Annotated in this window: 47 protein-coding genes (1 of these 47 running past the window's edge); 19 read left to right on the top strand and 28 right to left on the bottom strand. The window is 41.7% G+C overall.

Going from position 1 to position 57,671, the window contains the following annotated elements; all coding sequences use genetic code 11:
- Both L1077_RS10100 and L1077_RS10095 read right to left on the bottom strand, forming a co-directional pair.
- Positions 1-78: the 5' end (the start) of a GGDEF domain-containing response regulator gene (locus L1077_RS10100; protein ID WP_063362661.1), read on the bottom strand. Its footprint begins 846 nt before the window's first position; the window shows 78 of its 924 coding nt (coding positions 1-78); its start codon is at positions 76-78; the stop codon falls past the left edge of the window.
- A gap of 149 nt (positions 79-227) precedes the next feature.
- The gene (locus tag L1077_RS10095) at positions 228-791 is read right to left on the bottom strand and encodes a YSC84-related protein (RefSeq protein WP_237136727.1); all 564 of its coding nucleotides are present in this window, start codon (positions 789-791) and stop codon (positions 228-230) included.
- A 425-nt stretch (positions 792-1,216) separates the two neighbouring features.
- Between L1077_RS10095 and L1077_RS10090 the strand changes: the two genes are divergently transcribed.
- The gene (locus tag L1077_RS10090) at positions 1,217-2,113 is read left to right on the top strand and encodes a DMT family transporter (protein WP_237136726.1); all 897 of its coding nucleotides are present in this window, start codon (positions 1,217-1,219) and stop codon (positions 2,111-2,113) included.
- On the opposite strand, the gene L1077_RS10085 is transcribed toward L1077_RS10090, so the two are convergent.
- Positions 2,108-2,542, bottom strand: a complete 435-nt coding sequence (locus L1077_RS10085) for a GNAT family N-acetyltransferase (RefSeq protein WP_237136725.1) — start codon at positions 2,540-2,542, stop codon at positions 2,108-2,110. The genes L1077_RS10090 and L1077_RS10085 overlap by 6 nt on opposite strands.
- A 405-nt stretch (positions 2,543-2,947) precedes the next feature.
- Here L1077_RS10085 and L1077_RS10080 point away from each other — a divergent pair, with 405 nt between their 5' ends.
- Complete coding sequence (locus L1077_RS10080) at positions 2,948-4,489, top strand: basic secretory protein-like protein (protein ID WP_237136724.1); 1,542 nt, start codon at positions 2,948-2,950, stop codon at positions 4,487-4,489.
- 253 nt (positions 4,490-4,742) lie between these two features.
- Positions 4,743-5,912, top strand: a complete 1,170-nt coding sequence (locus tag L1077_RS10075; RefSeq protein ID WP_237136723.1) for a response regulator — start codon at positions 4,743-4,745, stop codon at positions 5,910-5,912.
- Here L1077_RS10075 and L1077_RS10070 read toward each other — a convergent pair.
- Entirely contained in the window at positions 5,904-9,311 is a 3,408-nt protein-coding gene (locus L1077_RS10070) for a PAS domain S-box protein (RefSeq protein WP_237136722.1), read from the bottom strand. The two genes, L1077_RS10075 and L1077_RS10070, sit on opposite strands and share 9 nt — an antisense overlap.
- A 245-nt stretch (positions 9,312-9,556) precedes the next feature.
- Entirely contained in the window at positions 9,557-9,952 is a 396-nt protein-coding gene (locus L1077_RS10065) for a MerC domain-containing protein (RefSeq protein WP_237136721.1), read from the bottom strand.
- Between the two features lie 288 nt (positions 9,953-10,240).
- Here L1077_RS10065 and L1077_RS10060 point away from each other — a divergent pair, with 288 nt between their 5' ends.
- The 6 genes from L1077_RS10060 to vioE all read left to right on the top strand — a co-directional run bounded on the left by L1077_RS10060 (position 10,241) and on the right by vioE (position 19,780).
- The gene (locus L1077_RS10060; RefSeq protein WP_237136720.1) at positions 10,241-11,623 is read left to right on the top strand and encodes an MATE family efflux transporter; all 1,383 of its coding nucleotides are present in this window, start codon (positions 10,241-10,243) and stop codon (positions 11,621-11,623) included.
- Positions 11,624-12,359: 736 nt separating this feature from the next.
- Positions 12,360-13,658, top strand: coding sequence for an FAD-dependent oxidoreductase (locus L1077_RS10055; RefSeq protein WP_237136719.1), 1,299 nt, complete (start codon positions 12,360-12,362; stop codon positions 13,656-13,658).
- A 54-nt stretch (positions 13,659-13,712) separates the two neighbouring features.
- Entirely contained in the window at positions 13,713-16,748 is a 3,036-nt protein-coding gene (vioB, locus tag L1077_RS10050) for an iminophenyl-pyruvate dimer synthase VioB (protein ID WP_237136718.1), read from the top strand.
- A gap of 2 nt (positions 16,749-16,750) precedes the next feature.
- A complete protein-coding gene (locus L1077_RS10045; protein ID WP_237136717.1) occupies positions 16,751-18,040 on the top strand; it encodes an FAD-dependent oxidoreductase in 1,290 nt (429 codons plus the stop codon).
- Positions 18,040-19,176, top strand: coding sequence for a tryptophan hydroxylase (locus tag L1077_RS10040; protein WP_237136716.1), 1,137 nt, complete (start codon positions 18,040-18,042; stop codon positions 19,174-19,176). Before L1077_RS10045 ends, L1077_RS10040 begins: the two co-directional genes overlap by 1 nt.
- A gap of 1 nt (position 19,177) precedes the next feature.
- Positions 19,178-19,780 carry a violacein biosynthesis enzyme VioE gene (vioE, locus tag L1077_RS10035; protein WP_237136715.1) on the top strand — a complete coding sequence of 201 codons (603 nt, stop codon included), beginning with the start codon at positions 19,178-19,180 and terminating at the stop codon, positions 19,778-19,780.
- A 69-nt stretch (positions 19,781-19,849) separates the two neighbouring features.
- Here vioE and trpS read toward each other — a convergent pair whose 3' ends face one another.
- Entirely contained in the window at positions 19,850-20,848 is a 999-nt protein-coding gene (gene trpS, locus L1077_RS10030) for a tryptophan--tRNA ligase (protein ID WP_237136714.1), read from the bottom strand.
- A gap of 548 nt (positions 20,849-21,396) precedes the next feature.
- Here trpS and L1077_RS10025 point away from each other — a divergent pair.
- Positions 21,397-26,826, top strand: coding sequence for a glutamate synthase-related protein (locus L1077_RS10025; protein ID WP_237136713.1), 5,430 nt, complete (start codon positions 21,397-21,399; stop codon positions 26,824-26,826).
- 13 nt (positions 26,827-26,839) lie between these two features.
- Positions 26,840-28,630 (top strand): sulfite reductase subunit alpha, encoded by a 1,791-nt coding sequence (locus L1077_RS10020; protein WP_237136712.1) that lies wholly within the window; start codon positions 26,840-26,842, stop codon positions 28,628-28,630.
- 51 nt (positions 28,631-28,681) lie between these two features.
- Here the strand turns inward: L1077_RS10020 and L1077_RS10015 are convergent, their stop codons facing one another.
- Positions 28,682-29,611 carry a glycerophosphodiester phosphodiesterase family protein gene (locus L1077_RS10015; protein ID WP_237136711.1) on the bottom strand — a complete coding sequence of 310 codons (930 nt, stop codon included), beginning with the start codon at positions 29,609-29,611 and terminating at the stop codon, positions 28,682-28,684.
- A 271-nt stretch (positions 29,612-29,882) separates the two neighbouring features.
- On the opposite strand from L1077_RS10015, the gene L1077_RS10010 reads away from it, so the two are divergent.
- A complete protein-coding gene (locus L1077_RS10010; protein ID WP_237136710.1) occupies positions 29,883-30,212 on the top strand; it encodes a hypothetical protein in 330 nt (109 codons plus the stop codon).
- A gap of 201 nt (positions 30,213-30,413) precedes the next feature.
- Here L1077_RS10010 and L1077_RS10005 read toward each other — a convergent pair whose 3' ends face one another.
- The 3 genes from L1077_RS10005 to L1077_RS09995 all read right to left on the bottom strand — a co-directional run bounded on the left by L1077_RS10005 (position 30,414) and on the right by L1077_RS09995 (position 32,325).
- A complete protein-coding gene (locus L1077_RS10005) occupies positions 30,414-30,779 on the bottom strand; it encodes a hypothetical protein (RefSeq protein WP_237136709.1) in 366 nt (121 codons plus the stop codon).
- Positions 30,780-30,861: 82 nt separating this feature from the next.
- Positions 30,862-31,224, bottom strand: a complete 363-nt coding sequence (locus L1077_RS10000) for a nuclear transport factor 2 family protein (RefSeq protein WP_237136708.1) — start codon at positions 31,222-31,224, stop codon at positions 30,862-30,864.
- Positions 31,225-31,284: 60 nt separating this feature from the next.
- Positions 31,285-32,325: an MBL fold metallo-hydrolase gene (locus L1077_RS09995; RefSeq protein WP_237136874.1), complete on the bottom strand. Its 1,041-nt coding sequence runs from the start codon at positions 32,323-32,325 to the stop codon at positions 31,285-31,287.
- Positions 32,326-32,517: 192 nt separating this feature from the next.
- On the opposite strand from L1077_RS09995, the gene L1077_RS09990 reads away from it, so the two are divergent.
- On the top strand, positions 32,518-33,123 hold the full coding sequence (locus L1077_RS09990) for a TetR/AcrR family transcriptional regulator (RefSeq protein WP_237136707.1): 606 nt from the start codon (positions 32,518-32,520) through the stop codon (positions 33,121-33,123).
- Positions 33,124-33,810 (top strand): tRNA (adenine(22)-N(1))-methyltransferase, encoded by a 687-nt coding sequence (locus L1077_RS09985; RefSeq protein WP_237136706.1) that lies wholly within the window; start codon positions 33,124-33,126, stop codon positions 33,808-33,810. It abuts the gene before it with no gap.
- Between the two features lie 79 nt (positions 33,811-33,889).
- On the opposite strand, the gene L1077_RS09980 is transcribed toward L1077_RS09985, so the two are convergent.
- From L1077_RS09980 to L1077_RS09950, 7 genes are all read right to left on the bottom strand, one after another.
- Positions 33,890-34,393, bottom strand: a complete 504-nt coding sequence (locus tag L1077_RS09980) for a GNAT family N-acetyltransferase (RefSeq protein ID WP_237136705.1) — start codon at positions 34,391-34,393, stop codon at positions 33,890-33,892.
- A 19-nt stretch (positions 34,394-34,412) separates the two neighbouring features.
- Positions 34,413-35,045 (bottom strand): LysE family translocator, encoded by a 633-nt coding sequence (locus tag L1077_RS09975; protein WP_237136873.1) that lies wholly within the window; start codon positions 35,043-35,045, stop codon positions 34,413-34,415.
- Positions 35,046-35,153: 108 nt separating this feature from the next.
- On the bottom strand, positions 35,154-36,503 hold the full coding sequence (creD, locus tag L1077_RS09970) for a cell envelope integrity protein CreD (RefSeq protein ID WP_237136704.1): 1,350 nt from the start codon (positions 36,501-36,503) through the stop codon (positions 35,154-35,156).
- A gap of 71 nt (positions 36,504-36,574) precedes the next feature.
- The gene (gene creC, locus L1077_RS09965; RefSeq protein WP_237136703.1) at positions 36,575-38,020 is read right to left on the bottom strand and encodes a two-component system sensor histidine kinase CreC; all 1,446 of its coding nucleotides are present in this window, start codon (positions 38,018-38,020) and stop codon (positions 36,575-36,577) included.
- A complete protein-coding gene (locus tag L1077_RS09960) occupies positions 38,017-38,691 on the bottom strand; it encodes a response regulator (protein WP_237136702.1) in 675 nt (224 codons plus the stop codon). Before L1077_RS09960 ends, creC begins: the two co-directional genes overlap by 4 nt.
- A 122-nt stretch (positions 38,692-38,813) precedes the next feature.
- Positions 38,814-39,287, bottom strand: a complete 474-nt coding sequence (locus L1077_RS09955) for a macro domain-containing protein (protein ID WP_237136701.1) — start codon at positions 39,285-39,287, stop codon at positions 38,814-38,816.
- A complete protein-coding gene (locus tag L1077_RS09950) occupies positions 39,284-39,907 on the bottom strand; it encodes a LysE family translocator (RefSeq protein WP_237136700.1) in 624 nt (207 codons plus the stop codon). Before L1077_RS09950 ends, L1077_RS09955 begins: the two co-directional genes overlap by 4 nt.
- 253 nt (positions 39,908-40,160) lie before the next feature.
- On the opposite strand from L1077_RS09950, the gene L1077_RS09945 reads away from it, so the two are divergent.
- Complete coding sequence (locus L1077_RS09945; protein WP_237136699.1) at positions 40,161-41,951, top strand: two-component system response regulator; 1,791 nt, start codon at positions 40,161-40,163, stop codon at positions 41,949-41,951.
- 41 nt (positions 41,952-41,992) lie between these two features.
- Here the strand turns inward: L1077_RS09945 and L1077_RS09940 are convergent, their stop codons facing one another.
- The 7 genes from L1077_RS09940 to L1077_RS09910 form a co-directional block, all read right to left on the bottom strand.
- Complete coding sequence (locus L1077_RS09940; protein WP_046357933.1) at positions 41,993-42,328, bottom strand: zinc ribbon domain-containing protein YjdM; 336 nt, start codon at positions 42,326-42,328, stop codon at positions 41,993-41,995.
- A gap of 158 nt (positions 42,329-42,486) precedes the next feature.
- The gene (locus tag L1077_RS09935; protein ID WP_237136698.1) at positions 42,487-43,563 is read right to left on the bottom strand and encodes a lipocalin-like domain-containing protein; all 1,077 of its coding nucleotides are present in this window, start codon (positions 43,561-43,563) and stop codon (positions 42,487-42,489) included.
- 8 nt (positions 43,564-43,571) lie between these two features.
- Positions 43,572-45,986 carry an ABC transporter permease gene (locus L1077_RS09930; protein ID WP_237136697.1) on the bottom strand — a complete coding sequence of 805 codons (2,415 nt, stop codon included), beginning with the start codon at positions 45,984-45,986 and terminating at the stop codon, positions 43,572-43,574.
- Complete coding sequence (locus tag L1077_RS09925) at positions 45,979-46,635, bottom strand: ABC transporter ATP-binding protein (RefSeq protein ID WP_237136696.1); 657 nt, start codon at positions 46,633-46,635, stop codon at positions 45,979-45,981. The genes L1077_RS09930 and L1077_RS09925 overlap by 8 nt, the downstream gene beginning before the upstream one ends.
- 123 nt (positions 46,636-46,758) lie before the next feature.
- Positions 46,759-47,217, bottom strand: a complete 459-nt coding sequence (locus L1077_RS09920) for a response regulator (protein WP_237136695.1) — start codon at positions 47,215-47,217, stop codon at positions 46,759-46,761.
- A complete protein-coding gene (locus tag L1077_RS27575; RefSeq protein ID WP_237136694.1) occupies positions 47,218-48,726 on the bottom strand; it encodes a PAS domain-containing sensor histidine kinase in 1,509 nt (502 codons plus the stop codon). It abuts the gene before it with no gap.
- A gap of 98 nt (positions 48,727-48,824) precedes the next feature.
- On the bottom strand, positions 48,825-49,598 hold the full coding sequence (locus L1077_RS09910) for a substrate-binding periplasmic protein (protein ID WP_237136693.1): 774 nt from the start codon (positions 49,596-49,598) through the stop codon (positions 48,825-48,827).
- Positions 49,599-49,761: 163 nt separating this feature from the next.
- Here L1077_RS09910 and L1077_RS09905 point away from each other — a divergent pair, with 163 nt between their 5' ends.
- Complete coding sequence (locus L1077_RS09905; protein WP_237136692.1) at positions 49,762-50,502, top strand: spermidine synthase; 741 nt, start codon at positions 49,762-49,764, stop codon at positions 50,500-50,502.
- A 14-nt stretch (positions 50,503-50,516) separates the two neighbouring features.
- On the opposite strand, the gene L1077_RS09900 is transcribed toward L1077_RS09905, so the two are convergent.
- From L1077_RS09900 to L1077_RS09885, 4 genes are all read right to left on the bottom strand, one after another.
- On the bottom strand, positions 50,517-51,023 hold the full coding sequence (locus L1077_RS09900) for a hypothetical protein (RefSeq protein ID WP_063363246.1): 507 nt from the start codon (positions 51,021-51,023) through the stop codon (positions 50,517-50,519).
- 403 nt (positions 51,024-51,426) lie between these two features.
- On the bottom strand, positions 51,427-51,963 hold the full coding sequence (locus L1077_RS09895) for a hypothetical protein (protein ID WP_237136691.1): 537 nt from the start codon (positions 51,961-51,963) through the stop codon (positions 51,427-51,429).
- A gap of 408 nt (positions 51,964-52,371) precedes the next feature.
- The gene (locus L1077_RS09890; protein WP_237136690.1) at positions 52,372-53,106 is read right to left on the bottom strand and encodes an SDR family NAD(P)-dependent oxidoreductase; all 735 of its coding nucleotides are present in this window, start codon (positions 53,104-53,106) and stop codon (positions 52,372-52,374) included.
- A 259-nt stretch (positions 53,107-53,365) separates the two neighbouring features.
- Positions 53,366-54,094, bottom strand: coding sequence for an Ig-like domain-containing protein (locus L1077_RS09885; protein WP_237136689.1), 729 nt, complete (start codon positions 54,092-54,094; stop codon positions 53,366-53,368).
- Between the two features lie 462 nt (positions 54,095-54,556).
- Between L1077_RS09885 and L1077_RS09880 the strand changes: the two genes are divergently transcribed.
- The 3 genes from L1077_RS09880 (at position 54,557) to L1077_RS09870 (ending at position 57,651) form a co-directional block, all read left to right on the top strand.
- Positions 54,557-55,036, top strand: a complete 480-nt coding sequence (locus L1077_RS09880) for a DMT family transporter (protein ID WP_237136688.1) — start codon at positions 54,557-54,559, stop codon at positions 55,034-55,036.
- Between the two features lie 70 nt (positions 55,037-55,106).
- Positions 55,107-56,192, top strand: a complete 1,086-nt coding sequence (locus L1077_RS09875) for an EAL domain-containing protein (RefSeq protein WP_237136687.1) — start codon at positions 55,107-55,109, stop codon at positions 56,190-56,192.
- A gap of 145 nt (positions 56,193-56,337) precedes the next feature.
- The gene (locus tag L1077_RS09870) at positions 56,338-57,651 is read left to right on the top strand and encodes a hypothetical protein (protein ID WP_237136686.1); all 1,314 of its coding nucleotides are present in this window, start codon (positions 56,338-56,340) and stop codon (positions 57,649-57,651) included.
- Positions 57,652-57,671 lie beyond the last annotated feature (20 nt).

The following is a 57,671-nucleotide window of genomic DNA, read 5'->3' as shown; positions in this document are numbered from 1 at the left end:
AAGCACTTTTTGCGTTAATGCCGAGTCCTCTACGATCAAGACTAAGCTATCACTGAGGTCGTCAATTTCCTTAAACACGTTACCCTCTATAAATATTTACACATGCTTACGTTGTTTATAGCGAATACTTGTTTAGCCCACAAGAACAAAAAGCGAAATCTTATAAAAAATACGTTTATGCCAAATGGGCTATAGATGACTTTTGCAGTCTCGCTTTGTACAAGATGTTAATTCAAAGAGCTATCTGGCCAAAACCGAGTGCCTTTAACAGTCGCCTGTAAAGCCAAGCCACTTTGCGTCAGCGTATAAACCGACATGCCGCCGTAATAGACCTCACCTTGAATGGCTGCTCCTTTATCTGACGCTTTTGCAGCTGCATCAGCATTACCACCAAAAGTCCAGCCATTACTGACAAAGTCATTGAGCGCTTCTGTAGTATGAAAAACCAAAATTAAACGGTAATCTTTAACACCAAGACCTAAGCCCACACCGCCTTCGGCCATATTCATATATGTGAATTGCCCTGTTTGGTTATTTTTAACAACCCCATAGCCTGTGCCAGCAGACACCAATAATAAGTTAATGTTGGCATTTGAGAACACCGCGTAACCAACAGCTGAACGTAATTGCGCTCGAGTATCTGGCTTTTCTTTATAGAGCTGCGACAAAGTGTCGTTTTTCATCTTTATTATTTGCGCACGCTTTTGGGCATTATCCCCCGACCCCATAGAGGCACAGCCCGACAGATAAGTAATTGACAGTATCAACCCCATAACAAATAACCGCTTCATATATTGTTCCTCACGACGACAGATATTTTCTAACAGCATTATCGATGCCACTTAAGCAAAGGATGCACGTTTGAAGTTTAGCGTATGATGAACAAAGACCCGTTATTATTTAAAAAAGTGCAAAACGTAGAAAGGCGCAGTCAATAAACTCACCATGCAAATAAAAAGGCCACCATATAAATGGTGGCCTTTAACACATCATGGGTAATCATGAAAGGGATAAATGTGAAAACAACTTCATTGTAGCGACTAGGTAGTAAATTAAAATCATATTATAACAGTTAATTAGTTCGTTATTATCGATGAATTAGCATCAGTATGACTAAGTGCAAAACGGGTCCTCAATAAATTTTAACTTTTTGTGCTAATCGCTCGATTTATCCCTGGTGACCTTTTACCATAGACAAAAACTCAAATCGGATACTATGCAATACCTTTCTTTTGTCACTCTACTTTGGGCCTTTTCATTTAGTTTGATTGGGGTCTATCTCGCCGGTCAAGTCGACTCTTGGTTTGCGGCTTTTAGTCGTGTGGCTATCGCCTTACTGATATTTTTGCCTTTTACAAGGCTGTCTAGCGTTACACCGCGTGTCGCGGTGCAATTGATGGTAATTGGCGCAATCCAAATTGGTTTGATGTATGGCTTTTATTATCACTCCTTTTTATATTTAAGTGTGCCAGAGGTCCTACTATTTACCGTTATGACGCCTGTTTACATCACCATCATCAATGACTTGATAGAGAAAAAACTACATCTTCACTATCTATTTGTTGCATTACTCGCAACTGCGGGCGCTATAGCCATACGCAAAGCACAAGTAAACGAAGACTTTTGGACTGGTTTACTGTTGGTACAAGGGGCAAATTTTTGCTTTGCACTAGGTCAGGTATTGTATCAAAGGCTACCCAAGGGTAACGCGCTTCCCCCTCAACACACTTGCTTTGGCTTTTTCTTTTTTGGTGCGCTTATTGTTACTGCTTTAAGTTACATGATATTAGGTAATAGTGAAAAGTTGCCAACTACTCAATTGCAATGGGGAATTCTCATTTACCTCGGGTTAATTGCATCAGGACTAGGTTATTTCTTATGGAATAAGGGCGCTACGCTTGTCTCTGTTGGCTCTCTTGCCATAATGAATAATGTGCTTATACCCATAGGCGTGTTGGTAAATCTACTCATTTGGAATCGCCAAGCCGATTTATTGTCACTCTCACTTGGCAGCGGTATTATTTGTCTCGCACTATTGATAAATTACTATTTTGAAAAGAAAATTATCACAAAGGAATCGAAAAAGCCTCAGCGCTCTAGCAATGAATTATAGCTGCTTTAAAAAATGAATTTTGCTATCCGTGCCATCTTCTAATGGGTGGCACGCGACAATTTGATAATTGTTTTTCAAAAGCATCATTAGCATATTCTTGAATCTATTCATTGATTTAACACTAATGGCTTCATAGCCTAGTGAAGTACACCATCGCTCCTGTTCATTCAACAAGGCTTGTGCGATCCCAGCTCCTCTGAACTCGGGAATAACAGCGCCTAGCCAACTATAAAAGTGTTTTTCATCCAAAGCATAACCAAGCTTATACGCGACCGGCTGGCCATCTACTTTGGCAACAAGCAGTAGTGTTTTTTTATTTTGTAAACGCGCCTCTATCAATGCTCGCGTTTTTGGCGTTACAAACTCAGGCACTTGATCTTCAATCTCAATGACCTCATCAATGCTCCCCTGTTCAATACTCCAATTCATTTTATACTCCCACTATTTTCATTTCTTTACACTCGTGAAATGACAATTAATTTCTTTCATTCAATTTTATAAATTACCTTTCTCCTTGTAAATGACTGTCTATTTTATCACCCTGAAAAATAGTGTTTTTTTATATATAGCGCATGAATAAAATAGTCAAAAAGTAAACTTTCACCCGTAAAAAACAATTCAAAAACTTCGTTTAAATTGAACAACTAACATACTAAATAGTTACAAAACCGTAAAAAACCTTTGACAAAGTTTAAAATACAACCAATTATTTAAATCGTTCCAATTATTTTTGACATGAAATGAGTTCATAAAAATAAAAAACATCACTTGAGTCAAAATTAATATGGGAACAAGCCACAATCATTTATTGGAACGATACAAGGTTGGATACACATGAAATCATTAATTACACACAATGCCTTAAATAAAACCAAACTCGCGTGTTTACTTGGCGCATTATTTTCGACCGCAGCCATTGCACAGACAGACCTCACTTCAGATAATCCAAATGTCATCCGCGCATCAGGCGAAAATGGTGACTTTGAAGGCCGAATTAAAGCATTTGATGATAACAAGTACAGCAAATGGCTGACTTTCACCTCTTCAGGATGGATAAGTTATCAATTTGCACAACCGCAAAAAATAACCTCATACACGCTAACTTCAGCCAATGATGCGCCAAATCGTGACCCACAAGATTGGCAATTACAAGGGTCTAATGATGGCGAAAACTGGACAACACTGGATACACGTTACAATCAATCTTTCAGTGCTCGCCATCAAACTAAGCAGTTTAGCGTTGCAAATCTACAGAGCTTTTCGTTTGTAAAAGTTGATATCTCATCAACCAAGGGCGCTAATATTTTGCAACTTGCTGAAATCGAGATGTTTTCAGATGACATCACCCCACCGAGCAATTTACCTATCTCGCAAAGTAATAGTTTAAACGCGGGCCAGTGGCAGCATTTTGGCCCATTTAATGTTGCAGGCAAAGTGATTGCGACAACAACGGGTAATGGAGACGCCGATTTATATATGCGACGTACAGCTCAGCCAACAACACAGTTATTTGACTGCAGCAGCACCACATCCAATGCCAATGAATCATGTACATTACAAGGTAATGATGTATATGTTTCGGTATATGGTTACTCAAATACCAGCTACACCATTAATATAAAGGAAGAAACAACCACTCCACCAACGGGTGAATGGAAAAAACCACAAGTTAACTTTGTGGATGTCGACCCTCAAACTCAAGGGGCTATTTTATTCAAACGCATCATCTCAGATCCTGCTGACCATATGGCAAATCGCTGCGTGGATGTAGCAAAAATACTTTACCGCGATCCTGTCGAGTCCAATCGTTTCAGAAACCTTCAATTCGAACTTAGAGCAAAAGATCATTGGGGTAATGAGTTTGTTGCATACAAGATGGGCCAAGATGGTTCTGGTGAAATGACCATAGTCGTGAGTACGAGCCACCTTGAGAAAATTTACCGTGACAACGGTAATTCAGACGCTGCGATCCGCAATGAGATTGATGGTATTTTATCTCATGAAGTCACCCACGGTTACAACAACTCACCGCTAACTCATGATAATTACGGCGATGGTAAAGCTTATTGGGCTTATACTGAAGGACTTGCGGATGCAGTCAGAATTGGAGAAGGTCTTCACAAAACGCGTACGCCTAATGTGAATGACCCTAAAAAATGGCTAGGTGGTTACACCACCACAGGATTCTTTTTACACTATGTCCGTGTCACACACGATCCAGACTTCCTATACAAATTTAATAAAGCGGCAAAAGATTTAGGAAATTATACCTGGTCTTTTGATGCCGCTTTCCAACAGATTTTAGGAAGAGGTGTAGAGGACCTTTGGCAAGAATACGCCACTTTCATCAATAATGGTGGCCAATTAGAATACTAAGCTTCAACTTGAGTGAGCATGAATGTGCTCACTCCCTTACACAGTCCAACCCACCGCCCACCTCTTTTTGTAAATTGTTTATATCCTCAAGCACCTTTTAACCAAAAACTCGCAGCCTTTTATATATCTAGCATAAATATTTAATCCAATAATCAATCCTGAATACTTAGCAGATTATACCGTTGTACACTATGCTGATGAGAGTTAATAAGTTTAACTATCTAGTACAATTCAGTGCAGGAGTAGGTGTACGATGACAGACAAAGCAAAGGTGCTCATAGTTGACGATGAGCAAGCAGTAAGAGACATGATAAGTGCGGCATTAAAACCTTTCTTTGTGTGTGAACAGGCAGCATCAGCCAGTGAAGCTTATGACATACTCGACAACTTTACCCCTCAAGTGGTCTTAATGGATATCAGCATGCCTGGTATAGATGGTTTAGCGGCATGCGAAAAAATTAAGACCGAACTATCACCAACTCACTGCGCGGTGTTTTTAGTCTCTGGATACAACAACTTGGATATGAGACTGCGTGCCTTTGATGTGGGTGCAGATGACTTCATTGCCAAACCTTTTCAAATGAAAGAGCTGGTCACCAAAGTCCAAAAAGTCAGTGAATTTATTCAATCTCAGACCCTGCTCAAAGCCAGTGAGCAAGAATCAATAACCCTTGCCATGTCATCAATGCAGCAGGCGTCTCACTACAGCCTAGTCATGCAGTTTTTTAAACTGCTTAATCAATGCAATGATCAACAGCAAGTCGTGAATCAGTTTTTTTCTACGATGAAGCAACTAGGCATGCTCAGCAGTATCATGATAAAGCAAGAGCAAATGCATTTTTACGGTCCAGCTGGTACACAAATTAGTCCAATTGAACAAAATATATTTGAGCTGCTATGCACAAAAGGCCGTTTACACCACTTTGGCAGACGCTTGATTGTCAATGAAAAACATGTGTCTTTTTTAATTAAAAACATGCCTGAATCACCTGAGGAAAGCGGTGCAATACAAGATATCTCCGTCGCCATTATAGAAGGCGTTGAGTCTAAACTGCTAGATTTGGGTCGACAGCAAGCGATGGAGCAAATTGTGTTAGACATCTCTAGCGGTATAAGCTCATTGCAAAACATTTCTGACGAATATAAAAGCTTAATTCTTGATGTAACGAACGATCTAAATCAGCAAATATCATCGAGCTTTCATATTCTCGACTTAACCGAAGAACAAGAACTTTTTATTGCCAACCTGATCGCCAAAGAAGCAAAAAAACTCAGTGCCCTTGAACCAAAAATGGACTTGCTTAAATCAAACCTGACGAGTGTCATTGAGCAAACTGACAAGTACTTTGCCATGGAAAAAATATCCGCGCCTGAAAGCGACACGCATATCGATTTAAACACCACAAAACCTGAGTTATTTTAAGCTCAATAATGCTACTCTATTGAGTAACTCTTGTGGGCGAAACGGTTTTCGCAGTAAGCTTTCATATAAATTTGGATTAAAATCAGTTACTTGTTCAATATCCACATAACCACTTATCATTTGAATTTTAATATCAGGATATTTTGCGGCAGCTCTTTTAGCCAGACTAAACCCATTTAACTCAGGCATGAGCACATCTGAAATAAGTAAGTCATAGTGTGTCACTTCCATGGCCTGAAGCGCTTCAGTGCCACTTTCAAAAATATCGACTTGGTGCCCAGCTTGGCGCAGCAGTTTGGCAACCACATCTGCAAGTGACAACTCATCATCAACAACCAAGATCTTACTAAGCTTATGACTTATCTGATTTGATGCAGTGTTTACTTCTTTGCTTTGCTTTATCTCGGAGTCGATTACAGGAAAATAAATTGAGAATTGCGTCCCTTGGTCGCTGGTTTTCACTTCAACTTGTCCTTTACTACGCTGGATAAATGCATAAACCTGACTCAAGCCTAAGCCAGTGCCCTTGTCCCCTTTTGTAGAAAAGAAAGGATCGAAAATACTATCTAAGTACTCTTTTGGAATGCCCACTCCCGTATCACAAACATCACACCTCACATGTAAGCTAGGGGAGGTACTAATAAAGTCATTTTGATACCAGTCTATTGACGTCGCCACCGTCACAACACCTGCTTCTTCAATCGCATGCACACTGTTTATAACTAAATTCAATATCATGTCATCAAAGTCATGCTTATCAACTCTGACATTGGGCAATTCTTCATGTAAAGAAAAATCTAATTTAACATCCGCTTTAAGTGATTTTTCTAATAACTCGCGGCTATCCAATAATGCATTATTCAAACAAAATATTTCTGTGAGCTCACTTTCTTTTCTTGAGAAGTTCAGCAGCTTTTGAGTCAAATTGGTAGCCCGCTCCCCCGCTTTAACAATCGCTTTAGCATGACTTTGAATATCCTCATCTAAAGACTCTTGCATTAAAATTATGTCGCTGTAACCAAGCATAATACCAATCAAGTTGTTAAAATCATGAGCAATTCCACCGGTCAGTTTACCGAGTGCGTCCATTTTCATTGACCGCCTCAGTTGCTCTTCTTTTTCTTTAATATTAGTAAGATCTACACAGTTGCCAATAAACCGCCTTACACCATTTGGCATGAGAGGAAGCTCGCTGATAGATAGGTGCATGGGAAAAACACTGCCGTCGGCACGCAGCCCAAAGACCTGTCGCCCAATACCAATCACTTGCTTATGCCCTGTTGTCATATAATTAGATATAAAATTATCGTGGTGCATCGCAAACTCATCGGGCATCAGCATTTTCACATTTTTTCCAATCACATGATCCGCTTGATATTGAAATGCAGCCTCAGCCGCTTTGTTAAATGTTAAAACCTGTCCTTTATCATTGATGGTGATCACAGGATCCACCATCGACTGTAGCACTTCATCTTTTTCAGCTTCTTTTAACTCCAATGATTCAATCACTTCATGCAGCATCGTGATATCAGACACCAAAGAGGCATAACGGGGCGCTTCGATTGGGCTATCAAACACCATAAAGCTTTGCCATTCAGTGACTCTTTGCTGCCCTTGTGCGTCTGTAATGGCTATAAGCTGCTTTGCTGATTGCTCATTTGAAATAGTACTTAGTAGGTAATTTTCCAGTTCAGTATTAAATTCAGATGTCACCACTTCAGATAAGTTGCTATCAATTAAGCGACTTTGCTCTACGCCAAATAACGTAGATGCGGCTTGATTACAAAATACAATGGTTAGCGATTTATCCCATTCAATAATTGCCAGTGGTGCATGCCTAACAAGCCCTGCCAATCTTTTTTGGGTTTGCTGTAGTGTATGATCCGTGCGTTTTTGATTTGTTATATCCGAGATAACGCCGGCCATGGCATATTTACTATCCGATCTTTTCACAATTGGGAAAAGCGTAATTGCACTGTAAAAAGTTTCTCCCTTGTGTTTATAGTGCACTTCTTCTCGAATATAGCTCTCACCACGCATGACAGATTCCATCCGCTGCATAATAAATTCAGCAATATTTTTAGGACAGGCCTGGAATAAGTGGGTAGCTTCTTTTATCGGTTTTTCTATTGATAAAAACTGTTTCAGTTGGCTGTTTAAGTACGCTATTTCGCCGTTTTCTTGCAGTAAAAACACACTTTCTGGGATATTTTCTATTATAGAGTAAAACTTACGCTCACTTAGCTGTAGCTGTAGGTTCAACTCGAACTCCTTTTGCTGATCGACAAAAGCAACCAAATAACAGGTCAGCACCTGCTTTTTCATATTTAGCTTAGTCACTGACAAGTTAATAGCATGCCATTTTCCCTCATATAACCAAAAGCTTTTACTACTATGTCCACGGTTTCTTTCAGCCTCAATCGACAAACTCAAGAGCTGAGATTCATCGCAAGAATGAGATAACTTAAAATACGCATTAAACTTTGCAAACTTATTGGGCTGTTCAGATAAATAGGCAAGTGCAATATGGTTAATATCTAAAATCTGCCCTTTTTCATCCACAATGACAACGGCATCAGTAATGCCTTCAAACAAAGCTTGAAAGTAGTCTTTTTGCTCTTTGGTGGCCGCATGGCTACTTGCAAGGTCTTGAAATAATTGATTGCTCCTTCTCGCTAATTCACTGATCTCATCCATACCATTTATCTCTATCAAAGTTGCCCCTTCTTTAGAGTTATAAGTATCAAAGTGACGAAATATTTTCTGTAATCGCTTTTGAATTGAGACATGAAAAATCACTGCAACCAAGAGTGCTGTGATTAACATAATAACGAACAATGGGGTAAATGCGTGCATCGTAGAATTGTGGATATACCTTGCGGCTTTTGAATAATCAGCCAATATCAACAAGTGTCTCTGAGTTTGACTGCTTTTCAGATGAGCAATCGGGCCTGCTAATACGAGCCTTTTTGATTTTTCATAGTACGCTTTAAAATCCACTTTGGACGTTAATATTTGTTGCAGATAATCATCAGAGAGCTCAAAGTCATGTACAACTTGTTCAATTGAGCTGCCTTGATAATGATTATGCGTACTGGTCTCTACAGCACCTTGTTTGTCAATGACCAAAGCAATGGCCACATCCGAGTGGGTTTTCATTAAGCTCAAGTATTCTTCAACTGCATCCTGTCTGTTTTCAGACGTCATAAATGCAATCGCTGACTTTGCTTGTACAAACAAACTGCTGACTTCATCAATACGTGTCGCTAAATGATTATCGGTCGTTTGCTTGAGCGTAAATAATTGCAGCGTAGCCGCTTGTGCGAGTAAACCAAATACCACCACGACAAAAATTTTAAGCGCGATAGGAATACGAACAAATTTGCTAAACAGATGCACTATCTATTACCAATAGAGAATTTTGACGTCGTTACAATAGTGACAGCCCACAAGGTAGAGGCTTGAATAAGCAGGAAAGTTTTAGCCAATGCACACTCCAACAAAGTTGCCAATGCATTGAGCATAGTACATAGTGTTTAAATCACCTATTTACTATATATTTGTCACTATATTTGAGAATGCAACCAAACTTGAAGAGTTAGTTGGGATACCAAGACAAGTAACCCAACGATAAGATAAATAACTTAACTACGGCACTCATCACTTCTACATGTCTTAATATTGATGAGGTGACTGTATGCAACGACCAAACTGCCTACAACAGTTAAAATAGTCTCTCCTGCATCACCGAGTAAATCATGTCCAAAAAATGCAGCAACACTCAAAACAACGAGTCCAAAAATACCACTGTAAAATATTTTCCACTTTTGATGGGATTTACACCCACTATATAAAGCGACAATACTGGTAATTAACACTCCAAATAGCAACATCTGATGAAAAGCTTCCTCTTGCAAAAAACTTGTCGCTACAAACGGCAATGCTAAAACAACAACAGGTAAAACGAGACAGTGAGCTACACACAAAAAAGCAAGCCCTATAGACACTCTATCTCCAGTTTGTTGAAAACTACCTAGCATTTAACCCTCTCAATAAAGATACAATATAACATCACTATAAAATATAGAAACAGGCTTTAATTAGCAACAGATATTCACGCCAAGATTGGCTTAAACTCGGCGTATTGGATAAATAGTCATAAAAAGTACACCGCATAATCATCAAGCTTTATCAGTCATCCGTTTTTATAGCCCTCAGCCAAACAATCAAAAAACAACAATATTAAAATTAATCATACAAACCATTAACTTTATTAAAATTTTTTCAGTACACTAGCGAAAGCAATCAACAGTTCACAAGGATAATCTATGAGTACGACCACAGCAGATATTGAGTTAGCACAACAACAAGAGTCACCGTTGCTAACTGCGCCCATTTTTAAACAGTTTTGCTTTTTGGCAATACCTACTATTTTAGGGATGTTAATAAGCGGGTTATACAGTTTTGTGGATGCACTCTTTATATCACAAGGTATCGGCACGCAAGCAATGGGTGCCGTTTCGGCAGTATTTCCAATCCAAATGCTATTAATCGCCATTAGCACCATGCTCGGCAGTGGTATGGCGTCACTGATCTCTAGATACCTAGGCGCAAAGCGTCAACAGGATGCAAACGAGGTATTCTCAGCCTCCTTTTTACTCGCTGTTGGGTCTGCATTACTGCTGTGTTCATTAACCTATTTTAATCTAGACGCCATTTTTAACTTATTGGCGGTGCCTGAAGCGTTAAAAGCACAAGCCACCAGCTACATCACACCCATTGTATTATTTTGGGTTGTTGGCTTTGTTTGCAATCAAATCACAGAAGGCTTCCGAGCTTCTGGCAATCCCAAAGCAATGATGCAAGTGCTTACAACAGCCTCTGTATTAAATATTGTGCTCGATGCTGTCTTTATATTTGTATTCGAATGGGGAGTAGCAGGCGCTGCGTGGGCGACTATCGCAGCTATCAGCATCGCTCTCATCATAGCGATTCAACTACAAATAAAAGGAGAGAGCAAAGTCCAGTTTAACAAACAGCAACTATTTAGTCCTTTGAAGGTTCACACCAAAATTTTAAGTCTTGGTTTACCTGTATTACTCTCTCATGGCGGTTTCTCAGTTATCCTCGCTGCGACGATATATTCGATCTCTACCATATTTACAAATAATTCCGAGCCGCTCATTACAGCCCATGGGATCTTAGTACGCAGCTATATGTTTCTGTTTCTGCCTATTATCGGCATGATGGTTGCCTTGCAGACACTCGCAGGCTTCAATTATGGTGCAGGCCAATATCAACGCGTATATAAAGCTTATATAGTAGCCTGTGCAGTGAGCTTTGGTTGGGGGCTTATCGTGACCTTTATACTCGCGTTTAACGCACAGTGGCTCATTACATTATTTACTCAGGATCAGCAAGTCACCGAACTTGGTAAGCAAATCGCACTCATCTCATTTTGTGCATTCGCCCTATCCGGATTTTGCATGATGTCTAGTGGGCTATTTCAAGGCATGGGCAGAGCACTTCCTGCAACTATGCTGGATGCTGCACGTACCTATATTGTACTTTTACCATTGATGGCTGTATTACCAGATGTATTTAATCCCGACGCTTTATGGTGGTCTTTCCCCATTGCAGATACAGCTGGCGGGCTATTTGCACTTGCTTTTTCACTGTACACTCTAAAAAGACTAATAAAAAATAACTAGATACATACCAAGTTATAAAAAATTCATCTTAGTTTTTACATTGCAAATAAACAAATACCGATTTACCTATTGTTTTACCACTTTAGGTAATCGGTACAAATGAAAAGCAAATTCACCGGTAAAATTCAAGCTTTCGACCACAAGTTTTAATCATACCCGTACCTGAAAAACAAACCATCGCAAGATAGCTAAACACCATCGACCTCCCTTAAAAAGAACATATATTCATATAGTTACCTAATAGTCCATTTTAGCTATTTACACTTTTTGTACCCGACGAAAACAACTCGTGTAATGCGTTGAAATTTCACCTCCACATTTCATACATATTTATCCCCAAATTGAAAACAAAAATTCATGTACCAATCATGAAACTGGCATAGTGCTTTATTCTAAAAAAATAAATTAAAGCCAATATCGCAATAAAGTAAATGCACAAATTGCAATAAACGAAACAATTTAAAAATTATTACAGACCGAAAATATCATTATTTTAATAACATTCTCGTGATCAATGTTAATTATTGCAAACGATAGTGATATCATTCTCCCCAGCAATTACAGCGAGTTTAATTAATCATAATCTATTGATTTTATGGAATACGAATTTAACACTTTCGTGTTTCAGTGAATAAACCGGCTTAACAATGATTTTTAATATTTAAATAATGTTAATTATTAATGAAGTTTCATTTAGAGCTACAAGTTTTTAGGAAAACTCAAGGAAACATGGAACATGACGGTTAGAGAAAATACAATCTCAATCATCGGGGCGGGCATTTCAGGCATCATTTGCGCGCTAACGTTAGCAAAATCAAATGAGTGTAAAAAGAAAACCATTCGGGTTTATGAACACAAAAATCGTGTCGGTGGACGCGCACATGCGATAAAAGTCAATGATCTTTATGTAGACCTCGGCGCTGGACGCTTTTCCTCGGGTCTTCATCATAATGTCAAAGAGCAAGTAAAATCCTTGAACTTGGCCTATGAAAAATTCCCTTTTACACAACTAAAGCGCCCGCAAGCATTGCATAAAAGTTTAAAGAGCATTCTGAAAAATTTGAAACCTTTATGTGACGAGCATGCGCATGACTCCTTTGAAGAGTTTTTAACCATCTATGTTGGCCGAAATCAAGCTCGAGAGATGATCAATGCACTCGGTTATGATTCGTTGTCATTACCCAATATTACGCCACATATTGCCTTCGACATTATTGAAAAGCACCCTGAAATCCAAGGTTTTTCTGAAAACGCAGGGTATGAGTGGTTTAACCTTAAAGAAGGGTTTTCGGCTTTACCAGAGAAGCTTTATGAACAAGCTCTTGCACATGGTGTCGAGTTTCACTTTGGTCATGAATTAACAAGTATCGAAGCTGATACAGAAACTCCTGTACTCAAATTAAAAAATGAAAAGCAGCAAGAAGTGATTATCAATGAAGGCGAGATGATTTTAACTTTTCCGCCAACAGCGATGAAAAAGCTCAATTGCGGTTTCCCACAAGATTGGAGCAACTATACCTATGGCTCTATCCCGCTGTTCAAAGGCTTCTTATTTTACGATACGCCTTGGTGGCAAGATATGGATTTAGCTGACCATGTGGTGATAGCCAATAACCCTATCCGAAAACTGTATTTTAAAGATAACAAGTATGTATTTTTTTATACCGACAGTGATTATGCCAACTTTTGGCGTGACGCCACATTAAAAGGTGAAGCACATTACTTACAAACAGTAAAAGAATTAATGGCCGAGGCATTAAAATGTCATATGAGCCAACTTCCAGATCCAAGCAACCATGTTCATAAACACTGGGTGCATGGCGTTGAATTTTCGCAAGAGTCTTGCCCCAACCACCCTAAAACACTCTCACATAAAAAGTCTCACATCATCTCTGCATCAGATGCTTACACATCTCATTGCGGTTGGATGGAAGGCGGTATTATGGCTGGCACCAGCGCGGCGAATACCCTTCTTGAGAGATTGAAGCAAAGACAAGTAAAAGCACAAAAAGAATGTGAGCTTGCTCACGTTTAACTGTCATTAGACACAGACATAATTAAGAGACCAGTAACTAGGAAGTTTAAATAAATGAGTATTCTCGACTTTCCCCGAGTTCATTTTAAAGGGGTTGCGCGTGTTAATGTGCCAACAGGTAATCGTAATATCAACAACACGTTAGATATATCGAATAACACGGCCATCATGGACGGTAAACCCTATGATGTGTCTAAGTCGCCACGCAACTTTCATGACTATATAAAGTCACTTGGCCCCAAGTTTAATGCTCAAGGTAAACTTGATGAAGAAGGTGAATTTAACCTCAGTGCAGGATATAACATGCGCGGGAACAATCACTTTAGCTGGGAGAATACCCTAGTTACGTCAGTGCAGTTACGTCCCGGTGAATACATCACAGATGACAAGCTTGTAGGTAATAAACTGTCTTTATGGGGGCATTACAACGAGTATTTAAGAACCTCATTTAATCGCGCACGCTGGGTTGATAACGATCCAACTAGACGAGATTCAGCCTTAATTTATGCAGGTCAACTTACAATCACTGACCCTAAATCTTCTGCCAATACGGACCATATTTTATCCGCGGATATAGACTGCACCCATGGTGTTCGCTGGCTTAATCGCGGATATATTGAAGAGCCAATCAACCACTTTCTGTATGAGGAAATGAGCGAAGCTCGGCTGTTTCAATTCACGGTTAATAAAGACAGTAAAGACTTTATACTCAACCAACTTGGTTTAGACTCTGAATTTTTAACTGAATTAAGAAATAAGCTGCAAGACCCAGCGGTAAAAGGCCTGCTTATTCAATACTGCGTAAGCAACTTGTCTCCACCTAAAGCGCCTAATATGCCTGTATTTTGTGACTTACACGGCACCATTGGTTTATGGTACGACGACGATATGGCCACTTGCCCTACTGGCAGAGTCTTAAGGCCAGATAACAGCGAACAATATGCACCAATCGCCTTATCAATAAGAGATAACTGGTTGAGCCTAAATACCGCTATTAGTTTGCCCCACCAGCGATATGAAGAAACCATGCCAGTTGAAAGTGGCATGCCACCAAAACTCAGTGAAAAAGTAGATCTTGGCGACCTATATTTAAAGTCAAATAATGGTCAAGTGGTAGCCGTCATACCCAAAGACAGTTATCTCAATAACTCGACTAACTCAGGCGTAATTGACATCCCACTCCCCGAGTTTGACAGCCAGTTTGAACAACAATCGTTGAAGTTATGTTCCGAACGTCACACTTGGTATGAAAGCGATTGGTACATCCAAGCTGAGCAACACATTATCGCCATGGAAAGCCCAAACTCAGTTACCAAAGAGCCCAGTACAATCGAGTTAGGTGTGCGCAGTTATTATCGCGGAAAGCCAGCGTCAATATCTCAGTTAGCAACACATTCACTAGCACCTGACACAGTCACCAGCTCTGCTTATCTTGATACTAACGAAGATGGCCATGGCAGTATTATTGTTGAGAGTTTATCCGCAGGCGGCGCTGAGCTATTTTTAGGTGAGTTTTACAGTCCAGTGCAAGTGAGGGTGCTCCCTGATGCTTGGGCACTTGCGGATATACCGACGGAACAAGTTGATTATGACTTCCTGTATCAGCATGTCATGGCGTACTACGAACTATTTTACCCGTTTATGACCGAAGCCGTATTTAGTATGGCGGATAAATGCAAATGTGAAACCTATGCACGTTTAATGTGGCAAATGTGCGACCCTAAAAACAGAGATAAAAGCTTTTATATGCCAAGCACACGGGAAATGCCTGAGGTGCACGCGCAACTATTTCTAAAGTACTTATGCAATGTCGAACAATCAGCTATGCCACAAATTTTACCTGCCGAGCAAGCAAAGGCAAAAATCAGTGGCAATATAAAAACCAAAGTACAGCTGATTAACGCGTTGAAAGATGCCGTCGATCTTGAGCTGTCGATTATGTTGCAATATATCTACAGTGCCTATTCGTTGCCTAACTATGCCATTGGTGAACACTTGGTATCGATGGGCCGCTGGAGCGAGCAGCAGCTTGAATTAGTTAACGGCGGCGAAGATAGACGTTTAAACAGCGGATGGCGTGGTGCTTTACTCGAAATAGCCCATGAAGAGATGATCCATTATTTGGTCGTCAATAACTTATTGATGGCACTTGGTGAGCCGTTTTATCCAGGTAAGCCCGTACTTGGGGAAGAAGCCAAAGAAAAGTTTGGTCTCGATACTGAGTTTTCTTTTGAACCCTTCTCTGAACACATCATCGCCAAGTTTGTCCGCTTTGAGTGGCCCGCGTTTTTTCCAGCTGTTGGGAAATCTATCGCAGATTTTTACGCGGATATCACCAAAGCCATTGAAGAGATCCCCGATTTGTTCAGCAAAGAGCGGGGCAACCTGGGTGGCGAACACCACTTGTTCTTAAACGAAATTATCAATCGTGAATATCCGGGTTATCAATTTGAGGTATACGACAAAGAAACGGCTCTTTTTGCCATTAATTTTGTCACCGAGCAAGGCGAAGGTGTTGCTGCTGATTCACCACAATTTGAAGTCAGTCACTTTAATCGTCTAAGAGCCATCTCAAAGGCTTTAACCAATAGCGACATTCCATTCGAGCCAGCTTATCCAGTGTTAAAGAATCCTGTTTTTGAGCCGAGAACAGGCTGTAATCTCGTTACCGACCCCGCGGCAGTAGAGCTTATGCAGTTTTATAAAGGCTGCCACGAACTGATGTTTCAGCTCATGATGCAGCACTTTGCAATAAAACCACTGGGCAGCATGCGCCGCTCTCGTTTAATGAATGGCGCGATAGATTTAATGACCGGTACTTTAAGACCACTATCCGTTTTATTAATGACTTTACCATCGGGTACGCCGGGCCGAAATGCAGGCCCCCCCGTACCAGAACCAATAAATACACACGTATTTTCAGACCTCGAGCAAGGGTGTATGGCTATATCAGAGCAGTGCAAACAGCTTGCTGATATGGGCAGAGCTATGGTCTGTGCAAAACCTCCAACAACACAAATTGAGTTATTAGAGTTTTTTCAAAATCAGATGCATGAAATCGCAACTGGCAAACTTTCAAGGGAAGCTTAATCATGAAGAAAATAATCGTCATTGGCGGCGGTCTAGCCGGTGGCCTGACAGCCATATACTTAGCAAAACGTGGATACGATGTACACATCATAGAAAAACGTGGAAACCCCCTACAAAGTCAGGCCGACTATATTGACCAAGTTAGCTCACGCGCCATTGGGGTGAGTATGACCGTAAGAGGCATTGAAGCCGTTGTCGCTGCGGGGATCCCCGTTGAGGAATTACAAGCATGTGGCGTTGAAGTATCTGGTATGTCATTTTTTATCAAAGGTGAGCCTAAGACACGTGAACTGCCACCGCTTGATAAGCTTAAACCGCTGTCATTAAGTCGCAGTGCATTTCAAGTTTTACTCAATAAATACGCAGAGCAAGCAGGCGTTCATTACCACTATGATCAACGCTGCCTTGAAGTAAACTTAGACAACAGCTCAGTCATGACCAAAGACAGTAATGACAACTTTGTCACTCATAAAGGCGACTTACTGATCGGTGCAGATGGCGCGCGCTCATGTGTACGAGAGGCTATGCAGTCAAACTGTCGACGCTTTGAGTTCCACCAGTCTTTCTTTAAGCATGGTTACAAAACTTTGGTAGTGCCTGATGCCTCAAAAGTGGGCTTACGCAAAGATCTACTTTACTTTTTTGGCATGGACTCAGGCGGTCAATTCGCAGGACGTGCAGCGACTATACCTGATGGCAGTATCAGTTTTGCTGTGTGCTTACCTTACACAGGGCAAGTGAGCTTACACAGTGATGACAGCACCGCAATGCGTGCATTTTTCGATCAGTACTACCCTATGGTGCCAGAAGATATTCGCCAAGATATGTTCGAGCAATTTATGGTGAAGCCAAGCAACGACTTAATTAATGTTCGTTCTTCTACCTTCCACTATAAAAACACTGCGCTACTGATTGGTGACTCAGCCCATGCCACTGCACCGTTTTTGGGCCAAGGTATGAATATGGCCCTTGAAGATGCATATGTATTAGATACTTTATTTGAGCAATATGGCGATGACTTTGGCAAGGTGCTGAGTGAATTCACAGAGCTTCGTAAAATAGAAGCCGACGCCATGCAAGACATGGCCAGAGCAAACTACGAGGTGCTTAGCTGCTCAGATCCAGTCTTCTTCATGCGAGCACGATTTGCCCGTTACATGAACCAAAAGTTTCCAGACCATTACCCGCCAGATATGGCAGAAAAATTATATTTCACTTCAATGCGTTACAGTGAACTTAGAGACAAGCAAGAAAAGCAAAACGTTTGGTATAAAATAGGGAGAATGAATTAATGAAGATTTTAGTCGTTGGTGCAGGCCCATCTGGCCTGATGTTCGCAAGTGAAACTAAAAAATTACAACCAGATTGGGATATTCGCATCATTGAAAAGAATCATCCAGATGCAAACGTTGTTGGCTGGGGCGTGGTATTACCAGGTCGTGCACCGCACCACCCTGCGAACCCGCTGTCGTACTTAGCAAATCATGAAACGCTTGACGCGCAATACTTAGAAGACTTTAAACTCACTCACCACAATCAAAGCGCGCTAAAAAGTACTGGTGTGACCCTGTGTGGTGCAGAGCGAAAGTCTATGGTCAGAGAGCTTAGACAACTTTGCGTCAGCCTAGGTATCACCATTGACTATGAACAGCCAGCTCTTGAAGATGCTGAGTTGCTATGCAATGACTATGATTTAGTGGTGGTCTCAAATGGTATCAACCACACCACCACATACTACCGTGATGCACTGAAGCCAAAGATTGAGTTCGGTAAAAACCGCTATATGTGGTATGGCACACCTAAAACTTTTGATGCCATGAACCTGATTTTTAAATCTCATTCTAAAGGCATTTTTGTCGCGCACTCTTACAAGTACTCAAGTACTATGAGCACATTCGTGGTTGAATGTAGCGAAGAAACCTATCAAAAGTCAGGCCTAGATGAAATGTCAGCGCAAGATGCGGAAAAGTTCATCGCATCAGTTTTTGAAGATGACTTAGACGGTAACCCTGTAATGGCGCAAGAAGGCTTAAAGTGGCGTAATTTTATGACTCTGAGCCACGAACAGGCGTTTGATGGCAATGTCGCGCTGCTTGGCGACGCATTGCAATCAGGCCACTTCTCAATCGGTCACGGTACCACCATGGCTGTGGTTGGGGCACAGATCTTAGTAAAGGCCGTGTATGATAACCCAGATAGTGTGCAAGCAGCATTGACTGACTTTAACCAGCATGTCATGCCTATCATGCGTTTATTTGACCAACACGCCACTATCAGCCGCTTGTGGTTTGAAACTGTCGAAGACAGAATGCATTTATCTCCTCCAGAAATTGCACAGAGCTTTGCAGAGCGCCGCAGCGAATTACCGCCATTGCCAGCAGCACTTGGCCAAGCACTAGAAAGAGCACTGGCTCGTGGAGAGAAGTAATATGGACCTGCAAAAGCAAAAGCAGCGACCCAAGCTACCTGCGCAGTGGAGCACCAGTTATATTTCTTATTGGCAGCCGATGCAGCCGGAAGAGCACATTACATCAGGTTATTGCTGGTTTGACTATACCCGCAACGTGTGCAGAATCGACGGCCTTTTCAATCCATGGTCTGAAGAAAAAACAGGTCATAGATTGTGGATGTCTGAAATCATGTACCCTGCAACCCATGAGTCTTTCAAATCAAAAGTTGCGTATAGCCGTGAGCACATTGATAAACAGAGCTCCTTTAAAGAGCAAGTCTTAAATGACGAAGTTGACCCGTGCCACGAGCTCATTTTGATGCAAGATGTATTGGAATTGTGTGATGCTCAGTTCCAAGGAACATGCGAGGTTCTGGGATTTGAGGCTGATATTTGGCATTTCCAACGCCCGAATGGCAAAGGCCCCGCCACATATTACTTCAAAGCAGATACCAATCAGCTTTTGAGAATGGTCACAGGTGACCCTCAAAAAATGGCTTCCGTTCGAGATTTCCCTAATTTCAACACCCGTGAAATTGACCCAGAAATCTTCCAACACGTGCCATTAAAACAACCTGAGTAATGACCCAAGTGCATTGGGAATGAGGCGTGCCGACCACATTTAACATGTGGTCGGTCACATCATCACCCTTCAAAGAATATTCAAACCAAACGCCTGTTTCACTCTCCCAAGTACTTGTTGTGACTTTTGATTTGCCTGCTCTGTGCCAGCCAATAATACAGCTCTCAGCTGCGCAGGATCCGAAATGTATTGTGCTCTTCTAGCCCTAATTGGGGTGATTAAATTCACTAAACAATCTGCCAATACACCTTTGAGTTTACTGTCTCCCAAGCCGCCTCGACGATAATGCTCTTTGAGTGATGCAACATAGCTCTTATCGTCATGAAAAGCGTCCAAGTAAGTAAATACAACATTCCCTTCAACCTGACCTGGGTCATCAACACGAATATGATTTGGATCTGTATACATAGCACGCACGGCTTTGACTATGTCATCATCAGTACTACCAAAGGTGATCACATTGCCAAGAGATTTCGACATTTTGGATTTACCATCAACTCCTGGTAATCGGGATACCTCACTCAATAACGGCTTAGCCTCGATTAAAACTTGCTTACCAGCAACATGGTTAAGCTTGCGCACAATTTCGTTGGTCAATTCAATCATAGGCAATTGATCCTCACCTACAGGCACCAATGTCGCGTCAAATGCAGTGATGTCAGCGGCTTGGCTTATAGGGTAATTTAAGAAGCCCGCCGGAATGGAAGCGCCAAAGTCTTTGCTAGCGATTTCTGCTTTAACTGTGGGGTTACGCTCTAATCGCGCAACACTGACGAGGTTAGCATAATACATGGCCAGTTCAGCCAATGCAGGTAATGCCGATTGCAAACAAATCGTCGTTTTAGTCGGGCAGATCCCCACAGCCAAATAATCAGCCATGACGTTGAAGATGTTGTCTGCAACTTTTTTAGGGTTGTGGCCATTGTCAGTCAATCCCTGCATGTCAGCGATTAATATGGTTTGATTGTGCTGCTCTTGCAAAGATACACGATGCTGTAAGGAACCCACAAAGTGGCCTAAATGCAGTGGTCCGGTTGGTCTGTCACCAGTAAGAATGGTATGTGTCATGGCTGTCTCCTTGTTTATTTACTACCGAAAGAGACAGAGTTTGTGTATCAACCTTCACCTTTCGGCAGCAGTTGAACACACGTATTCAAGCGCCGCTCTATTAAGAGCGCCACCAAGATAAATTGATAAGTAATTCAAAATTATAAGTATTCATAACGGGTTTAAGCTAACACAGGGACAGTAATTCAGCAAGACTATTTTTTAAACTCAAATGCTCCCCTTCGTTACCTTTGCTGCGATTCAAAAAGCTTCAAGCCAAACTGACTAACACAATAAAAATTCACAAGCGTGAAAAATATTCAACTCATTTTAAAATCATGGGTAGAAACACAAAAAATATCAATTATTTAGCCACTTACACATAAAACCCCTTATAAATGCCGTGCAAAAAAAACAAAAAAAACCACCAACAAGAGAATACAAATATTTATCATTTGCATATAAATTCACAAAGAAGTAGCTTGGAAAGCCTGCTTAAAAAATGTGTAGCTCGTTTTCAAAGTTAATGACCAAGATGAGCACACCCGTTTTACTGAATTGGGTACACTATGAAACGATATTTATTTGATAAAGACCTCGATAAGTCTAGTTGTGGTGTCGGCTTTATTACTCACAAGCAGAGCTTAAAAACACATCAACTTATCCAACACGCACATCAGGCACTATGTATGATCCCACATAGAGGTGGTATGAATGCCGAAGGAATTGGCGATGGCGCTGGTGTAAATATTGATTTATCTCTCACATTTTTTAGAAAAGTGACCAAACAACCACATCTAGAATTAGGTGCGTTTGGTGTCGCTAACTTTTTTCTGCCCAATGACAGTACCAATCGTGAAGATGCACTGTCATTGATCAGCCGTGTTCTAACTGAACATAATCTAGAGGTTATAACAACACGAGATGTTGCAACAGACAGCTCTGTACTCAACCCTGAAAGCCAAAAAGCACAGTTAGCTATAAAGCAATTTGTTTTTTCAAGACCCGTTCATATCAACAGCGAGTCCGTCTTTGAGTCGCTAATACATCAAGCACTGGAAGAGATTGAGCTGCATGCATTTACTTCAGAGCACCTTCGTGGTTTATATCCACTCTCAATGAGCTCACAAACGCAAGTATTAAAGGGTCGATTAAATAGCTGGGAAGTGATCCCCTATTTCAAAGACCTCAGTGATCCGGAACAGCAAGTTCACACTTTATTCTTCCATACTCGATTTTCAACCAATACAGCGCCTAACCCCATGTTTGCTCAGCCATTTAGACGTATGGCACACAATGGAGAGTTAAATACAGACAGGAAAAATAGACTCAGTGAAAACGCCATTGCTAAATATAAAAACAAGCGTTTGATATTCCCTGCTGGTCAATCTGATTCAGCAAGGCTTGACCAAACCCTTGCAAGACGCGTTATCGAAGATGATATGCCGATTGATGTGGCAGCGCTGGCTATGATGCCACCAGCTTGGGAAAACGATGAGAGCTTATCTAAGCCCGTGCGCGCAATGCTTGAGTACTTTTCATTATATGAAGAGAAAAACGACGGCCCCGCGGCCTTTATTTTTGGAGACGGCGTTAAAGTTGGGGCACGATTGGATAGACTCGGGTTGAGACCACTTCGCAGCGTTGAAACCCATGACTATCTTGCAGTAATGAGTGAAGCTGGGCAAATTGACTTTCCCGATGAAGAGGTTATTCGCAGAGGCCGTATTGAAGCTGGCGGTATGATTGTCTTTGACCATCAAAAAAAAGAGATAAAACTCACCGCACAAATCATGGAAGAACTCGCAGCTGAACACGATTACGCGGCGATGTTAAATAAAGCAAGGCTCACACTGGCAGAACTTCCCACCGTTAATCAAAGCGATGTCACTCATAATACTCAGCTCAATATAGCAGCACAACATGTTGCGTATAGCATGAACCAAGAAAGCTTTAAGTTTATGCTTGACCCAATGTTGCAAGATGGCTCGGAAAAAATATCAGCAATGGGTTATGGCCTCGCGCCTAACGTACTTACTCGTGAGGAGGGGGGAGTATCACGTTACTTCAGTCAGCGTTTTGCACAAGTGACTAACCCCCCGCTAGACAGCATTCGCGAAGTCGATGGCATGACTTTACGTGTAGCACTGGGAGCAAAGCCCAATATTAGCCCAACAAGTCACCGCCAAATTGTGCTCAATTCACCACTCTTAAAACCTCAAGATTTGGCGAAAATCAGTGCCCAAACGGCACTCAAGGTGAGCACTTTGCCCATGTTGTTTAATGTTGACCCAGAGCAGGCAGACCATCAACAGCAATTACTTGATGCACTCAAAACTCTGGCTTGTCGCGCCGAGCAATTAGCCCAGGACGGCTGCGATATTATCATCTTGAGTGACCAGGCGGTTACCCATCAGCAGGCAGCGATCCCGGCACTGTTAGCCGTTGCGACCATTAACCAAAAGCTAATCGCTGAGGGGCTACGTTTTAATACCAGTTTAGTCTGCCATACAGGTCAAGCCGCCAGCACCCATGACCTTGCTTGCCTACTTGGGTTTGGTGCATCCGCGGTGTGCCCTATTACTGTCTACAATCGCGCCGTTGAGCTATTCGAAAATGAACAAGCGGTACTCGATGCACTCGCTCGATATCAAAAAGCCGCAGAAAAAGCCTTGATGAAAACCATGGGTAAATTCGGTTTATGTACTGTTGAGAGCTACATTGGCGGTGAATTTTTTGAAGCCAACTTCATAGATACTCATGACCCATTGCTCAAAGCCATTTTCCCGAATATTCACTCACCAGTTGGCGGAGCGCGCTTTAAAGACCTCGTAGAAAGTGCCGTAAGCTGGCATAAAAAAGTATTCGAAGTGCAAGCTGAAGATCAAATACCTGTGCTCGGTTTATTCAAAGAGCGTGCACAAGGAGCCGGTCACAGTTTTGGTACAACTGCCGTACGTGAATACATCAATATGACGGAAGAGAAAATTCAATATATTGATGAATCACAGCTGGAGTCCACAGACACTGGCGTGATCTTGCCTGAGGACGATGGTTATAAAGACTTAGGCTTCGAAGCCAGGACGCCTGAGCAAATCGCTCAATTTAAGATAACGCAAGCTTACAGGGAGTTTAGCCACAACTTACTGGTTGAACGTCATCATCGGCCAGCTGCGCTACGAGACGTGCTCGCCTTGCCCTTAGACTTTACCCAACTCAACAGCACGCAAGCCTTCATTGATACGCTCAAGCTGATTGAGATTTCAGGCTCCTTCCAAGTACATGTGAGAGGATTAAATGTTGAACCTATCGCACAGCACAAATGGCTATTGAGCCACAGCGCCAATAATGTAGATACCAACAACTATCTGGCTGAGGCACTCAATCAACTATTCAAAGCAGAAGTGTATGAAATTCTGCCAGCCAATGACAAAATTCTCATTGAAACGCGGACTAACTCTACGCTTGATAAGTTGTGTAGCAAATTAGTGAACGGCGCAGATGAAATTTTTCTCTCTGATGTGCAACCCGCTCATGAAATCACGGCGACATTCGCCTCTGGCGCAATGAGTCATGGCGCCTTGGTCGAAAAGGCCCACGAGGCTGTTGCGCAAGGTACTAATATCGCAGGAGCGATGAGTAACTCAGGTGAAGGCGGTGAAAACTCACGCCGCTACAATACGGTCAAAGCCAGTAAAATTAAGCAGTTTGCCTCAGGACGCTTTGGTGTTTGGACTGGCTACCTTGCCGATCCTGCATTACAGGAAATCGAAATCAAAATTGGTCAAGGTGCAAAACCAGGCGAAGGCGGACAATTACCCGCGCCAAAAGTGAACGTAGTTATCGCCGCAGCAAGAGGGGGTACGCCAGGGGTCGAACTCGTCTCTCCTCCACCGCATCATGATACCTATTCAATCGAAGACTTAGGCCAGTTAATTCATGATGCAAAAGCCGCGCGCGTACGCGTGATTGTTAAGCTAGTGTCTTCTGAAGGCATTGGTACTATTGCTGTGGGTGTCGCCAAGGCTGGCGCAGATGTTATCAATGTTGCAGGGAATACAGGTGGCACGGGGGCTGCGCAAGTAACCAGTTTAAAACACACGGGGCGCGCTGCCGACATCGGCATTGCAGAAGTGCACCAAGCACTGGCCGAAAATGGCCTGCGCGACAAAATAACGCTTCGCTGCTCTAATGCACACCAAACTGGTAGTGACGTGGTGAAATCAGCGATGCTTGGAGGGGATTCCTTTGAATTTGGTACCACCGCCTTGATGATGCTCAAATGTGTGATGGCCAAAAACTGTAATTTAAAATGTCCTGCGGGATTGACCACAAACCCTGAGGTGTATCGAGGCGACCCAAGAGCGCTTGCACAGTATTTTATGAATGTGGCCCACGAAGTCCGTGAGATTTTAGCCAGCATTGGTTATCGCTCTCTAGCTGAAGTTCGAGGACGTTCAGACCTTTTGCATTTGATATCTCACCCAGCCATGGTCGGTAAGCTGGATATGACAGCAATGTTGAAGCCAGCCCAAGAAATAAAGATTACTACCCCAATTTATTTAGAAGCTAACTTTGATATCGACAGTGCTTGGTTGCAGCAATTAGAAAGTAATTTTCTTACCACTAAGCTCACCCAGTTTGAAAGCGATCCTGTCAAGCTTAACAACTGCAACAAAACCGTAGGTGGTCAATTGGCTATTGATATTGAGCGTATTTTGAATTATCGCTTATCGGATGCTGACATTGAAAACCACCCCGCCATAATGCGCCTTGAAAATGGTCGTAAAACGCTCAAACCCAATAGCATTAAACTGCATACAACTGGTTCTGCGGGCCAAAGCTACGGTGCTTTTAATAACTCAGGTATGTTTCTGCAACATATAGGGACTTGTAATGACGGTGTCGGAAAAGGCGCAAGTGGCGGACAAATCGTCGTTACCAGTGGTAATAACTCTATAGAAGAAAATGTCCTCATAGGAAACTTTGCTTTATTTGGTGCGACGGGCGGACAGCTTTACGTTAACGGACAAGCGGGTGATCGATTTGGCGTTAGGAACTCAGGTGCTGTTGCTGTGATTGAAGGCGTTGGCGATTTTTGCTGCGAGTATATGACCAATGGTGCCATTGTAAATATTGGCACGTATGGCAAAGGCTTTGGTAACGGCATGAGCGGTGGCACCGCTTATCAATACGACCCGTCAGGACGAATAAGTGAACTCTGCTCCCAAGATTCAGTCACAGCTTTGCACCTAGGAGAAGATGATGCACTTTGCAAAGGGCAAGAACAAGCACTATTGCAACATTTAACTGATCATGTCACAGCAACACGCTCCTTAAAAGTTCAAGCACTTCTAGATGACTGGCAAACAGCCAAACAGCACTTTTATGTGCTTATCCCGAATGCGTTGTTCCAGTATCACTGTGCAGATCGCATTGAGCAAACGCTTAATAGACGTGCCATGTTGGAAGAGTTATCACAAGGCTGGGCTGAAAAGTCGGTTAAAACGATAAAGCATGCATATCAGGACTATCACGACACCAATATCAGCTTATTTGATGGTGAACTCCCCGCCTATGGGGACTGTGATACCGATCTTGTGTATCGCTACATCAGCAGCGCAGGGATTTTGCATAGGGCAGACCAGCTTGTGCAAAAACAACATGCGCAAGGCTATACAGAGGTCAATGCACACTACTTGTTTGACACTTTAGATCACAAGCTTATCGATGCATTAGCTAAAGACGCCAAAGAAGCGCTTGCCAGTTATGACGACCAAGCTCTTAGTTGCTTACTGGCGCAAAAACGTGTGCAAGATTACAAAGATGCCCTCTCACTTAGAGAGGTATGTGACTCACCAGCGATTGGAACAAGTGTGTGGATCATTCACAGAGACAAAGCGGTGCAACAAGCCTTGCTTGAATATCGCAGTTTAAATGAATTACTCGCCACGCATTATTGCCATGTACTTTCAGAAGCCGTCAGGCACGCTGCGTAAGTAGGAGAAGATTATGGAACACATTAAAAGCAACAAAAAAGTCCCGTTTTTACCACAGGATATCCCATTTAACGACGATCAAAGACAGTGGCTAGGCGGATTTTTAGCAGGTCTGCATACTCGCTTATTGGTCAAAGAAGAGCATGTATCAACCACCAGCGCGCCGCAACAGCAAGTTAAACCCATCACTATTATTTATGGCTCTCAAACAGGGAACGCCGAGGGCGTTGCCGAAGAAGCAGCTGAAATTGCTAAAAACCACGGTCTTTCCCCTGTGGTGCTTGATATGGATGATGCTGAATTGACTCAGCTCAGCCAAGCTGAACGACTACTGGTTATTACCAGTACGTATGGCGAAGGCGAGATGCCTGATAACGCGCAGGCACTATGGGATGATATCACGAGTGACACAGCCCCTCGCTTCGATAAAACCTATTTCTCTGTACTGGCTCTTGGTGATACTAATTACGATGATTTTTGCCTTGCTGGTATTCAATGGGATGAGCGTCTTGAAGCGCTTGGCGCAACGCGCATCGCAGACAGAGTCGATTGCGATGTGGCCTTTGAGTCGCCCGCGCAAGAGTGGATTGCTGAAACCTTGCCGACCATTGCACAAAAAGGCAGTAACGGGCAAAGTGAAGTTATTCCTACTAGTGCGCCTGTAGCCACTAAAAAAGCCAAACCCAAATTCACGCGCGAAAACCCATTTGAAGCCGAACTGATCAACGCCTATACACTGAATAAACCAGGCTCTGGTAAGGAAACATGCCACTACGAGTTTTCGTTACTTGATTCAAAGGAAGTGTATGACGCAGGGGATGCCATTAATTTGATCCCTGTTAATCGTGCAGATTTGGTTGAAGAGTTAATCGCATTACTTGGGGCGCGCCCTGAGCAGCAAGAGCAGCACGATGGCCATACGCTGGAACTGCAAACTATTTTTAGTGAACATTTAGAGATCAGAATACCTAGCAAAGAGTTTGTCGCTGAAGTGGCTGCTCGTAGTGGTGATGCTCAATTTATCGCTAAACTAGAGGAAGACGCTCAAGCCTTAAATGATTTTATCTGGGGTCTCGATTGTGTTGACCTATTGAGAAAATATGCGCCCAATGCATTCACCGCAAGCGACTTTATCCGTTTATCTAAACCACTTGCACCAAGAGCTTATTCAATCTCATCGAGTATCAAAAAACATGACAATCAAGTGCATTTAACCATTGCCAGCGTCCGTTATGAGCAAGAAAACCGCGCCCACAATGGGGTCTGCTCAACCTTTTTAGCCGACGTCTGTAAGCCCGGAGATAAAGTGAAATGCTACTTTGCACCAAACAAACACTTTTCGGTACCCGAAGACCAATCAGCACCAATTATTATGGTCGGCCCGGGAACCGGTATTGCGCCATTTAGGGGCTTTTTAGAAGAACGCGCGGCCACTGAAGCCTCTGGTGACAACTGGTTGTTTTTTGGCGATAGACAAAAGTCATGTGACTTTTTATACCAAGAAGAGCTCGAGCAAATGCAGCAAAGCGGCTTGCTTACTCGTTTAGATTTAGCATTCTCTCGAGACCAAGCACAAAAAGTCTATGTACAAGACAAAATGCAAGAACAAGGCGCAGAGCTCTTTAGCTGGTTAGAACGTGGTGCTTATTTTTATGTGTGTGGTGACGCGTTCAGAATGGCCAAAGACGTTGATAAGGCCTTGCATGATGTCATTGCCAAGCACGGTAGTTTTGATGAAGCAGAGGCTCAGGCCTATGTCGCAAGCCTTAAAAAGCAAAAACGTTATGTGCGAGACGTCTATTAAAGATGAAAAAAGGCTGCACACGCAGCCTTTTCTTTATTCAAACACGCTGAGTTAGTTGCTTTTCGCGCCTTCAGTTAAGCCAAACATATCAGCAGTAAACAGACCGATGCCCTGCTCTCTTAAATCACTGCTTGATGAGTAAGGCTGCTTAGTTTGATAAAGGTACACTTCACTGCCGTTTTGCTGAGCTCGGGCTGCAAATTGCTCAGGCCATCCCCACAAAATCTTACCAAACTGCTCTGGAATAACGAGGGTTGTATTACTACAAGAACCCGGGTAATAGCGCGACCAGCCGATAAAGATATACTTTACAAGGCAGCGTTTGCCGACCTCTTTTGAGTACGTCATTTGCTCAGGAAATTGCTCAATAATTTCCTCTGATACACTTTGAATACCCATAAAGCTAATACGGCTGCGCTGTTCAACAGTCAGCTTATTTAAATGACTCGTCAAGACTTCCATTGACTCTGGACCTGCTGTTTTCACATTAAGTAAAAACGATTTTTCTGGGAATTTCGTCAGTACTTCAGTTAATGACGGAATGAGGCCAACCCCTTTGCCTCTAAGTGGGTATATTTCCTCTTCACCGACACTATAGCCGTATCCTGTATCTAAAGTTTTTAAATATTCCATGGTTTGCTTTGAGGTCACCCCTTCGCCATTGGTTCGGCAACCTAGGGTCCAATCATGAAAAATAGCCAGCTCTTTATCTGCTGTCGCATGTACGTTCAGGTGCACAGTATCTGCCCCTAATTCAAATGCTTTCTCAATTGCGGGGAGTGTATTTTCGATAAATGGATGTTCAATAGACGTCAACCTGTTTGCTGTACACGTTTCGTTAGTTACCCCCCTGTAGTCAGTAGGTTGTACTAATCCTTTGTAAGAAATAACCTTTCCGGGATTTTGTAGCTCAAGATCAGGTTGTCTTGCAGCTAAAATAATGAGTATTAAAACGGATAAACGTACAGCCCAGTGTTTCATGAATTCCTCAATAGTAAACCTTTAAGTCTCGCATTTTAGCAAAGTTAGTAGGCTTAAGGAATTGTCTAACCCCTAATCACAGCGCTATGGTCGCTGGTTACTACTTAAATATATCGTCATTTGCTTTATTTTTATTCATCTTAATGATATTACTGAAGCTGACTTAAAAGCATGTCCGCCGCGCTTGTTATTTAGACTGTTTCCTATAAAAATGACAATACAAAGAAACACGATTTACAGCACCTTAGTTATATTAATTTTGCTGTTACTAATGATTACTAACTTATTTAGTAATCAAACCAACAAAGACGTCTCTAATGTGTTAAAAATTTCCGATGCGCTCACTATTTATCACACCAAACCAGGCAACAACTTGGCTGATTTAAACGCTTTAAAAACACTGACTGAACTTCATCCAGAGCTACTCAGTAGCGTACCATTGGACAAACGGGGATCGCCATTTGAATACCGCTATTTAACACACTCTCCGCTGACGTTTATGATTTATAGCTCAGGGTCAATCAAGCAAAATAATACGTTCACTTTCTACTTATTTCGTGAAGAAGATAATCAGTTCATCATGTCCAAAGTTGAAAGTTAATACATAATAATGAGCATATTTACATGCTTTTGAATCGCTAAAAGTGATGCTTATGTTCAAAACAGGAGCATGTAGTGATGGCTTACCCACCCTTTTGCAAGATAAGCCTGAAAGCAACAATACGATAGAAGCTATTTGGCGAAACTCGATTTTGACTTGTCGGCAGCGGCTAAGAAGATTAATAGCCAATTGTGCTCAATATTACTTCACTTGAGGCAACAAGGGGATAATATTGCTGCCATAGTATGAAAACACGACTTTTAAGTGCTTATCTAAGCGCTGAAGTTCTGCACGGCAAATATGTTTAAACTTTAAATTTGCTGAGCCCCTGCTTGAATTTAACACCAGATTACGTCTAAACCACATACGTAATTGTGCAGTATGTAACGGATCGTGGCCACTTAAACACACTGAGATAAATTTGTGTCCAGCCTCAATGTAATCTGTGAGGTTATCAATATTGGCAGGGCTATGCTTGAGTATCATTGCCTTTACTGCAAATTCAGCACTGGCAGACTGATATGCTTGCTCATACGCATCTTTGGCAATCACCTGATGAAAGTCCATAACCCAACGTATCTTGGTTTTTGATATTGATAATAATAATCAATATCAAAAACTATGTAAACGCTACAGACTATCTAAATCATTAACCCATAAATGTCACTTTGCAAATAAGACCATCTTGCACTTCGTAAGCTGCGATCACTTTAATACTGTTGTCTACCTCTTTGCTTGGTAATGTCGAAGACTCAGCCAACTCATGATCAATCAAGAAGTACTCATGGACAATGCGCTTTAATGAAGTTGCGTGCAAATAGCTTAGGCTAGCGAATTTTTTGCCATAGCGTTCAATCAAAGCATCTTTACCTTTGAACACCAAGGTTTGTGATTGGTAAATTTCTACGTCATCGCTGTACGTCGCTGCAAAGGCGTCAATGTCTTGATTGTTATAGGCTTCAAGTTGACGGTCGACGATGGCAATGGTGGCTTGTTCTATTTCTGTATGCATAAAGCAGGTCCAAATTATTATTAACTTGGACCGGTATACTATACAAACAAATGTCGAGTGTTAACCGTTAGACATGAAAGATTTCCACCAAAAGGCATTATTATGCGACTCTCCAGCAGTAAGTACCTCACCGACAATGGGGGTGTTGATTGTCACTTGATGCTGTTGCGCGGCTTTAGATACACGCTCTAACGGCTCATACCAAGCGTGGAATGCCAAGTCGAATGTGCCATTATGAATCGGCAGCATGACCTCTGCATTCAAATCAATATGTGCTTGAACACTTTGTTCGGGCGTCATATGGATATCAGCCCAATCTTTGTCATAAGCACCGGTTTCAATGAAAGTATAATTAAATGGCCCGTAGCGTCGTCCTATGTCTTTAAAGCCATCGAAATACCCAGAATCACCACTAAAATAAAGACTTTGCTCGCCCGCTTTTATTACCCATGAGCCCCACAGCGTTTTGTTGCCATCTCCCAATCCCCTGCCAGAAAAATGCTGTGTTGGTACGAATGCGACCAAGCTCTCACTATCAACATACTCCTGCCACCAGTCAAATACTTTAACCTTGGCTTTATCTACTCCCCACTGAGCAAGATCCCCTTCCACACCAAGTGGAACAAAAATTTCCTGCGTTTTATCCATCAAAGCCAACACGCTGTCTTTGTCTAAATGATCGTAGTGATTGTGAGAAATTAAAATGCGCTCAATTGGCGGTAAGTCTTCAAGAGAAATAGGCGTTTCTTGAAAGCGCTCAGGCCCAGCAAAACTAAATGGCGATGCGCGTTTAGAGAACACCGGATCTAACAACCAATATTTACCATACACTTTAAACAAAATAGATGAGTGACCTAATTTGATCATATGTACTTGTGTGTCCGACAGCTGTGCCAACATAGATGGCGTCTGTTGCACCATGGGTAATGGCTTGCTCGGCACAGGTGAGACTTTTGATTCCGTTATAAAGCGCCAAAAAATGCCCAGCGTTTTACTTAAACTTGGCGGTTGGGTTTCGCTGGTGTTGTGAAACTTCCCCTCTTTAAATTGAGTTGAGTGATAACCCGCTTCATTCACTTGCGCGTCTAAATTTGACACCATAGAACATCCTCCAACCGTTAATCCAAATAATACTGCTGCTACAAAAGACACTTTATATTTAGCTTTCATACGCCACCACCAAAAGTAAACTACACGGTGCAGTTTTTCACAGGAATGAATAAAAGTAAACTACACAGTGCAAGTTTTTTTGATTTCAGCTACACTATCCCCATCAAAGTGAGGAGTTAGTTGATGAAGCTATCAGAGAAAAAACGCTTGCAAATCATTCATGCAGCAGAACATTTATTTGCTGAACACGGTGCACAACAAACCAGCATGGATTTGGTTGCCCAAACCGCAGAAGTATCTAAACGCACTGTATATAACCACTTTGATAGCAAAGAAGCACTACTTTACGCCGTGATTGAAAACATGCTCAGCCAAGTAACCCAAGACCAAGAGCTTGTTTATACGAATGACAAACCTATGCGCGATCAGCTTATTGACATCGCAAAATCAGAAGCAGACATGTTGACCTCTGCTCCCTTTTTGCGCATCGCGCGGGTGGCATTTTTAGAGCTGTTGCAAAATCCAGATATGGCTGCACACTTGAATAACACCAAAGTGGGCTGTATGCGCTATTTCGAAACCTTTATTGACCAGGCAATCACCGCAAAGCAACTGGAAGTCGATGATATTACTTTCGCAGCCAAGCAATTTGTCTTTCAGTTAAAGTCCTTTATTTTTTACCCTCGCTTGTATGGTTTTGAGCTTGATGCTCACATCACCCAAGACAAGGTTATAGAAGAAACCGTCGATATGTTTTTAGCCCGCTATCAAGTGAAAAGTGAGCGATAAATGAAGTTAGGTAAACGACTTGCAGAAATTAGTCAGCTTGTAGACAACCAGTACGCCCATATTTGGGACTGCTGTTGTGATCATGGCCTACTGGGCGCCAATCTACTTGATAAAAACCTTGATGCCACCGTGCATTTTGTTGATATTGTCCCCCATTTAATGGAAGCCTTAGACGCGAAACTGGCACAGTTTTACGCCGATAAGCAAACTCAATGGCAAACCCACTGTATGGATGTTGCAAAACTCCCACTTGAGGGAAAACCAGGGAAGCACCTTGTGATTATTGCCGGTGTTGGCGGTGACCTATGTGGTCGATTTATCAAACAAATACTCGCCAATAATCCAAGTTCTGACATCGAGTTTTTACTCTGCCCTGTGCATCATCTTTATACCTTGAGACAAGCGCTTAACCACCTCAATTTGAATCTGATTGATGAGACATTAATTAGTGAAAATAAGCGTTATTACGAAATACTGAAAGTCACTAATGACCTTTCAGCTACAACACAACCAATCTCATCTGTAGGTGAAGCAATTTGGCAATATAGTGATGAGCAATCTTCTGCCAATGCAAAAGCCTATTTAAGTAAAACCATCGCTCACTACCAACGTATTAATCGCAGTGACAATGACGTGTCAGATATTATTACGGCGTATGAAGGTGTGAAAGTCACGCCTAAAAACTAGTGCAGAGCTTGCAGCACTGGCGAAATAGCCGATGGTTTTATTGCAACCACCGGCGTTTCTCAAAAGTGGAATATTTCTATTATTTTTTAATCGTAAAAATATCGCGATGTAAGCCATCGGGAAAACATTGTCTGTCCGTTTTAACGCCTCCTAAACGCTCAACCAGTGCCCGAGCGGCTGTGTTATCATCATTCATGTAGGTTTGAACCTGTGTAAACTTCAATACATCATAAGCATACTCAATCACCGCTTTAGACGCTTCAAGGGCATAGCCTTTGCCACGCCCCGCAGGCAGTAGCCACCAAGTGAGCTCCGTTGGCCAATTGTATCCGCGCCAAAAACCACACGTGCCAATATAGTGCCCAGTTTCTCTCTCTTGTACAGCCCACACCCCAAAACCATATAAAACCCAACACCCCAGATCGGCTTTAAGTCTAGCGAGCACTTTTGCAGGCTCAATCGGCCCGCCGTACATTTTTGATGCACTACCATCGGTATAAAACTGCAAATAGGCATCTAAGCACGCTTCATTTGGCGCAACTAGCCTGAGCCGTTCAGTGTCCAAGGTTTCAATTGTTGTCATTGCATATCCCGTTGTGATGTTATTTTGACAGCGCTAACCTTGCTGCCAGCGCCAAAAACAGCGCACCTAAAATGCCATCAAAATGTTGGCTGAACTTAATTTTTCTAGCAAATACCTTTGCTACCTTACTGAATATAAATGAAAAAACAAAGTTAACCAGCAATACAATCGTACATAACAACACGCCTAAAATGATGATCTGCATACTCATTGGCTGTGCATCATTGGTAAATTGCACTAAGAACACACTAAAAAATAAGATGGCTTTTGGATTCATCAAATTGTTTAAAAACCCTTTTAAAACCAGATTACTAGACGATAGGCTCGGGGTTTGTGCTGCGTTTTTATGCTGTTGATTATTCGCCCACCATGTGCGTAGCATAGTCACACCGAGCCATGCCAAATACAGCGCACCCAGCATTTTTATAATCATGATCAAAGGAGGAAACTGCTGCATTAACTGACCCAGCCCCAAAGCGACAGCAAGCGTTTGTACAATGCCTGCGACAAAAATACCCATGGATATTCTAACTCCTGCTAATACACCTTGCCCAGACGAATAAGCAGAAATAAGGACCAGATCGGGCCCCGGTGACACCGCGAGTATTAAACAGGTCATCACAAAAAGTGGCAAAATCGAAAGTTCCAGCATCAATACAATCTCCATCGTTATTACTGCAAAAAACCGACAAGTTTGCCACACGTATTCCCTTTAGATAAATACGTCTTAATGATTGATTTTTATATTTTATGTGTAGAGTTAAGTCTTAGAACCCTGCGCATGATCGGTTTCACATGCAGTCTTACTGACCGATTGCTGAGCCGAACCATACCAGTTCACTTTGCGAGTTAAAATCATCACCAAAGACAAGACTATAAAGCACATTAAACTGCCCATAAGGAGTGCATAGTCCTCTGCCCCTAACATGCCATACAGAAGGCTGTATAACATCGTCAAGCCAAGACCAAAGTACACACCTAATTTGGCACTGTTTAATACTCCAGCTACATACCAGCCAAGCAAACCTGTTGCACTCAATGTAGAGATTACATACGCAAAGCCAAAACCTAGATGCTCACTCAGTGAGATCAGTAACAAGTAAAAAATGGCCAAGGTGAACCCCACAAAGCCGTATTGCACAGGGTGGATAGGCTCTGAGCGCACCAATTCGAGTAAAAAGAAGCTTGCCATTACAAGTAAAATAACCAAAAGTGCATAATTAATAGCACGATGACTTTTTAAATAATGATCAACCGGGTCAACAAGGGCAACGCCCATGGTACGATTCATAAGCTCTGTACATTCATTACGCATCACGCAACTAGTAAATATGCTTTGCATGTTGGTAGAAAAATAACTAGCTTGCCAACGCGCAGTAAAAGCTTCGTCACTGATGTCTGAACTCAGTGGTAAATACTCTCCTTCAAAACTAGGGTGAGGCCAGTTTGCTGACATGCTTACGTGTGTTTCACTACCAAGCGGCGATACAGCAAGACGCATCATGCCTTGCAAATGTAAATCAGCAGAGAAAGCCAATGTTTCTTGTGATAACGCAGAGACAGAGATTGGCGCATGAACTCCCTCTTTTATGCTGGTCAACAAGGTGCCTGGTAACATGTCTACTTCTTTGTTCGCTACTTTAAGCACTGAATCAAGGCCTATACCGCGAATATCTTGAATACCAAACACCAAATTTACTGACAGTACCTTGTCTGCCTCAAGCTCATTGAGATGCGCCACTGAAAACTCACCGGAGATGGTATTGATAGAGCGGTATAAAGTGGCTTTATAAATGCTACGATACTTCTCAAACGTATCTAGCTTTGCATGAACTTTCAGTGTGTCAGGCAGAACAAACGCTTTGTTCTTAATCGTTTTGGTTTCCTGATTACGTGTTACTTCCCGCTCGTATTCTATGTATAAAAATGGACCAATCAGACGTTGCTCGTCACTGCTGCTTTTGGCAATTTCTTGTTGAACTTGTTGCTGTATTGAACTTCGTTCATCAATTAAATCGGCAATGAACATGATGGGGATCATCAGAAAAATTATCACCCCAATCAGCGTGACAAATTTAATTCCGATTTTTTCTTTATTTTGATTATTCATAATTAACTCCTCAGGTTTACCAACACTGTATCAATCTCGTTTGGTGTCTCTGTGGAGTTAATATGGAGTCTTTATGGAGATTTAATCGCGAGAGTGACTTCAACGCCCTCTGGCTGATTACAAACATTTAGATAGCCAAAATGCAATTTGGCCACTTGCTCAACAAAATTCAGCCCAAGCCCTGTGCTTTTATTGCCATTGGCTCTTGGCAGTGAATAAAACCGCTCTGTTAAACGAGGTAATGCATACTCGGGTATTTGTTCGCCTTGGTTAAAAATCACAAAGCAGCAATGCTTGTCTCGCTGCTCAATGCGCACGCTGAGTTCACCGCCCTCGACAATAAAATCTAACGCATTATCAAACAGATTCAATAAGGCTTGGCGTAGTAAAAACTCATCGCCCACAAGGGCAACATTTTGACTGTCATCAAATTGATATTGCACTGATTTTTGTTCAAATTTGATGCTCAATATATCTGCAACATAATTGATTAAATCACGACTTTGAATATTACTGGTTTGCTCAAGCTCCGGTTGCTTTTCAAGCTTTGCCAACACCAATAATTTATCAATTAAAGATTGCATGCGCGCGGACTCGCGCTCAATGTTGCTCGCAAATCTTTGTCGCTTGTCCTCTTCAAGCGGCATTTGGAGTAATTCACTGGCTCCCTTAATCCCAGAGAGCGGGCTTTTGAGCTCGTGAGTCAATGTTTCAACATACGTGGCGACGTAATCTTTGCCATCTAACTGATTTCGCATGTCCGAGAGGGCATCACTGAGCTGGGCATATTCGTAAAATACTCTAAATGTCGGCTTGCTCGCCTTTTCGCCCTGTCCCATTTTATACGCGTAGACAGACAGTTTTTTCAGTGCTGAATTGATCCGCCAAGCCACTATAGCGCCAACCAGCAACACCATCACACTCATTATGCCCAACCAATTAAAAACCCGTTGTTTAGACAAGTCTATAAAAGGCTGAACAGAACGGTTCGCCTTAGCAACCGTCAGGCTGCCAATGGTTTTTCCCTGATGGATAACCGGGGCAGCCACATGCATCACCGTTGAAAGTGGGTCATTGGGGTCGGTGGCAGTTGAGCGCGCCCCGTATTCACCTCGCAAAGTCAGGTACACATCATTCCACCGAGAAAAGTCGCTACCAATATCTTGTTGCCATGAGTCCGCAACGACTATTCCATTACTGTCAGTAACATAAATACGATGGGTCATCGACTTTTTATCAACTCCCCAAATCGCCGCATCTACACTACGATTGCCAAACTGCTGGAGTAAATCGGCTATTTTACTGTTTTGCAGTGTGTCATTTGCCAAATCATCCGCAACCAATACCGCGAGCAAATTCGCCATATCTACCAAGGTTTCTTCTGTGGTCTGTCTAACTGTTGGCTTAATTTCTTTGATAAGTGTCGAGCTAACAAAGTAAGTCGTCATGATCACAATGACGAAATAAAGCACAAATAATCTGATCCCAAGTGGGATTTTAGGCCATCGCTGCATCATGACCCCGAGTATTCGAAGTAATACCCAAACCCACGTTTGGTTTTGAGATGTTCGCTCATATCAACTGTTTTAAGCTTATTGCGAATGGCTTTAATATGAGAATCTACATTACGCTCATAAGCCTCTTCTGCTGGCATCTGGGCAAAATCCATCAATTGTTGACGGCTCAATATACGCGGTGACGACTGCACCAATGCGTCCAACACCCTAAACTCCAGCGCAGTTAAACCAAGTCCAACACCATCTTTATAAAAGTCGAAGTTTTCAGATACTAAGCCGCTGGATAATGTCTTTGCCGCCGCAGGCAATGATGTTTGTCGAGGCTTGAGTCTGAGCTTTACTCGAGCGAGCATCTCTCTTGGACTAAATGGCTTAGTGACATAATCATCGGCCCCAATCTCTAACCCGACAACCCGATCAATTTCGTCAGCGCGAGCCGTTAAGAATATAATGGGCAGTGCCGAAAACTCACGGATCTGTTTACATAATTCAAAGCCATTACCATCTGGCAAGCCTACATCTAGAATTAATAGGTCAGATTGGTTAGTTTGTAGGTGAGCAAGGCCTGCCCCCGCAGTATTGAACCAGACGACATTAAAACCATCCATTTCAAGTACATGTGTTAATGTATCTGCAATAGCAGGCTCATCTTCTATGATGACAATATTCAAAAGGCCTCCGCTGTAACAGGCTATCAATATGCTTAGAGTTTAAAGCGCACAGTATAGGTGAGAGTAAAGCGATAAACTACAAAAAACATATTAAAAACTGGACGTTATGCCTGTGACCCAAATCAAGTTTCGGTAAATTTCACCAGCTTCACTGCAACGGAACTATCTAACTGCTCTAGTGTATTCATAATGCATTGATACGACCATCGTGTAGAGCGATTACCAGATCCGGCGCCAATCAAAGGCATCGCAATGTGCTTGTAACCTTGTTGCTCTGCAAGCGCGATTGCATTTTTCACAGACTGTGTCACTGAGTACTGCGTCGCAAACCAACATAAATTAATGCCTGCAACGTGAATAATGCCTTTATAATCCAAGCAACCCGCAGAGGTCAGCCTCGCTTCACCAAGGGGGATAGCGCCAAATTTTGCAACCTCTTTGAAAGGCACAGTCCCCGCTTTTCGCTTAATCGCCCCAGATACGCCTTGCGGAATCAATAACCACCAAGGAATGATATTGCGATTCCAGCTATTTACTATGGCATCCACTTTTTTCTCCAACAAATCGCCATGTACCACGATGACATCAATACTCATAATAGCTGCTGCTCCAATTGCGTAACTACTTCAACAATCACAGGCACCACCGATAATACTAGCAACCCTGCCATGGCATAATTAAACGTTTGCCTTGCTTTACCTTGGGTGAACACGCGCTTTAGCGCTGTGCCACATAATAGCCAACTGCCAACACAGGGAAATGCAGCCACCAAAAAAACCAATGCTATGGTGATATTTTGCAATAAATACCCTTCTCCCACCGTTGTAAAAGCGGCAATGGCACCTGTTGCAACGACCCACGCCTTAGCGTTGATCCATTGAAATAAAGCGCCATTGATAAATGTCATGGGTCTTTGCGCTTTGTGTTCCATTTCACCCGCCGCGGTGCGGGCAATTAGCCATGCCAAATACAACAAATAAAGCACACCAACGCACTTGATGATAAAGTGCAGACTCGGGAAGAGCGTAAAGATCTGACCGAATCCAAGCCCTACCACCATCAGCATGACGCTAAATCCCACACAAATACCGGCTAGCAGAGGCAAGGTCCTTTTAACACCAAAATTTACCCCACTGGTCATCACCATAATATTATTTGGTCCTGGTGTGATTGAGGTAGAAATCGCAAATAATGCCACTGCGATGATGTATTCCATCTTCTTTAATTCCCTTGGTTAATGCCAACTTTGCCTATTTACCTAATATTCATACACATTAGTTCAAGGTTTGTATATAAAAAAAACAACCTTTCGCGAATAGTGTCCCCAAAAACCATTTTTAAGGAATTTTTTATTCCAAACATTTTACACAGCCCTACTATTCTTCAGGCCTTAGACTAGAGTTAAGAGTGAGTATAGTAATTAATACTGATTTGTATTTGGTTAAGGACTGAACAGGGAAAAGATATTTATGACTTATACTAAGCTACTTGTCGTCGATGATGACGCCATTGATAGAAAAACCGTCATTAAGACGCTCTCTGGCGAGCAACAGCATTACGATATCGTAGAGGCAACTAGCCTAGTAGAAGCCTATCAATTAATCCAAGACATGCAGTTTGATGTCATTTTGCTCGATTTTAATATGCCTTTGGTCAATGGTGTTGAAGCCATCATTGAACTGCGCGGTGACAACCACCTCAAGCATACCGCCATTGTGATGATCAGTAACCTTTATGATCAACAGCTTGTACTGGATTGTATCAATGCCGGTGCGCAAGACTTTTTACTCAAACATGAGATCACCAGCTCACAACTTGCACGTTCTATCTTGCAAGCAAGAAAACGACATGAGCTTGAGCAGCAACTCCATGATAGCTATCAACATATTAAAGATTTAGCCGAAAAAGATACCCTCACAGGGCTGCACAACCGCTTTCACTTTGAAGAGGTGCTCAATCGCCTGCTAGTGTCCCGTACAAGAAGAAATGAAGAAATCGTCGCGGTGATGATGCTGGACTTAGATAAATTCAAACACATTAATGACCATTTTGGCCATGATGCTGGCGACCGACTGCTGATAGCCGTTGCGGGCAGAATTAAAGAGATTCTGCGAGAGAACGAATTATTGGCACGCTTAGGTGGTGACGAATTTGCTTTTGCCTGTGGTGAGCTCACCAGTATTTCACAAGCCAAAGTCATTGCTAAGCGAATTTTAAGTACGTTTGAAATCCCTTTCGAATTAGATGGACATGCCATTCACTGTACCGCAAGCATTGGCATTGCTTTAGCTCCCATTAACGCAGAACATGCACTGGATTTAATCAAACTTGCTGATATCGCCATGTATCGCGCCAAACGTCAAAATAGCGAGCATATTGAGATTTTTCAAGATAATGTACAAGAGACGTTTTTACTCAAATACAAGGTAGAATCTGAGCTCAGGCAAGCTGCATTTAATCAAGACTTTCAACTCAACTACCAACCCATCATCAACAGTAAAACAGAAAAAATTGAGATCATAGAAGCTTTGATCCGCTGGCCTTTTGCACATACGACGCAACTGCCTAATGAGTTCATTCCTATCGCTGAAGAAACCGATCTGATCCAATCAATCGGTAAATGGGTACTGGAATCAGCCCTTGGACAATTTGCCGATATGCTAAAAGCAGGCCGCTACGACTTTAAACTGGCGATAAATGTCTCTGCAAATCAACTGGCTACCGGAGGCTTTTCGTATATGGTGATTGACGCGCTCAGCCAGTTGAATATTCCAGCAAATAAATTGGTCCTAGAGCTGACAGAGTCAGCCTTATTACAAGATTGCTCCATCATCAATGAAACTTTAACCACACTGTCGGAGCATGGGGTGAATCTAGCACTAGACGATTTTGGCACAGGCTTTTCATCACTTCCCCATTTACTGAAATCACCCATCAAAATGGTGAAAATTGACCGCTCAATCATTCAAAGTATCTCACATCCGGACTCAACCAATCATGATATGCTCAAAGGGTTGGCTTACATGCTCTCCAAACTTAATTTTAAAATGGTTGCCGAAGGCGTAGAGACAGCACCACAAACCTCAGCCTGTAATGAGCTGAATATCCATTATTTACAAGGGTATTTATTTTATCAGCCCATGACGGAGCAAAAAGTAAAGCAGTTACTTGAAGATGAGCAAAGCAGCTCAGGGCATTTATCTGTGGTAAACAGTGAATTACCACTTAAGCAGCCAAGTGATAAGAATAACAACTTATAAACTGTGTAAAGAGCGCGAAACTGCGCTCTTTAATAATGTATTTAGGCTTTTTTCACAAACTTTGCGGTAACCATCATTTCGCCGACACCATCTACTTTGCAATCAAGCTCGTGGTCTTTTTTATCTAGAACACGTCTTACCAAAGCCTTGGTACCAATCTTAATCACTTGTGAGCTACCTTTAATTTTCAGGTCTTTTACTACAGTGACTTTATCACCATCCACAAGCAAGGTACCGTTGGCATCTTTAACTTGCGGTGTATCATCTTCTTCTACCTCAGACGGGTCCCACTCATATGCACATTCAGGACAGATCAATTGACTTTGATCTTGATATACATACTCAGAATTACACTTTGGACATGGAGGGCACGACATATTTTACTGCCTATATAACTTTCTTTGTGGGCATGATAATCCCTAGACGCCGACATCGCGAGGAAAAATCCCCGCAATATGCAATTTTTTAGGCTAAAACACGCATTTTAATGATATTGGTCAAACTAAAAGGCGAGCTGAATTGCTGCACATATTCATTAATACCCGACCAGCTCACCATACCCTGCACCACTATAACCACCTGAGCTCGTTACGCGACCTTCCCAATAAGGTATGCTGAGTTTATTTCTCGAATCTGCATTTACTGCTTTTATTTCAATAGGTTCAAAACCATCTACGGAGAGTTGCCAAGCAATTGGGTAAGTCACGCCTTCCAACTCTATGCGCTTGGTTGCAACAAGCTCAACTTGCTCGTTGCCAAATGCACGCGTCTTGCCATCGGGGTCAATAGAGGTTGCACTACAGTATTCATACCCTTTACCAGCAGCATGAATACAAAATGCCATCAAGCCGCCATCTTCAGGATCCTCGCCCTGCAAACTAAACCAATCCCACCCAGTTTGATTCGGGTTAATAAAGGCAGCCGACCACTCCCTATCTAACCAAGCTCGACCCGACACAGTATGCACTTTTTGGTCAAACACGAGCTCGCCACTGACCTCTAAAAATGGATAGCTGTAATACATGGACGCATGGCCATCTTGCGTTTTTTGGCTAAAACCTTGCTCGCCATGCAGTACTCTGGGGCTATTGTCCATTTTAAGCGCAATACGATAACCATCTTGACTGGCATGTAAACTCAACGGCAAAAAGGCGTCCTCAGTACTTTGCATCGACCAATTTTTTAGCCTTGCCTCAAAAGGCGATGCTTGAATAACCACATCTGATGCACGACCTGATTTTTCAAAAGCGACATGCTGTGTATCGGTTTGCACTGCAAAATGCGCAAAATAAAATTGCCCATCCCACCAAGGGCCTGTCGGATCGGCAGACAGTTCTGGTCGGGTTACGCGAAATAAGGTCCATTGCACCCCAAAACTCTGTCCGTTGTCACTTTTAAGGTTTGCAGTGACGTACCACCACTCGATCCCCTGAGCAGGATGTGCACCATGATCTTCTGGGAAAGTTAATACAGTGCCTGCACTCACCGGGTCGCCACTTTGCATTGAAAATGGATGTGTTGATGCTGGCTTTTGGGCAGGTTCGCTACATCCTTGCAGTAAGCTGGTGATACAAAGCCACACGCATAATTGAACTATCGTTTGTATTTTCATTCGCCTCTCTACAACTGAGCCACACTGTCTGCAATATTTCGCTTTAATAGCCGTAACATTGGCAATGTTCCTACTATCATGGCAAGTACCAGCACTACTAAGCTAAAAGCCAATATCCCCCACCAATCAAGTACCATTGCCATACTCCAACCAAATGCCAGTGGCATCACGTATGTCAACAACACCCCCCCTAGAAGAATACCCAATGGGATCGCCAAGGCGAAGGTGACAAGCAATATAATTAAGGTTTGGCCTAGTTTGGCTGCCAATAACTGCGCTCGCGTTACACCTAAAGTCTGTAATGTCGCCATTTGCTGAAGCTGCTGCCTACCCAGTGTTAAAAAGCTCACCCATACGCCAAATAATGCAATTAACATGATGAACAGGTTTAAGGCGTGAGTCACACTAAAAGTATTCTCAAACAGCTGTTTTGCGTACTGTTTAAATACTTTATTTATGCTTATTTGGGTGCTATCTATGGACAGCTTTTCTACCAAGTACTTGGTCATATCGTTGATATCTACATCAGGCGCTAAGGTCAAAGAAAAACCAAACGCTTGATAATTAAAACCACTACTTTCAATCACACCTGTTGTGGTAAGTAGTGTTGCCTCTTGCTCTCCGTAATCGTAAAAAATTCCCGTAATTTGACAACTAAACTGCTTATTGCCCTGCTGCACTTGCACAACCTGAGCGACATCTAAACCATATATTCGCCACCCCGGTTCATTCACCAAGCACTGGTCGATAGCGCCAGTTTTACTGGACAAGTGATCACTTGTGACTGCTTTCCCGCCCAGTAATTTCACCTGCTGGTGCAAGTGTGCATCGCGTCCAAAACTAAGCAGTTTTATGGGTACTGCATCTTGTTCACGAATAACCTCACTACGGGCTTGCCAATAAACCCCGACGCGTTCAATTTCTGTCATTTGCTCAAGAGTATAATGCATGCTGCTCGACACGACTGCAGGGCGCACATAAAGGTCGGCACTGAGACGATTTTCTAAATGGCCATCCAATGTCTGGCTAAAGCTTTTCACCATCACCAACATACCGATGGCTGCGCCCATGGCCATTAATGTGGCAAGCACGGCGCTCAACAGCGATTTAATCTGACCCTGACTATCTGCTTTGAGCCATAAAACCAGTGCAGAGTTCGTTGGCCACTGACAAGAAAATACCTTAGAGATAATGCCTGGTGTGATACAAAAGAAAATCAGCAAAATAACCGCACAAAGTAGTAAGGCCACCAGCTTACTTTGCGCCAGCAAGGCAAGTAATACTGCGCCAATGCAAAGCGCAGCTAAGCACAACCAAACAACCAACTTATGCTTTATCACCTCAGATAAACGATTCGATAAGAAAAAGATCGACAAAACAACCGTATTAAGCGCAAATCCTAATGCCACCATGGTCCAGTCTAGCTCAACAGTCAAACTTCTATCCAATTGATAGAAACTGCGCAGAACTTGAGTCACATCAACCACGAGAATATTGGCAAGCGTCACGCCAAGCAGTGCACCAAAATAGGCACATAACAACCCTAAAGTGCCAAGTTCGATGAACATGCTTTGCTTTAACCTAATTGGCTGGCAACCTAATAAATATAACTGTTTGAGTTGGGCGGCCCGAGAGGCAAAGGCTAATTTAATGGCATTAAAGCTTAAAAATGCCCCGACTATATAACCGAGTAGCGCCAAGGCCTGTAAGTTAAAGAAAAACGGCCCTGAGAGTGTATCGAATGCTTGAGCATCCGCCCGCTCAACTCGGGCTTGCCCTGTTAATAATTCAGTCAAAACAAGCTCAGCAGCATCATCTAAATCAAATACTTCTAGATAGCTCACTTCACCTTGTGCATTGAGTAATTTATCTGCCAAACTGATGTCCATCAACGCTTGAAAGCCCAGACCTTCAATAGGTGAAACAGCATAACTGACGTGATTTAATTTGAGTGTGTTGCTATCCAGCCGTGCAATTAACTTTGGGTCCAAATAAATCGTGTCGAATAGTGGGCTTGCTTGGCTTCCTACCTCATTATAATTAGCCTCTTTTTTGCCCGCCCCTGATTGCGAAATCCAGTGTAATAAATTCACCCCTTTAATATTGAGCCATTTGCTATTCTCAAGCTGTACTCTGCCTTCAAGCACCACTTCAAATTGCGTCTCGGTTTGCCGCGATAGCTGCCGCCTAACAGTAACTGGTAAGCGCTCGGTGCCAAGGTTCGGTTTGATAAAGTGGGTAACTGGCACTGCCAATAATGCACTGCTATTAGAATAACGTTTTGAGGCCTCTAAGTTCAGGCCAAAAATAGCACTGATCAAAGCGGTTCCTAGACTAAAGCCGAGCACAAATAATATCAGCAGGCCTTTATGCCTCAAATAAAACTGGCCAAAAGCAAAAAAGATTAACTTAAATTCAGTCATATAACTGTCCGCTTTTCAGCCTTATTTGTCTCTCAAATTGCACAGCCAATCTTTCGCTATGTGTGACCATAATTAAGTTAATTTCGTGCTCTTTACATAAGGCTTGCAGCAGTTCGAGTACCTCCTGACTTCGTTCACTATCAAGATTACCAGTTGGTTCATCAGCTAAAATAACCTTTGGCTGATTGATTATGGCTCTGGCGATACCTACCCGCTGCTGCTCCCCGCCACTGAGTTCACTGGGAAAAGCAGACAACTTATGTGCAATGCCTAGCCGAGTTGCAAGTGCCGTTAGTACAGGTTTTGCCACTTGAATACCATTGAGACGCGCTTGAAAAGTGATGTTATCAGCGATATTAAGTGCTTCTAATAATTGATAATGCTGGAATATGACACCTATTTGGCGTCGATAGCGCGCCAATTGGTTTTCATCAAATTCGGATATGACGGTGCCATTGACATTAATTTCACCACTGTCTGGTACCAATAGTCCTGCGAGTAAATTTAGTAACGTGGTTTTACCTGAACCACTGTCCCCCACTAATGCGACCTGTTGTGCATCGTGGATAGTCACAGACACGTTATCAATAATGCGCCTTTGAGCCTCACCATCGGCTCTGGAAAATACGACATCTTTTAATTGGATCATATCAGCCTCTAGATAATAACGTACTCATTATGCTTCCAAAGGCATGCTTGATCTAGTCAGACTCACTGCTTAATTTGTAACATGATATAGATAACTTTTTGAAAAATTTCACGATTACGATTGCTAATCATATCCATCGATAGAGGGCAATAATGCAACTTTAAACCAATAGTCTTTGAGGACTTTAAACGCGTTTGCTAAATCATCAAATTCAACGGGTTTTTGAATATAAGACGCCGCGCCCAAGGCATAACAAGATTCAATATCCTGAGGATCACTCGACGTTGTTAATACCACAATTGGGATTGAGCACATTTGGGGGTCTGCTTTGAGATCTCTTAAAAGTTGCCTACCATCCAAGCCCGGCATATTTAAATCAACCAATGCCAATACCGGTCGTTTTAAATGCTCATGCGTGCTGTACTTACCACTTTTATATAAATAATCTTTTGCATCTTGGCCTGATTGACACCATTGAATTGGATTCATAAAGTGGCTTTTTCGCAAACTTCTCAGTATCGCCTCAAAATCATCAGGGTTATCATCAACCAGTAAAATCAGGCCTAAATCTTTATCCATCATTCAGTCTCCTAGCTTTAAGGTAAAGTTAAAACAACTGCCTTGGCCAAGTTCCGATTCGACCCAAATATGTCCACTGTGCCTTTCAATAATCTTTTTAACAAACGTCAGGCCTACGCCTGTACCACGTACGGCATCATCTTCTTCGTTAAGCCGTTTAAAAATTCTAAAAATATCTTCAAAAAAACAGGTGTCTATCCCAATACCATTGTCTTTGACATAAAAAACTTGCGGCTCTAGCACCTGAGTATGCGGATTCATACTCGCTTTAACACCGATTTCTATTTTTTTACGTGCAGACTGGTTATATTTAACCGCGTTAGAAATGAGATTACGAAATAACTCAGATACGCGTGGCTTGTCGCAGGTAATATTTGGCAGTGGTGCGGGGATCACTAAGTCAACGCTTTGTGTTGTTTCCTCAGGTAAAGTCAATTCAGCAACATTGTCTATCAATGCATTTAAATCCACTTCTTCAACCGCTAAATCTTGGCGCCCCAGTCGAGAGTAATACAGCAAACTGTCCACCAACTTTTCCATTCGCGTACACAAAAAGCGAATTCTTGAAATTCTCCTCAACCCTTCACTCTCTAACGTATCCGCATGATCTTCTTCTAAAAAAAGCGCATTGTTTGCAAGCCCTCTTAGGGGCTCTTTTAAATCGTGAGAAGCAATATAAGCAAATTGATCAAGCTCTGAGTTACTGATCTGGAGTTTTCTAATGTAAGAATCGATGGCTGATTCTGCTGCTTTTCGCTCAGATATGTCTCGCACTGTCCCCACAAACATGGTTTTACCTTGCACAGTCATCTCATTGACACCAAGCTCTAATGGAAATAAATGACCACTTTTACGCCGCCCGGTTATTTCTCGCCCAATACCAATAATTTTTTTATCTCCAGTGGCATGATAATTATCTAAATAGGAGTCATGTTCAGATTTATAAGGCTCAGGCATGAGCATTTTAACGTTTCGCCCAATCACATCTCTGGCACTGTAACCAAAAATATTTTCAGCCGCGCTATTAAAACCATGGATCACGCCTTTCATATCTATGGTGATGAGGCCATCTAAAACCGTATCCATAATGGTTTCTATGTGTTCTACATAGGACTTTATCGACATGTCTGCCTGCTTGCGCTCTGAAACATCTCGCACAGTGCAAAGCACAATATCATCGCAAGGTAATACACTCAGAGATAGCTCCAAGGGAAACTCAGTGGCGTCTTTTTTGAGGGCAATCAGCTCTATGCCAGTACGACATGGCTTTCTGTATAAAACCGCAATTTTTTCGTCCGTGATATTATGTAAATATTTAAAATACTTTTCCTGCTCAGATTGAAGAATAAGAAAAGTGATGCCCTTTCCTAGTACTTCTTCTTTACTGTAGCCAAATATTTGTGTCGCAGCGGCATTAAAGCTTAGAATTTCTCCCTGCCTGTTGGTCATAAAAATTCCATCTATGACCCCATCCATTACAGTGTCTAACTGTAACTCACCTAATTTTGTCACGCTTTAAACGTTTCCTGACGTTGAGCCTGTCAATAAAGTGTAGTCAACTAAGTGCTCACGCGCTGATTATTCTTTAATTATCAGTCCCTAGGATGAGACTAGTCTAGCAACCGCCATTTACGAACAATCTCATCATAACGACCCGACGCTTTAATCGCATTCAGAGACGCTTGTAACTTTTTAGCCTGTGATTTAGAAAACTGTAAATTGGCTGCAAGGTGCAGCTCTGAGGGGAAATCATCTAATCTCAGTTTGCTCTCTAACAATGTAGGGTCGAGCCCGAGCTCGTCTAACTCTCGTTGCAAAGTTCTGGTGTTTGTTAATATAAAGTCCGTGCGACCCTTATACAGCATGTGCCACATACTTTTATAGTGCGAGGCCAAGACAAGATCATGCTCTTCAGAAAAGCCCGCTTTTTTGAGATATTGCTCACTGTAGTAACCCCGGATGGTGCTCACTCGATACCGCTTTGCTTGCTCAAGTGAAGACAAAGGTATTTGGTTGCTAGTTAGACCCATTAATGACGCAGAAGTCTGACACATAACCCCTAAAAATTGGTAGTTTTTGGCCCTGCTTGGTGTTTTCAACCAAGCTAGCATCACTACGTCTGGTTTAGTTTGCAATTCATGATATGCCCTTGCCATTGGCAATATATCAATCTTCGCTTCTAACCCACTATGTGCCTGAAGCTCTTTTGCGATTTCAACCAAAACACCATCAGCTTGTCCTTGTGCATTTAAGTAGTGATACGGAGGTAAGTCTTCTGCTACAAACCTAATGGAATTAGCATATGCATATGAGCAGGCCAAACTAAAGATCAAAATATTTAAATAGATAAAAAAGCGAAATAACATTTTTTTTATTCTTGCCATAGACGTGCCGAGTGTGACGGTTTTTGCATAAAAGATCAACACACATATGACTACATTATTACTGCAAATTCACACGTATTATCAAAGGCAATCTATATGATTTATATTACAAAAATAAAATAAAACGCTAAACTAAACTATCTGCTTTTTTCTTGCTGGTCTTATGAGTAACACGTTAACACCCACAACGCTTTTAGATATTGAAGTCAACAATCAAAAGGGGCAAGTCATCGAAAACGAGACTCTGCGTTGGTTTAGCATTGATGGCATTATGCAATCTGCAATGTCTCTATCAGAGCCAAACAGTCTAGTGTTTCCCCATATGTTATTTATGGCCATTCCAGCCTATGAACTCTCAGAGACCAACCGGATACTCGAACTCGGACTGGGTGGTGGTGGGTTGCTGCGCTTTCTCAATGACAAATTCCCTAAAGCACATATAGAAACGGTAGAAAAAAGCCAGCAAATAATAGACCTATATAAGCAGTTTTTTAACCCTGATTATAATGACAACCCGATACACTGCACAGATGCTTATGAGTTTGTTAAACAACAAGATCTCACGCCTTTTGACTTAATACAGGTTGATTTATTCGATTCAACAACGCTACTACCATTTATTTTCGAACCCGATTTTTACCAAAACCTAAAGCGCCTACTTACCAACCAAGGGTGGCTAGCACTTAACACGGTACTCACCGAGCGCGCACAGATAAGTAAGCTGGCAGATGTATTAACCGAGACTTTTCCTGAAACAACCATTTATGGCTTTAAGGCTGCACAATTTGCCAATATTGTTTGGGTCATAGGCGGGACAAACCAAATTCTTAATCCAATTTGGCAGCAGCAAGCATTTTTTACCACCAGTAAAATCGATGGACTAAAATACTTGCTTGATGACTAACTAGCACAGCCTAATTACAACTGGTGTGCCTGCTTGTCTATCACTGCAATTTTATAAGCGGCTTTAAGCATCACGCCAATTGCGACTATGTTCAATACAATGCTGAACCATGCTTCAAACATGAGTAACTCCACCTGAAAGTTACGCATATAACTTGCTAGCTGGTCAACAATCTCAATCGAAATACCAATCACAATGAGCATAAACCCGTAATACTCAGAGGTTTCATTCAATAGTTTATGCTGCTCCAAACTTGGATCTTGCTTACTGTCCCAAGCTCGTTTTGAAAGGATTTTACGGCCATCCATCACTGCGCCAAAACCAATCAGTAAAATCGTGATCGTCGCTTCGTTATCAATGATATTTTGATAGCCATGTTCATCCATATGGCCAAATAAAAAGCGTAAATCTTCTACGGTAATATTGGTCACTAGCAAACAAATCAAAACTAATGGGAATAATAAAAAAGCTCTATTTAATGCGACAGAGTAGATAAACTGACTGGTTCTCGATTTTGGCATCTTGTGCTCAGCGGTTAGGTTTAAAGGCAATTCAAACGCAGGATCTTAGCCATTTATAAAAGATTGACAAGCCTAACAGAGAAAATTATACATTTGTTTTACCCCAGAGCTGTAACAGCAGCTAAGGCGTTAAAATCGACAGAGCTTCAGGTTCTTCTTTTCCTAGCATTTTTCGGATCTCATGAAGCTTATCAGCATTTTCATTCTCTTTATGATAAGCGACAAACAATGCTTCCAAAACACAGTCAAAAGCTGAGGCTTAAGTTGGTAAACATCCATTGATGTGAGAGTGGTAAAAGCGCAGAGGCTAAGTATGTCTTTGCGCTTTTGGTTTTGCTAAATTAATTACCATAGTAATAATCACGATATCTAATCTCGCAGCTGCGAAGGGAGCTATTTTAAATTAAATATAATGTTGTTTAAATTTGTTATGTACTCTCACTAGGTAGGTGCCAACAACTTTGTTTGCAATAATATGCGGAAACATTGCAACTGCTCCAGTGTTATCCATGGTAAACAAATCCACTATTTTTGCCGCAATTTGCGAAACAGATATTGCAGCAGCGAGTTCAGGTATGTCATCAGCAAAATTTGCAGCATCAAGGTCATCAACAAAATAGGAAGCATTAACCCCTTTTAATTGATCAACGTCATCCCCTTTACCGCTTGAGACAAATATCCCTCGTATCCTACCTGTCCTACTGTCAAAATCCATTTTTACAGATGCATGAACATCTCTTCCAGTCACAACGACATCGACTTTGGAAATTAAAGAATATATGTAACATGGTCCAGACAAATCAACTGTTGTAGGTTCCCAAACTCGATATTCTGCACCCGCGTAGGTGACTTTACTCGCTTTTCCATCCTTCTCTGTAAATCTGAGAAGCTCATCATCACCTTGAACTGCTAGTCTGAACTGTTCAAATGTTAAGCTCATTTTTATATCTCCAACTTTGCATATTTATTCCATCATTACCAATGCCGTATAATTTGTTGTGTAAACTGCAAACACACACTCACCGTGCTTACCTAGTTCTCGTGTAAACTGAGAGTGCTTCAAGGACTAAAGTCGCCTATATAAATTAACTCAAAACGCCAATCTAAAACGGATAACTGCACAGCTAAATTACACCAGTAACTTTTACCCGAACTTACATAGGCTTATTCTCATTGGGTGGAAATTACTTGGTATAGCAATAAAAGACATGAATTCATCCTTTTTTGCTTAAGAATGTTCAGTATAGGAGAGCTTCTCTTTGTAACTATTACAAGACATTACATGTCTAAAATAAATGGCCAATACGCGAGTTCAGTCACCGAGAAAATGAAGTGTAATGCCTTGCTCTTAATTACCTTTTTTCCCTAGCATCAACTTCACAAACGCACTAAACGGCAAAATTTGCATCAAAATTGCAATTAATCGCCAGCGTTTTGTAATGTAAACCACCCGCTTTTTTTGCTCAATCGCTGCTAAGATTTGCACAGCGGCTTTGTCCGCTGGCGCGAGCCAAAAAATACCATCACCTTTAGCCATCTGCGTATCAACAAAGCCTGGGCGAATATCTGTGACACTGATATCCAACCCCGCCTTATGAGCACGGCAATATAAGCCTTCTAAGTAATTCGATATATATGCTTTGGATGCATTGTATGATGGGCAAGGTCCGCCGCGAAGCGCCATTATCGAAGAGGTTGCAACGATATGTCCGTGGCCTTGTTTTAGAAAATAGTGATAGGCTGCATTTGCTATCGCGGTAAACCCTGATACATTCACCGCTATCGTATTTAGCTCACCTTCCAGAGGGAAATCGGGTTCACAGCTCCCAGTTCCTGCATTAATAAGTACAAAATCAACTCCCTGCATGTTTTTTATCAGTTGCTCGAACTTTTCAACTGCATTATGTGGTGTAGAAATATCCATCACACATGTATATGTCTTACTCCCTATGGATTGCTGTAACGAAGCCAACAGCGCTTCCCGTCGACCAGTAAGCCCTAATATATAACCTTGTTGTGCCATGTTAAACGCCAATGCTTTACCAATCCCTGATGTCGCACCGATAATAATTGCTTTTTTCACCACGTTAGTTTCTCTTTTTTGTTATTTTGGTGAGCTTTGAGCAATTCCTTTAGCAAAGAACAAAGTCATTTTTATAAAAAAATACTAAGCGCCATCAATGCTTTGTGTAGGCATGTACTCAAAACATGTCCTTATTCTCAAACATATTGACATAACAATCATAAATAAAGAAGAAAAAGGCGATAACATGGTAATCAAAAGAGTTAAAGTCAGAGGTAAAAGCACAAGTATTTACCTGTGCTTTTTAATAATGTTCAGTTTAGTTTACTCTAATAGTTACGGTCGCGGGTGCACTGGTAATATCATATAAGTTATTACCTTTAATTCGATATTTAAACGAATCTTGGCCGACAAAACCAGCCTTGGGTGTATACGTAATAGTGTGATCATCATTAACCGTTACACGACCATTTTCAGCCCAAGCATAGACCTCGACACCAAAATAGTATGGCACGTTTGCATCATTGTCTTTCACATTGATTGTGATAGCCTGATCGGCTGAGGTCTGTGCGCTATCATCGCTCGGATAGTAGTCATAATCAATATTGAATGCTTCATCTAGACTGACGCGGATCACACCCCATTCAGATGTTTCGCCTGCGGGGTTAATAACGCGAAACGGGATAGTTTCTATCTTGTTTGTACCGTCTGTAACCGCCGCATAATATAAGAGCTTGCCTTTAAACTCTATCCAACGTCTATCTATAATATTATATGCAACCGCTTGACCATAAGCGGTACGTACTTGATCGTAAAAACCAATCTGACTGTATGACTTATCAGCATTCAATTGGATTCTAAGCTCGTTATTTGAATAGTTTGGATCAGTAACATTACCACTGCCAAATATATTGAACTCTTCTTGTATTTGCAGGCCAGAATTGAACTCATAGGTTGTTTTATTCAGTACTGGCGCAGCTTGTACAAAATGAGATAGCAGGCCTGTGCTCAGCGCAATAGCCAATGCCTTATGCGTTGTTTTACCCATTTAAAAATTTCCTTTTATTTATCTATCATTGTTATCTACACAATATTCATATTAAAAAGTATCAAAAACACCCTCACAATGAATAAATTCATATGAAAATATATTATTACACACGGAAAATCTATACTTAAACACTCCATATTGCTTATCAAGAAAGACCAGTCACATCAGAAACCGGGTTGTTATTATAAATTTGATAAAGCCACTTTAAAGACGATGAAAAACAGTTTAATTTAAGGTGATATATTATTTGCAATGATAAACAAACAAGTACACATAAAGAATAGTAAGTAAGTAAAATAAACAACCTTGATAAGTTGAAAATCCGACATGCGCAGGCAATAATCAGTCAGCTATGTGCTTTCAAAAGGAATGAATATGCCTCATATAAAAACAAGAATCGCCTACAAGTTAAAGTCACAAAGCACATCCATGTCTCATCAAACAACGTAGGGTTCAAATATGCTGCAAAATACACATAGCCTTGTTATCTATGCTCTCATTATGTTTATAGCTGGTCTTGGGATCCCTATCATGGCGGCCTTAAATAGCGGCTTAGGTAGTAAGTTACAAAATACAGCGCTTGCAGCGGCGATTCTATTATTTGTTGGGCTGTGCATAGCCCTTATCTATTTATTTGCAAGCAGCGGTGTTCCAAAAACATTGTTTGTACCAGACACTCCTTGGTATTTTTACTTTGGAGGATGCTTTGTGATGTTTTATATTTTAACCATAACTTGGGTTGCTCCAAAATTTGGCATTGCCAATGCCATAACTTTTGTATTGCTTGGCCAATTAGTTGCAATGGCGGTCATTGACCATTTTGGCTTTTTTGGCTTTTTTGGCGTGAAGCAGTTTGACTTAGATTTAAAAAGGATTACTGGATTAGTTTTAATGATTACTGGCGTTCTTCTCATACTGAGCAAACCACAACATAGTTAATTATGTTGCAAATCGCCCACTAAATAGCCTGCCTAATCATTTTATTGAGCACGTATAACAGGAGTATAATGTGCAGACGAGAACACTGATCACACTTGCTGGATGGCCATTAATCATTGCCAGACTTGGCAATGAAACTGGTATGATGATTTGGTCAACGTTGGTTGAATGCATGCAAAGTGACACCCAAGTGACCCTATTTGAACACAGCTTTACCAAAGCAGAATTTTGCTTTGAAAGCCACCAATTTGCCAGTAATGAAGATGCTGCACAATATATAAATCAGCGTTTATGTAAAGAGTTAAGTAAACGGTTAGATTCTTCTTTAGTGCGCTGCTCAGATATTCAAGTAAGTGCACAGATTGTATCGCCCCAAACCTCTCACAATCAATCCGTGCGCTCAGATGCCAGTGCTGCGCTCTTGGAAGTTGAACCTGATTTTAAAACTCAACTTAATGACATATTAGTCAACAAACAACTAGAGCCATACTGGCAAAGCATTCAACACGTTCAGTCAAGTGGCGTGTTTGGTTATGAAGCACTGATCCGAGGCCCTAAAAACTCTCAGTTACACAGTCCTGACCAGCTTTTCGCTGCAGCACTAGCAAGTGGCAAGCAAAATGAGCTTGAGATACAGGCATTACTCACCCACTTCGTAACACATGAAAAAATTTGCAGACTTCAACAACCCTGTATGCTAACAGTCAACATTGCACCTAAAATGCTCTTTAGTAACCAGGTTAATTACGTACTTTTAAATCACCCTTATCCAGAGTTCATTTGCTTAGAGTTAACAGAACATGTTCCAGTTGAAGATTGGGCACCCTTAAAAACAAAAATGGGCACTTTACGTCAACTTGGCTATCAAATTTGGCTGGATGACGTCGGTTGTGGTTTTTTTGAACTAAAGACCATTAAAATTGCACAGCCTGACGTTGCAAAGCTCTGTATTACAATTATCAATCAACTACCTGAAAACCAGCAAATTATTAGTGAATTAAAACAAGTGATCCAGGCTGTGCATCAATATGGTGGTAAAATTCTTGCTGAAGGGGTGGAGAATAAGGCCCAACTCGCAGCAGCCAAGGGGATTGGTATCGACTTGGCACAAGGCTATTTATTCGATAAGCCAAGTGCAGTGAAAATACCTGAGTAATTAGCTTACGACACCAACCGTCAAAAAATGTAATAATAAATATCAGTAAAAACCCTCAAATTTCTTATACGGTATTCAGCATGAATAAATATATGCTGTTATAAACTAATTATGAACATTACAAAAATAAAAACAGGCTTACACAGTGTTTTATAGAATCATATTTTTTATTTTATCTTTTATCTCACCCATATTATACGCATCAGAAATAGCCACCATTATTGAAAAAAATCAAGAAAGCACTTGGCGTGTTACTTATAAAATAAACAAGCCAATTAAAAAACTGGTGTTTAAAAGAACCCCAGATAACTCCAGAGTAAAAAGGTGGAAACCAGATAACCCACACTATGTAATAAACTTTGATAAACACAACTCACAAGAAAGCATAACCAGAAAAGATGGCCGCCCATTCACTGAGGTCAAAATAAAACTCACCCCAACCTATACGCCATTACCAAAGGAATATGCCCCATTCTCACCATTTTCAGATGGTGGTATGTTGCTTCATTCAGGGCGCTTTTTTGCTTGCGCATCAACTTGTGCCGACAATACCAACGCATGGCCAATCGCGATAAAAGCGCCTTTCAATCATATTATTGTTGATGGCAAAGTGTATAAAAACAACGTGCAGTGGATAGGCAAAGACAGTGGTCAAAAGGTCTATGTTGGTCATGAAGCCCCCATTGAAGATGCGCACTTTGTCAGTTTAATTGATGGCCGCTTACCTCCAACCTTAAAGAAGCACATTGAAAAAGATTTACCTAAATTGATGGACTTCTTTGCTGATAAAATGGGCACATTAGATTATCGACCTGCTTTATTCGCTTCATTTAGTGAAACCAATGACGGTCGATATGGTCATCAAGGTGGCACCTTATCTGATCAAATTTTCCTGCATTGGTATGGAGAAAAAGCCATCGAAAAAGTGAATAGTGAGTCTATTTTTTGGTTTTTTTCCCATGAAGTAGCACATCTTTATCAAAAGCAGGGATCTGACATTGAAAACCCATCAGAAGCATGGCTACATGAAGGCGCTGCTGAATTTTTAGCGGGGGTCGCGTCTGCAAACGTGGCAAACAATACCAGCTTGTTATCTGAAAAAATAGTGACTGCACAGCGTCATTGTCTTGAAGGGTTAAAACAAGAGCCCAGCTACATCCGCGCTGTAAAATCTAACTCGCGATTGCATTATAATTGCGGACTTGTGCTTATAAACGAAATCAATCACGCCCTTGTAAAAGAAAACAAGCAACTCGATATATTCGATACATGGCAGAGTTTTAATCAACAAATAGAATCAGGTAAACCCGCGTCTGTGGCAACGTTTTTAAATGGCATACAACCACACTTATCGAGCGAGCTGGTAAATTCAATGACTCAGTTATCTCAAAGCACAGAGTTTGACGCTTATGCATTTTTTCAAACACTCAATGTGGCAAGCAAAGATAAAACGCTTTAGTTTCTAAAACTTATTTGTAG

Source organism: Pseudoalteromonas luteoviolacea, from assembly GCF_021654285.1.
Classification (GTDB): Bacteria; Pseudomonadota; Gammaproteobacteria; order Enterobacterales; family Alteromonadaceae; genus Pseudoalteromonas; species Pseudoalteromonas luteoviolacea_J.
Note: the sequence above shows the minus strand (reverse complement) of the source record. Positions and strands in the feature narration are given on the sequence as shown.

Coding starts and splice junctions, on each gene's coding strand:
- L1077_RS09895 (WP_237136691.1), bottom strand. CDS start 51,963: ATGAGCTTAACATTTGAACAGTTCAGACTAGCAGTTCAAGGTGATGAT.
- L1077_RS09905 (WP_237136692.1), top strand. CDS start 49,762: ATGAGTAACACGTTAACACCCACAACGCTTTTAGATATTGAAGTCAAC.
- L1077_RS09975 (WP_237136873.1), bottom strand. CDS start 35,045: ATGCTGGAACTTTCGATTTTGCCACTTTTTGTGATGACCTGTTTAATA.
- L1077_RS10020 (WP_237136712.1), top strand. CDS start 26,840: ATGGAACACATTAAAAGCAACAAAAAAGTCCCGTTTTTACCACAGGAT.
- creD (WP_237136704.1), bottom strand. CDS start 36,503: ATGAATAATCAAAATAAAGAAAAAATCGGAATTAAATTTGTCACGCTG.
- L1077_RS09910 (WP_237136693.1), bottom strand. CDS start 49,598: ATGGCAAGAATAAAAAAAATGTTATTTCGCTTTTTTATCTATTTAAAT.
- L1077_RS09940 (WP_046357933.1), bottom strand. CDS start 42,328: ATGTCGTGCCCTCCATGTCCAAAGTGTAATTCTGAGTATGTATATCAA.
- L1077_RS10090 (WP_237136726.1), top strand. CDS start 1,217: ATGCAATACCTTTCTTTTGTCACTCTACTTTGGGCCTTTTCATTTAGT.
- L1077_RS10080 (WP_237136724.1), top strand. CDS start 2,948: ATGAAATCATTAATTACACACAATGCCTTAAATAAAACCAAACTCGCG.
- L1077_RS10065 (WP_237136721.1), bottom strand. CDS start 9,952: ATGCTAGGTAGTTTTCAACAAACTGGAGATAGAGTGTCTATAGGGCTT.
- L1077_RS09930 (WP_237136697.1), bottom strand. CDS start 45,986: ATGACTGAATTTAAGTTAATCTTTTTTGCTTTTGGCCAGTTTTATTTG.
- vioB (WP_237136718.1), top strand. CDS start 13,713: ATGAGTATTCTCGACTTTCCCCGAGTTCATTTTAAAGGGGTTGCGCGT.
- L1077_RS10085 (WP_237136725.1), bottom strand. CDS start 2,542: ATGAATTGGAGTATTGAACAGGGGAGCATTGATGAGGTCATTGAGATT.
- L1077_RS09880 (WP_237136688.1), top strand. CDS start 54,557: ATGCTGCAAAATACACATAGCCTTGTTATCTATGCTCTCATTATGTTT.
- trpS (WP_237136714.1), bottom strand. CDS start 20,848: ATGACACATACCATTCTTACTGGTGACAGACCAACCGGACCACTGCAT.
- L1077_RS09885 (WP_237136689.1), bottom strand. CDS start 54,094: ATGGGTAAAACAACGCATAAGGCATTGGCTATTGCGCTGAGCACAGGC.
- L1077_RS09995 (WP_237136874.1), bottom strand. CDS start 32,325: ATGGTGTCAAATTTAGACGCGCAAGTGAATGAAGCGGGTTATCACTCA.
- L1077_RS09955 (WP_237136701.1), bottom strand. CDS start 39,287: ATGAGTATTGATGTCATCGTGGTACATGGCGATTTGTTGGAGAAAAAA.
- L1077_RS10045 (WP_237136717.1), top strand. CDS start 16,751: ATGAAGAAAATAATCGTCATTGGCGGCGGTCTAGCCGGTGGCCTGACA.
- L1077_RS09990 (WP_237136707.1), top strand. CDS start 32,518: ATGAAGCTATCAGAGAAAAAACGCTTGCAAATCATTCATGCAGCAGAA.
- L1077_RS10005 (WP_237136709.1), bottom strand. CDS start 30,779: ATGGACTTTCATCAGGTGATTGCCAAAGATGCGTATGAGCAAGCATAT.
- L1077_RS09920 (WP_237136695.1), bottom strand. CDS start 47,217: ATGATGGATAAAGATTTAGGCCTGATTTTACTGGTTGATGATAACCCT.
- L1077_RS10010 (WP_237136710.1), top strand. CDS start 29,883: ATGATTACTAACTTATTTAGTAATCAAACCAACAAAGACGTCTCTAAT.
- L1077_RS10000 (WP_237136708.1), bottom strand. CDS start 31,224: ATGCATACAGAAATAGAACAAGCCACCATTGCCATCGTCGACCGTCAA.
- creC (WP_237136703.1), bottom strand. CDS start 38,020: ATGATGCAGCGATGGCCTAAAATCCCACTTGGGATCAGATTATTTGTG.
- L1077_RS10040 (WP_237136716.1), top strand. CDS start 18,040: ATGAAGATTTTAGTCGTTGGTGCAGGCCCATCTGGCCTGATGTTCGCA.
- L1077_RS09900 (WP_063363246.1), bottom strand. CDS start 51,023: ATGCCAAAATCGAGAACCAGTCAGTTTATCTACTCTGTCGCATTAAAT.
- L1077_RS09980 (WP_237136705.1), bottom strand. CDS start 34,393: ATGACAACAATTGAAACCTTGGACACTGAACGGCTCAGGCTAGTTGCG.
- L1077_RS09985 (WP_237136706.1), top strand. CDS start 33,124: ATGAAGTTAGGTAAACGACTTGCAGAAATTAGTCAGCTTGTAGACAAC.
- vioE (WP_237136715.1), top strand. CDS start 19,178: ATGGACCTGCAAAAGCAAAAGCAGCGACCCAAGCTACCTGCGCAGTGG.
- L1077_RS10055 (WP_237136719.1), top strand. CDS start 12,360: ATGACGGTTAGAGAAAATACAATCTCAATCATCGGGGCGGGCATTTCA.
- L1077_RS09950 (WP_237136700.1), bottom strand. CDS start 39,907: ATGGAATACATCATCGCAGTGGCATTATTTGCGATTTCTACCTCAATC.
- L1077_RS09945 (WP_237136699.1), top strand. CDS start 40,161: ATGACTTATACTAAGCTACTTGTCGTCGATGATGACGCCATTGATAGA.
- L1077_RS10060 (WP_237136720.1), top strand. CDS start 10,241: ATGAGTACGACCACAGCAGATATTGAGTTAGCACAACAACAAGAGTCA.
- L1077_RS09925 (WP_237136696.1), bottom strand. CDS start 46,635: ATGATCCAATTAAAAGATGTCGTATTTTCCAGAGCCGATGGTGAGGCT.
- L1077_RS10015 (WP_237136711.1), bottom strand. CDS start 29,611: ATGAAACACTGGGCTGTACGTTTATCCGTTTTAATACTCATTATTTTA.
- L1077_RS09935 (WP_237136698.1), bottom strand. CDS start 43,563: ATGAAAATACAAACGATAGTTCAATTATGCGTGTGGCTTTGTATCACC.
- L1077_RS10075 (WP_237136723.1), top strand. CDS start 4,743: ATGACAGACAAAGCAAAGGTGCTCATAGTTGACGATGAGCAAGCAGTA.
- L1077_RS10025 (WP_237136713.1), top strand. CDS start 21,397: ATGAAACGATATTTATTTGATAAAGACCTCGATAAGTCTAGTTGTGGT.
- L1077_RS10095 (WP_237136727.1), bottom strand. CDS start 791: ATGAAGCGGTTATTTGTTATGGGGTTGATACTGTCAATTACTTATCTG.